This is a genomic window from Candidatus Poriferisodalis sp. (genome assembly GCF_965208925.1).
Taxonomy (GTDB): Bacteria; Actinomycetota; Acidimicrobiia; order Acidimicrobiales; family Poriferisodalaceae; genus Poriferisodalis.
In genome coordinates this window covers 1,263,192-1,319,889 of the sequence record NZ_OZ242364.1, presented here as the reverse complement: position 1 = coordinate 1,319,889, position 56,698 = coordinate 1,263,192, and the positions used below count along the sequence as shown (strand labels likewise).

Annotated in this window: 50 protein-coding genes and 4 tRNA genes (2 of these 54 only partly in view); 12 read left to right on the top strand and 42 right to left on the bottom strand. The window is 67.4% G+C overall.

Annotated features, from left to right (window positions below; translation table 11 throughout):
- The 11 genes from ACOGI5_RS05850 to ACOGI5_RS05800 form a co-directional block, all read right to left on the bottom strand.
- Positions 1-103, bottom strand: the 5' portion of a protein-coding gene (locus tag ACOGI5_RS05850) for a leucine-rich repeat domain-containing protein (RefSeq protein WP_419863501.1). The gene continues 1,487 nt to the left of window position 1, outside the view; 103 of the gene's 1,590 nt are visible here — the first part of the coding sequence; the start codon lies at positions 101-103; its stop codon lies beyond the left edge, outside the window.
- 207 nt (positions 104-310) lie between these two features.
- Complete coding sequence (locus ACOGI5_RS05845) at positions 311-1,477, bottom strand: RCC1 domain-containing protein (protein WP_419863500.1); 1,167 nt, start codon at positions 1,475-1,477, stop codon at positions 311-313.
- Positions 1,474-2,457, bottom strand: coding sequence for an RCC1 domain-containing protein (locus ACOGI5_RS05840; RefSeq protein WP_419863499.1), 984 nt, complete (start codon positions 2,455-2,457; stop codon positions 1,474-1,476). Before ACOGI5_RS05840 ends, ACOGI5_RS05845 begins: the two co-directional genes overlap by 4 nt.
- A 65-nt stretch (positions 2,458-2,522) precedes the next feature.
- Complete coding sequence (locus ACOGI5_RS05835; protein ID WP_419863498.1) at positions 2,523-6,062, bottom strand: S8 family serine peptidase; 3,540 nt, start codon at positions 6,060-6,062, stop codon at positions 2,523-2,525.
- 253 nt (positions 6,063-6,315) lie between these two features.
- Positions 6,316-7,002: a 50S ribosomal protein L1 gene (rplA, locus tag ACOGI5_RS05830; protein ID WP_419863497.1), complete on the bottom strand. Its 687-nt coding sequence runs from the start codon at positions 7,000-7,002 to the stop codon at positions 6,316-6,318.
- A 28-nt stretch (positions 7,003-7,030) separates the two neighbouring features.
- Positions 7,031-7,486 (bottom strand): 50S ribosomal protein L11, encoded by a 456-nt coding sequence (rplK, locus tag ACOGI5_RS05825; protein ID WP_419863496.1) that lies wholly within the window; start codon positions 7,484-7,486, stop codon positions 7,031-7,033.
- Between the two features lie 17 nt (positions 7,487-7,503).
- Positions 7,504-8,283, bottom strand: coding sequence for a transcription termination/antitermination protein NusG (gene nusG, locus ACOGI5_RS05820; RefSeq protein ID WP_419863495.1), 780 nt, complete (start codon positions 8,281-8,283; stop codon positions 7,504-7,506).
- Between the two features lie 21 nt (positions 8,284-8,304).
- The gene (gene secE / locus ACOGI5_RS05815; RefSeq protein ID WP_323671081.1) at positions 8,305-8,607 is read right to left on the bottom strand and encodes a preprotein translocase subunit SecE; all 303 of its coding nucleotides are present in this window, start codon (positions 8,605-8,607) and stop codon (positions 8,305-8,307) included.
- A 101-nt stretch (positions 8,608-8,708) separates the two neighbouring features.
- Positions 8,709-8,782 (bottom strand) — tRNA-Trp (locus tag ACOGI5_RS05810).
- 127 nt (positions 8,783-8,909) lie between these two features.
- Positions 8,910-8,983 (bottom strand) — tRNA-Met (locus ACOGI5_RS05805).
- 63 nt (positions 8,984-9,046) lie between these two features.
- A tRNA-Thr gene (locus ACOGI5_RS05800) sits at positions 9,047-9,119 on the bottom strand.
- Positions 9,120-9,203: 84 nt separating this feature from the next.
- Between ACOGI5_RS05800 and ACOGI5_RS05795 the strand changes: the two genes are divergently transcribed.
- Positions 9,204-9,716 (top strand): N-acetyltransferase family protein, encoded by a 513-nt coding sequence (locus ACOGI5_RS05795; RefSeq protein ID WP_419863494.1) that lies wholly within the window; start codon positions 9,204-9,206, stop codon positions 9,714-9,716.
- A gap of 29 nt (positions 9,717-9,745) precedes the next feature.
- Here ACOGI5_RS05795 and ACOGI5_RS05790 read toward each other — a convergent pair whose 3' ends face one another.
- Positions 9,746-10,660 carry a 1,4-dihydroxy-2-naphthoyl-CoA synthase gene (locus tag ACOGI5_RS05790; RefSeq protein WP_419863493.1) on the bottom strand — a complete coding sequence of 305 codons (915 nt, stop codon included), beginning with the start codon at positions 10,658-10,660 and terminating at the stop codon, positions 9,746-9,748.
- Positions 10,661-10,854: 194 nt separating this feature from the next.
- On the opposite strand from ACOGI5_RS05790, the gene ACOGI5_RS05785 reads away from it, so the two are divergent.
- The gene (locus ACOGI5_RS05785; RefSeq protein ID WP_419863492.1) at positions 10,855-11,733 is read left to right on the top strand and encodes an LLM class F420-dependent oxidoreductase; all 879 of its coding nucleotides are present in this window, start codon (positions 10,855-10,857) and stop codon (positions 11,731-11,733) included.
- Between the two features lie 155 nt (positions 11,734-11,888).
- On the opposite strand, the gene ACOGI5_RS05780 is transcribed toward ACOGI5_RS05785, so the two are convergent.
- From ACOGI5_RS05780 to glnT, 3 genes are all read right to left on the bottom strand, one after another.
- Positions 11,889-13,154 (bottom strand): rhodanese-like domain-containing protein, encoded by a 1,266-nt coding sequence (locus ACOGI5_RS05780; protein WP_419863491.1) that lies wholly within the window; start codon positions 13,152-13,154, stop codon positions 11,889-11,891.
- Between the two features lie 91 nt (positions 13,155-13,245).
- On the bottom strand, positions 13,246-13,890 hold the full coding sequence (locus ACOGI5_RS05775) for a cysteine dioxygenase (protein WP_419863490.1): 645 nt from the start codon (positions 13,888-13,890) through the stop codon (positions 13,246-13,248).
- Positions 13,891-13,902: 12 nt separating this feature from the next.
- Positions 13,903-15,282: a type III glutamate--ammonia ligase gene (gene glnT, locus ACOGI5_RS05770; protein ID WP_419863489.1), complete on the bottom strand. Its 1,380-nt coding sequence runs from the start codon at positions 15,280-15,282 to the stop codon at positions 13,903-13,905.
- A 201-nt stretch (positions 15,283-15,483) separates the two neighbouring features.
- Here glnT and ACOGI5_RS05765 point away from each other — a divergent pair, with 201 nt between their 5' ends.
- The 3 genes from ACOGI5_RS05765 (at position 15,484) to ACOGI5_RS05755 (ending at position 18,546) form a co-directional block, all read left to right on the top strand.
- A complete protein-coding gene (locus tag ACOGI5_RS05765; protein ID WP_419863488.1) occupies positions 15,484-16,383 on the top strand; it encodes a class II glutamine amidotransferase in 900 nt (299 codons plus the stop codon).
- A 49-nt stretch (positions 16,384-16,432) separates the two neighbouring features.
- Entirely contained in the window at positions 16,433-17,164 is a 732-nt protein-coding gene (locus ACOGI5_RS05760; protein ID WP_419863487.1) for a hypothetical protein, read from the top strand.
- Between the two features lie 83 nt (positions 17,165-17,247).
- Positions 17,248-18,546 carry an FMN-binding glutamate synthase family protein gene (locus ACOGI5_RS05755; protein ID WP_419865442.1) on the top strand — a complete coding sequence of 433 codons (1,299 nt, stop codon included), beginning with the start codon at positions 17,248-17,250 and terminating at the stop codon, positions 18,544-18,546.
- A 133-nt stretch (positions 18,547-18,679) separates the two neighbouring features.
- Here ACOGI5_RS05755 and ACOGI5_RS05750 read toward each other — a convergent pair whose 3' ends face one another.
- Positions 18,680-19,456, bottom strand: coding sequence for an enoyl-CoA hydratase-related protein (locus tag ACOGI5_RS05750; RefSeq protein ID WP_419863486.1), 777 nt, complete (start codon positions 19,454-19,456; stop codon positions 18,680-18,682).
- Between the two features lie 79 nt (positions 19,457-19,535).
- Positions 19,536-24,869, bottom strand: a complete 5,334-nt coding sequence (locus tag ACOGI5_RS05745) for a cell wall-binding repeat-containing protein (protein WP_419863485.1) — start codon at positions 24,867-24,869, stop codon at positions 19,536-19,538.
- Between the two features lie 349 nt (positions 24,870-25,218).
- Between ACOGI5_RS05745 and ACOGI5_RS05740 the strand changes: the two genes are divergently transcribed.
- Positions 25,219-26,886, top strand: coding sequence for a SulP family inorganic anion transporter (locus ACOGI5_RS05740; RefSeq protein WP_419863484.1), 1,668 nt, complete (start codon positions 25,219-25,221; stop codon positions 26,884-26,886).
- A 28-nt stretch (positions 26,887-26,914) separates the two neighbouring features.
- Here the strand turns inward: ACOGI5_RS05740 and ACOGI5_RS05735 are convergent, their stop codons facing one another.
- Complete coding sequence (locus tag ACOGI5_RS05735; protein WP_419863483.1) at positions 26,915-27,490, bottom strand: SRPBCC family protein; 576 nt, start codon at positions 27,488-27,490, stop codon at positions 26,915-26,917.
- Between the two features lie 122 nt (positions 27,491-27,612).
- Here ACOGI5_RS05735 and ACOGI5_RS05730 point away from each other — a divergent pair, with 122 nt between their 5' ends.
- Positions 27,613-28,353, top strand: a complete 741-nt coding sequence (locus ACOGI5_RS05730; RefSeq protein WP_419863482.1) for a hypothetical protein — start codon at positions 27,613-27,615, stop codon at positions 28,351-28,353.
- Positions 28,354-28,429: 76 nt separating this feature from the next.
- Here the strand turns inward: ACOGI5_RS05730 and ACOGI5_RS05725 are convergent, their stop codons facing one another.
- Complete coding sequence (locus ACOGI5_RS05725; RefSeq protein ID WP_419863481.1) at positions 28,430-29,263, bottom strand: phytanoyl-CoA dioxygenase family protein; 834 nt, start codon at positions 29,261-29,263, stop codon at positions 28,430-28,432.
- A gap of 118 nt (positions 29,264-29,381) precedes the next feature.
- Here ACOGI5_RS05725 and ACOGI5_RS05720 point away from each other — a divergent pair, with 118 nt between their 5' ends.
- Together ACOGI5_RS05720 and ACOGI5_RS05715 are read left to right on the top strand one after the other, a co-directional pair.
- Positions 29,382-29,891 carry a MaoC family dehydratase gene (locus tag ACOGI5_RS05720; protein ID WP_419863480.1) on the top strand — a complete coding sequence of 170 codons (510 nt, stop codon included), beginning with the start codon at positions 29,382-29,384 and terminating at the stop codon, positions 29,889-29,891.
- Positions 29,892-29,990: 99 nt separating this feature from the next.
- Positions 29,991-30,767 carry an SDR family NAD(P)-dependent oxidoreductase gene (locus ACOGI5_RS05715; protein WP_419863479.1) on the top strand — a complete coding sequence of 259 codons (777 nt, stop codon included), beginning with the start codon at positions 29,991-29,993 and terminating at the stop codon, positions 30,765-30,767.
- 19 nt (positions 30,768-30,786) lie between these two features.
- Here ACOGI5_RS05715 and ACOGI5_RS05710 read toward each other — a convergent pair.
- Positions 30,787-30,871, bottom strand: a tRNA-Tyr gene (locus tag ACOGI5_RS05710).
- 72 nt (positions 30,872-30,943) lie between these two features.
- Between ACOGI5_RS05710 and ACOGI5_RS05705 the strand changes: the two genes are divergently transcribed.
- Positions 30,944-31,432 (top strand): YajQ family cyclic di-GMP-binding protein, encoded by a 489-nt coding sequence (locus tag ACOGI5_RS05705; protein ID WP_419863478.1) that lies wholly within the window; start codon positions 30,944-30,946, stop codon positions 31,430-31,432.
- A 50-nt stretch (positions 31,433-31,482) separates the two neighbouring features.
- On the opposite strand, the gene ACOGI5_RS05700 is transcribed toward ACOGI5_RS05705, so the two are convergent.
- From ACOGI5_RS05700 to acs, 4 genes are all read right to left on the bottom strand, one after another.
- The gene (locus tag ACOGI5_RS05700) at positions 31,483-32,337 is read right to left on the bottom strand and encodes a zinc metalloprotease HtpX (protein WP_419863477.1); all 855 of its coding nucleotides are present in this window, start codon (positions 32,335-32,337) and stop codon (positions 31,483-31,485) included.
- Between the two features lie 157 nt (positions 32,338-32,494).
- A complete protein-coding gene (locus ACOGI5_RS05695; RefSeq protein WP_419863476.1) occupies positions 32,495-33,604 on the bottom strand; it encodes a hypothetical protein in 1,110 nt (369 codons plus the stop codon).
- 38 nt (positions 33,605-33,642) lie between these two features.
- Positions 33,643-34,182: a hypothetical protein gene (locus ACOGI5_RS05690; RefSeq protein ID WP_419863475.1), complete on the bottom strand. Its 540-nt coding sequence runs from the start codon at positions 34,180-34,182 to the stop codon at positions 33,643-33,645.
- A 7-nt stretch (positions 34,183-34,189) separates the two neighbouring features.
- Positions 34,190-36,199, bottom strand: coding sequence for an acetate--CoA ligase (gene acs / locus ACOGI5_RS05685; RefSeq protein WP_419863474.1), 2,010 nt, complete (start codon positions 36,197-36,199; stop codon positions 34,190-34,192).
- 152 nt (positions 36,200-36,351) lie between these two features.
- On the opposite strand from acs, the gene ACOGI5_RS05680 reads away from it, so the two are divergent.
- The gene (locus ACOGI5_RS05680; RefSeq protein ID WP_419863473.1) at positions 36,352-36,981 is read left to right on the top strand and encodes an adenosylcobinamide amidohydrolase; all 630 of its coding nucleotides are present in this window, start codon (positions 36,352-36,354) and stop codon (positions 36,979-36,981) included.
- A 61-nt stretch (positions 36,982-37,042) separates the two neighbouring features.
- Complete coding sequence (gene cbiB, locus ACOGI5_RS05675; protein WP_419863472.1) at positions 37,043-37,954, top strand: adenosylcobinamide-phosphate synthase CbiB; 912 nt, start codon at positions 37,043-37,045, stop codon at positions 37,952-37,954.
- A 53-nt stretch (positions 37,955-38,007) separates the two neighbouring features.
- Here cbiB and ACOGI5_RS05670 read toward each other — a convergent pair whose 3' ends face one another.
- From ACOGI5_RS05670 to nuoI, 18 genes are all read right to left on the bottom strand, one after another.
- Positions 38,008-39,039 (bottom strand): SAM-dependent methyltransferase, encoded by a 1,032-nt coding sequence (locus ACOGI5_RS05670; RefSeq protein ID WP_419863471.1) that lies wholly within the window; start codon positions 39,037-39,039, stop codon positions 38,008-38,010.
- Between the two features lie 48 nt (positions 39,040-39,087).
- A complete protein-coding gene (locus ACOGI5_RS05665; protein WP_419865441.1) occupies positions 39,088-40,770 on the bottom strand; it encodes an NADH-quinone oxidoreductase subunit N in 1,683 nt (560 codons plus the stop codon).
- Positions 40,771-40,778: 8 nt separating this feature from the next.
- Positions 40,779-42,341, bottom strand: coding sequence for a complex I subunit 4 family protein (locus ACOGI5_RS05660; protein ID WP_419863470.1), 1,563 nt, complete (start codon positions 42,339-42,341; stop codon positions 40,779-40,781).
- A 44-nt stretch (positions 42,342-42,385) separates the two neighbouring features.
- Positions 42,386-44,569, bottom strand: coding sequence for an NADH-quinone oxidoreductase subunit L (gene nuoL, locus ACOGI5_RS05655; protein ID WP_419863469.1), 2,184 nt, complete (start codon positions 44,567-44,569; stop codon positions 42,386-42,388).
- Positions 44,570-44,579: 10 nt separating this feature from the next.
- Complete coding sequence (gene nuoK, locus ACOGI5_RS05650) at positions 44,580-44,879, bottom strand: NADH-quinone oxidoreductase subunit NuoK (RefSeq protein ID WP_419863468.1); 300 nt, start codon at positions 44,877-44,879, stop codon at positions 44,580-44,582.
- A 6-nt stretch (positions 44,880-44,885) separates the two neighbouring features.
- Entirely contained in the window at positions 44,886-45,380 is a 495-nt protein-coding gene (locus tag ACOGI5_RS05645) for an NADH-quinone oxidoreductase subunit J (protein WP_323671378.1), read from the bottom strand.
- A gap of 8 nt (positions 45,381-45,388) precedes the next feature.
- Complete coding sequence (locus ACOGI5_RS05640) at positions 45,389-45,976, bottom strand: NuoI/complex I 23 kDa subunit family protein (protein ID WP_419863467.1); 588 nt, start codon at positions 45,974-45,976, stop codon at positions 45,389-45,391.
- A 63-nt stretch (positions 45,977-46,039) separates the two neighbouring features.
- Entirely contained in the window at positions 46,040-47,068 is a 1,029-nt protein-coding gene (nuoH, locus tag ACOGI5_RS05635) for an NADH-quinone oxidoreductase subunit NuoH (RefSeq protein ID WP_419863466.1), read from the bottom strand.
- Positions 47,065-48,249 carry an NADH-quinone oxidoreductase subunit D 1 gene (locus ACOGI5_RS05630; protein ID WP_323671381.1) on the bottom strand — a complete coding sequence of 395 codons (1,185 nt, stop codon included), beginning with the start codon at positions 48,247-48,249 and terminating at the stop codon, positions 47,065-47,067. Before ACOGI5_RS05630 ends, nuoH begins: the two co-directional genes overlap by 4 nt.
- Entirely contained in the window at positions 48,246-48,977 is a 732-nt protein-coding gene (locus ACOGI5_RS05625) for an NADH-quinone oxidoreductase subunit C (RefSeq protein ID WP_419863465.1), read from the bottom strand. The genes ACOGI5_RS05630 and ACOGI5_RS05625 overlap by 4 nt, the downstream gene beginning before the upstream one ends.
- Before the next feature lie 2 nt (positions 48,978-48,979).
- Positions 48,980-49,543 (bottom strand): NADH-quinone oxidoreductase subunit B, encoded by a 564-nt coding sequence (locus tag ACOGI5_RS05620; RefSeq protein ID WP_419863464.1) that lies wholly within the window; start codon positions 49,541-49,543, stop codon positions 48,980-48,982.
- A gap of 20 nt (positions 49,544-49,563) precedes the next feature.
- Positions 49,564-49,929, bottom strand: coding sequence for an NADH-quinone oxidoreductase subunit A (locus tag ACOGI5_RS05615; protein WP_419863463.1), 366 nt, complete (start codon positions 49,927-49,929; stop codon positions 49,564-49,566).
- A 108-nt stretch (positions 49,930-50,037) separates the two neighbouring features.
- The gene (locus tag ACOGI5_RS05610) at positions 50,038-51,615 is read right to left on the bottom strand and encodes an NADH-quinone oxidoreductase subunit N (protein ID WP_419863462.1); all 1,578 of its coding nucleotides are present in this window, start codon (positions 51,613-51,615) and stop codon (positions 50,038-50,040) included.
- The gene (locus ACOGI5_RS05605; protein ID WP_419863461.1) at positions 51,615-53,207 is read right to left on the bottom strand and encodes a complex I subunit 4 family protein; all 1,593 of its coding nucleotides are present in this window, start codon (positions 53,205-53,207) and stop codon (positions 51,615-51,617) included. Before ACOGI5_RS05605 ends, ACOGI5_RS05610 begins: the two co-directional genes overlap by 1 nt.
- A 2-nt stretch (positions 53,208-53,209) precedes the next feature.
- Positions 53,210-55,123, bottom strand: a complete 1,914-nt coding sequence (gene nuoL, locus ACOGI5_RS05600) for an NADH-quinone oxidoreductase subunit L (RefSeq protein WP_419863460.1) — start codon at positions 55,121-55,123, stop codon at positions 53,210-53,212.
- A 4-nt stretch (positions 55,124-55,127) separates the two neighbouring features.
- Positions 55,128-55,442 carry an NADH-quinone oxidoreductase subunit NuoK gene (gene nuoK, locus ACOGI5_RS05595; protein ID WP_419854833.1) on the bottom strand — a complete coding sequence of 105 codons (315 nt, stop codon included), beginning with the start codon at positions 55,440-55,442 and terminating at the stop codon, positions 55,128-55,130.
- Complete coding sequence (locus tag ACOGI5_RS05590) at positions 55,439-56,080, bottom strand: NADH-quinone oxidoreductase subunit J (RefSeq protein WP_419863459.1); 642 nt, start codon at positions 56,078-56,080, stop codon at positions 55,439-55,441. Before ACOGI5_RS05590 ends, nuoK (ACOGI5_RS05595) begins: the two co-directional genes overlap by 4 nt.
- A protein-coding gene (gene nuoI / locus ACOGI5_RS05585; RefSeq protein ID WP_419863458.1) for an NADH-quinone oxidoreductase subunit NuoI crosses the window boundary here: on the bottom strand, positions 56,080-56,698 show its 3' portion. 65 nt of this gene lie beyond the right edge of the window; the window shows 619 of its 684 coding nt (coding positions 66-684); its start codon lies beyond the right edge, outside the window; the stop codon is at positions 56,080-56,082. The genes ACOGI5_RS05590 and nuoI overlap by 1 nt, the downstream gene beginning before the upstream one ends.

Below are 56,698 nucleotides of genomic sequence, written 5' to 3'. Positions count from 1 at the left end.
CGTCTCGAACGGCGAGCGACAACGACGACAACGAGGCCAGCTCAGCCCGGGTGATCGTCTCGCCACCGGATTTCCCCAGCTCGCGTTCGAGTTCGCTGCGCAAGGCCGCATCCGGTATTGAGACAGCCGAACTTGGATCGCCCGAGGCTGAGCAACTGCTGGTTGGCGCAGGCGCATCCGGTGTTTGCGCGCTCGAGATGCCTGGCACCACTCCAAGCGCTGCCACCATCGCAACGACGCAGGCGAGCAACGCTCCAATGCGTCTAGCCAGTCTCGACATTCTGTGCTCCTTTACGGATCCAGATTGGACTCATCGATAGATCCAATCCTCGGCGCTGTTCAGCAGGTCGCTGCTGCTGGGATCGTCAAAGTCGGGTCTCAACTCGGCCCAGCAATCGGCTCTGTTGTCGGCGGTCAGAGCGCAGTTGAGACCACCGGGACTGACCTGGGTGAACACCCCGGCGGGAGCGTCGAGCCGGAGACTCTCGTTGTAGCCCCAGCACGCGATGGCGCCCCGCTCGTCCAGTGCGCAGTTGCTCAGCTGGTCTCCGACGATCTGGGTGTACGTGCCGGAGGGCGCATCCGTCTGGCCGTACTCGTTACTGCCCCAGCACGCGATCACGCCGTCAGTGCGCAACGCGCAACTATGTTCGCCGCCGCTCGTGAGCTGGGTGTAGGTGCCCGAGGGCGCGTCGGTCTGGCCGTACTCGTTGGTGCCCCAGCACTCGACGGCCCCGTGAGTGGCGATCGCACATGCGTGACGGTGGCCGGGAGCCACCTGTGTGTACGTGCCGTCGGGAACTTCGGTTTGGCCGTACTCATCAATGCCCCAGCAGGCGATCGAACTGTCAACCGCGACTGCGCAGCTGAGAGCGCCGATGGCAGTGATGTGGATGTAGGCACCATCGGGCACTTCGGACCCGCCGTATTGGTTGCTGCCCCAACAAGCAAGCGTGCCGTCGGTGGCCAGGGCGCATGCGTGCCCACCCGTTACGACGATTTGCTTGTAGGTGCCATTCGGCGGTTCGGCTTGGCGGTAGTCGTTCATTCCGCCGCAACGGAGCGTGCGGTCCGCCAGCAGTCCGCACACCGTGCCGCCGCCGACAGCGACGTCGACGAACTGCCCGCCGATCCGCTCGGTTTGGGTGTCGAAGATCGGCCAGTCGGTGAACTTGCTCACCTCACCAGCGCAGAGCAATTGGCCGTCGTCGCGGATGCCGCACACCGACGAGTGTCCCGCTGCGATCTTGGTGTAGCGATGTCTGCCGAATTCGGCACGGTCGACGTGGCGCGCATACGCCCCGATCGGCGGTGACAGGTCGGCCGGGTTGCCCACGGCGGTCACGACCGGAGTACCCCACGCGCCGGTCGGCGCCTCGGTGCTGCAGGCGGCGGCCGCCAGCACGGCCGAGCAGCATATGAACACCAGCGCGGATGGCCGGGGACCGATCGAGTCTGCGAGCTGCTTGGTGATCATCGAAAGAGCCTCTCGAAGCCAGCAGGCTCGTAGTCGAAGGGCATATCAGTTGGCTCTTCCATGACGCCCCAACAAGCCAACTCGTGGTCGACGGTGAGTGCGCAGGTATGCAGGTATCCCGCGGCGATTTCGGAGTAGACGCCAGCGGGCGGACTTGCTTGGCCGTCCTCGTTGTATCCCCAGCAGACTGCAGTGTTCGCCGGAGTGAGCGCGCAGGAATGGAAATCGCCGGCAGTGATGTGGGTATAGCTGCCGGTCGGGGCGTCGGACTGCCCGTATTCGTTATTGCCCCAACACACGGCAGCACTCTTGGCAGTGAGCGCACAGGCGTGCTGGCCACCAGCGGAGACGTAGGTGTACATCTCATCCGGCGCGTCGGACTGGCCCCATTCGTTGTGACCCCAGCACACCGCCGTGCTCGTTGGCGTGAGTGCGCACGTGAATCCACCTCCGGCGGCGATGTGGGTGTAAGTGCCCGCTGGGGGTTCGGACTGGGCCCATTCGTTGTGACCCCAGCACACCGCCGTGCCCTCGATGGTGAGCGCACAGGCGTGTCCACCGCTCGCCGTTACTCGGGTGTAGACGCCCGAAGGGGGTTCGGACTGCCGGAATCCGTTGAAGCCACCGCACCGCAGCGTGCCGTCGGTGAGGAGACCGCACGCGTAATCGCCTCCACTGGCTATTTCGAGGAACTCTCCAGGCAAGTAACTGGCAGGAACTAGCGGATGCTCGCCGGCAACCGCATTCTCACCGGCGCAGGCAAGGGCACCGTCGATGCGCACGCCGCAGGTGCTGTGACCCCGAGCCGAGATCTGCCTGAATTGAGGCAGGCCAATTTCGCCGAGCAGATTGCCGGCCTTGAACTGGTAGTTGCCGAGTGCGGGCGTGAGTTCGTTCGGATCGGCAACTGCGGTGACGATTGGCGTGTCCCAAACGCCGGTCGGCTCCTCGGTGCTGCTGCATGCAGCGGCCGCAAGCACGACCGAGCAGCACAGAACCGCTACGCAGCCGATCGTCTCAGGCGGGCGTATTGCCGAAGCAGTCCTCATGGACGGGTGATGTCGATGGTGTAGGTGACTTGGCTGACGGGCGCACTGGGCAGTTCGCTCTTGACGACGGTGGCGACGAGCGTGACGCGGGTGGTCTGGCCTGCGGGCAGCCGGATCTGATGCCCGTCCGCAGTCGGGGAACTGTCGGCAGGAGTGACCTGCACGTGGGTCTCCGCAGCACTGGCGGAATAGCTGATCTCGATGAGATCCGTCCCGGAGTCGACCGTGGCCTGGTATGCGCGGGTTCCGGTGTCGAAGGCGGGACTGAGGCTGACCTGCGCGCCGACGGTGCAATCGATGTCGCAGGTGACCGCATGCACGGCGAGTTCCTCGAGTGCCGCGTCGGGGCGCGGAAGCGTGACGGTGTAGGCAGTCTCAGCGGTGTCGTCGTAGGGGCTGGTGGACGTCACCGTGATGGTGATCGGCTGACCTGCGGTGATGTCGACTTGATGCCCGTCGAGCGCTGGTCGGCTGTCGGCTGGCCCAATGCTCACTGTGCCCGGAGGTGTCGTGTATGGCATCGACTCCGCCGTGACCGTGACATAAGCGGCATCGGGCGCGAACGGCGCGTAGTAGGCAGTCGTGGCGGGGTCGAAAGAGGCGACGAGGTCCGGTCCGCTCGCGCAGGTGCCGGTGGGACAGCTCACCTGCAAACTGGTGAGCTTGCCGGCCAGCGGCGGGGTGACCTGCCCGAGATCGTCGCGGCCCCAGCACATCACGTATCCGCTGGCAGGCGAGCCGGGCGGCGCAGCCGTCGTGCTGCGCACTGCACACACGTGGTCGTCGCCAGCATCAACGCCGATGAAGCCGGTGCTGGTCGGCGTGTCTGAGACCTGGCCGTAGGTGTCGTCGCCCCAGCACGAGATGCCGGAGTCGGTTCGCAACCCGCAGGTAATGTCGCGGTGAGCCGTCAGCGAGGTGAACTTCACGCCCGCCGGGGGCTGGGTAGCGCCCGTCACATCGGCCGCGTTGCGGCGAGACTCACCCCAACACACCGCTGTGCCGCTGTGCCGCAATGCGCAGCTGTGGTACCTGCCCGATGCGACTTGCGTGAAGCCTCCCAGCAGCGTCGCGCTCACGCTGCTGTGATCGGTTTCGCCGTCAAAGTCACGGCCCCAGCAGTCCACGTAGCCGTCGGGCTTGACGCCGCAGCCATGCACCCAGCCCAGCGACAGCTGCATGAACCGCGCATCAGCGGGAACCAAGTGGCGGCCGTCCGAGAACGGCCTCCGCGTCGGAGGGTGCATCCAGCACACCACATTGCCCCCACTACGCGGCCCACTGTCGGCGGGTGCGGCCGTGTCAGGGCGCAGTCCGCAGGTGAACAGATTGCCCACGCTGATCTGGCTGAACGCCCCGCGTGCGGAATACTCCAGAGCGCTGCTCGTCGTGCCCAGCCCCCAGCAGCGCGCGAGACCTCGCCCGTCAGAGCTGGCGATGCCGTCGTCGAGTATCCCGCAGGCATGACCGCCGGTGCCCGGAGTGCTGAAGTCCTGGCTCGCTTCGATGCTGCGGTACTTCACCTGCGGCGGCATCGACCGTCCGTGGGTGTCATCACCCCAGCACTCCACCGCTCCGCTGACCCGCAGCGCGCAGGAGTTCTCGCCGCTCGCGACCACCGACACGAAACCGCCTGCTTGATCGGATGGTTCGACGACCAGCCCGTCGAGCAAGCCGCCCAGCCGCGATACCGCTGCAGCCGGGTCGACGATGCCCCAACCGAGCTCGTCATTGCGGCCCGTAGTGCCTGTGGGTTGCCACGCCGACGACTGCAGCGCCTCGCGCACCTGCCCAGGCGTCGCCTGCGGATACCGGTTCAGCATGTGCGCCACAACACCCGAGACGAATGACGCTGCCATCGAGGTTCCGCTGCTCGTACCAAGCGTGCACTGTCGCGTCGGATTGAGCGATGTACACGTTCGGGTACCCGCGGGCATGCCCGGCTGCTCGGCGGCGACCGGGAACGTCGACAAGATGCTGCCGCCGGGGGCCGCTATGTCCACTAGCTGGTTAACGTTGCTGAACCCGCTGCGATCGCCATCGCTATTGATTGCCGCAACAGAAATCACGTCCTGTTCGTATAGCGACGGGAAGAACTCGCGGTGTTGGATCCCGCCGCAGATCGACTTGTCGTCGAGCGGAGGAGGTCGCCCACAGTTGCCGACCGCTGCGACGTTCACGATGCCGCGCATGGACGCCGCGCGCAGCACGAGTTCCAGCGTGTCGCCGCTGACTCCGTTGCCCGGCAACTCGATTTCGCCGAGCTCCACGGTTTCGCTGCTTCCGCTCGTCCTCGACAGCGACATGTTGATCACTTGGGCGCCCGCGTTGATCGCGGCGGCGACACCCTGAGTGACGCTCAGCCCGGTCGTACCTGTCGGGCAATCATCGGTGGCGAGGACCCGGATGGGAATGATCGACGCCTTGGGCGCGACGCCGGCCACATGCTGGTTTGTGGCACCCGCCGACGCGTCGTGCTCAGCGGCGATGATGCCCGCGACATGGGTGCCATGGCCATGCTGGTCGGTGTCGTGGCAGCCGCCGAGGCTCGACACGACCCGATCGTCGAGATCTGCGTGGGTCGTATCGACACCGGTGTCGAGCACTGCAACCACGATCTGGCGCCCGTCGTCACTGTCGCCGTCGGTCGGGTCGCCATCGCCGATCCAGCCCTGCCAGAGCTGCGTCATGGCCGGCTGGGGCAGATGCCACTGCCTGCCGCCGCCGTCGTCGTGATGGGGGTCTGTGTGAGCGGCGTGCGTATCAGGATGTGCCGGAACAACGCCGCGCGGGGGTTCGCCGACCGCATGCACCGACGCTTCGCCAGCGAGCAACTCACGAACCTCAGTGACGGAGCGGCCGTTCAGCAGCACGTACTCCACCAGCATGCAGCCACCTGCGACGCGTGTCACCTCGGCGACAGTGAGCGTCGCGTCAGGATCGTTCAGATTCGCCGGCGGAGTCACCACGTCGACCCCGCTGACCGACAGCGACGGCACTGTCGAGCAATCGGCTGCGGTGTTGATCGTCTCGACTGCGGTTGCCAGCCGTTCGAGGTCGATGCCGGAGCGCGTCGGTGCTGTGAACGGATCGAATAGTCCGGCCTCGGCAGCCCGAGGCTCGGGCACATCGACCGTGACGCTCGCCGACCACAGTGACACGCCCGCGCCATTGCGGGCTCTCACTGCGAAGCTGTAGACAGTCGACTCAGCCCTGAGGCCCCACACCACTGCCGACGAGCCTTCGAACTCGATTCCGGCACCGTCCACTAAACGGTTCGGCGACAGCAGCGACCAACGGCCACTGTGCAGTGCCATCACCTCATAACCGACTGCGTCGGCGACCTCGTCCCAGTCGATGCGCGCAACTCCCGCCGCCATCCACTCGGCGGAAACAGCGAATCCCGCACCCAGTACCGGCGGCTCTCCCGACGCAGACGACGCCGCTTGATACGACACGGCCCCCGCCGGAGCGATCAAGGCCGCCACCACAAGTACCGATGCCAACGCCGCCGAGACGCGCCAAGTTCGGCCCATCGCACAACCCCCGCTCACATGACCTAGAAGCGAGATTGAGAATAATTGCGCCTCTTCGTTATTCGGCGGACCCTCTCACCCGGCTCGTCGTCATCCACAGCAGTGCCGATACCGCGCCGGGAACCCGCGCAGATCCGATCGTCACAAGATCGCCGGCCGCGCAACGGCCACAGCTCTCCTGAGCCAGGAATTGGCAGATAGCTCTCCGCCGCAAACCGGCGGCGATTCGCGGCTCGCCGCTGGCTCGCTGGGGCTAGTTGAAGATGGTGGGGTCGATGCGGACGCCGGGGCCCATGGTCGAGGACACCACCATCTTGCGCACGTAGCGACCCTTGGCACCGGCTGGCTTCGCCCGTGCCAACTCGTCCATGACTGCCGCCAGATTGGCATTCAGGTCCTCAGCGGTGAAGCTCACCTTGCCGATCGCCAGATGCACGTTGCCGTACCGGTCCGTTCGATACTCGACCTTGCCGCCCTTGAACTCGCCCACAGCCTTGCCCACATCGGGCGTCACCGTCCCGGACTTGGGATTCGGCATGAGGCCACGGGGTCCGAGCACCTTGCCCAAGCGGCCCACCACGCCCATCATGTCCGGCGTCGCGATCGCCACGTCGAAGTCGGTGAATCCAGCCTCGACACGCTCGGCCAGGTCGGCGCCGCCCACGACATCGGCGCCCGCTTCGGAGGCCGCAGCCGCAGCGTCGCCCTGCGCGAATACCGCAACGCGCACGTCGCCGCCGGTGCCCGACGGCAGTGCGACGGTGCCGCGCACCATCTGATCGGCCTTGCGCGGGTCCACGCCGAGCCGCACCGACAGATCGACCGATTCGTCGAACTTGGCCGGTGCCAGTGTCCGCACCATGTCGATGGCCTGGGCGGGCTCGTGCATCATCTGCCGGTCGTACCGTCGGGTCGCCTCGGCGTACTTCTTTCCTGACATCTGGGGCTCTCCTGCTGTGCGGGCCAGCTCAGCCGGCGACTTCGATGCCCATCGACCGAGCGGTGCCGATCACCTGCAGCTTGGCGTTCTCGAGATCGCGTGCGTTGAGATCGGGCATCTTCGTCGCGGCGATCTCGGCCACCTGGGCCTCGGTGATCTGGGCCACGGTCTCGCGGCCGGGGTTGTCGGCCGCCTTCTCCAGCCCCGCCGCCTGGCGCAGCAGCACTGACGTCGGCGGTGTCTTCGTGATGAACGTGAACGACCGGTCCTCGAAGATCGTGATCTCCGCGGGCACGATCGTGCCCCGCTGGCCCTCGGTCTTGGCGTTGTACTCCTTGCAGAAGTCCATGATCGCCACGCCGTGCGGGCCGAGCGCGGTGCCCACTGGGGGCGCGGGCGAAGCCTGCCCAGCGGGGATCTGGATCTTCACCACCGCGCTCACCCGCTTGCGGCCCGCCGCGGGTCGTGCCGGGTTGTCTGCCATCACATGCTCCTTGGGGCTCAGATCTTGGCGACTTGGACGAAGTCGAGCTCGACGGGGGTCTCACGGCCGAAGATGTTCACCAGCACCTTCACCTTCAGCTGCTCCTCGTTGATCTCGATGACCTGACCCTGGAAGTCGGAGAACGGGCCCTCCTTGATGCGCACGCCCTCGTCGATCTCGAAGATCATCGACGGCTTGGTGCGGCGCGGCATCTCAGGCCCGTCATCGGGCTCAGCCAGGAATGCCTCCACCTCCCTGCGGCGCAGGGGCGACGGCTTGCCGCCCGGACCCGCATAGCCGGTGACCCCGGGCGTGCTGCGGATCATGTGGTGGGCCTCGTCGCTGGGACGGCAGCGGATCAGCAGGTAGCCCGGGAAGACCTTCTTCTTGGCGACGACCTTGCGGCCGCCCTTGAACTCGATCACGTCCTCCATCGGGATGGCGACTTCGAGAATCCGGTCTTCCATGTCGAACGTGCCGATCCGGGCTTCGAGGTTCTGCTTCACCTTCTTCTCGTAGCCCGACTGCGTGTGCACGACGAACCAGCGACCCGGCCGGTCGTACGGCGAGACTCGCTTGGTCTCCGGTTCGTCGACGGCGAGCAGTTCGTCTTCGGTGAGCACGTCAACGGCGCCGGCCTCAGCGGTGACGTCGACGGCATCTGTCCCCTCGGTCGCCTCGGCTGGCTCGGCGCCCGGACCCATCAGGGTGGTCGCCGTCTGGGAGCTCAGCAGCCGGCGTGCGGTCGCCATCGGGTCGGTTTCGGGCTCTGCTGGGGTGTCGGTCAGATCGCTCATATTCGTCAGCTCAGATGCTTGTCAGTTCACGTCGAAGAGGCGAAGGACGCCTTCTCCCAGAATCCAGTCGAATCCGGCGATCATCGCCGTCAGGATCACGATGGTGATGAACACGACGACCGAGTAGTTGACGATCTCGGCGCGGGTCGGCCAGATCACCTTCTTCAGCTCGGAGCGGACCTCGCCCACGAACTGCGCCGGTCCAGCCCGCTCGGTGGTCGGTGATGCCGGTGCTGCCTGGCGCCGCTCGCGCCGTCCCGCGGGCGCGCCGTCAGCCCCCATCTCGCCCTGGCGCTGCAGGTGACGGCGTGTGCGTCGGTTCATGGCCATCGGGAGTGTCTCCGGCCTCGATTACTCAGGGATTTGTTGTCGGGGGTTTGGGCATGGTCGGTCCGCCGGGCTGACGGTCCAATCCGGCGGAAGCGCAGGGCAGGAGGGACTCGAACCCGCAACCGCCGGTTTTGGAGACCGGTGCTCTACCAAATTGAGCTACTGCCCTCAGCGTCGGCGCATCGCGTGCGATACGCGGGTGACACTCAGTGCGGGCCTTCTTGGCGAATGTCCGCCGCAACAGGCTACCGGCAGCAGTCTGGGTCGCGTCCAGAGGAGTCTGGAGAGGCGTCTCGTAGCGGGACTGGGACTCGAACCCAGGACCTCACGATTATGAGCCGTGCGCTCTGACCAACTGAGCTATCCCGCCAAGATGCAACTGCGAAGCCTACCGAGCCTCCTCAGGCGGCTCCCGCCCGCACTCTGCGCAGTGAGCCCCGTGCCGGAATCGAACCGGCGACACCAGCCTTACCATGGCTGTGCTCTGCCTACTGAGCTAACGGGGCGTGATCCGCGCACGTCCAGACCGTCGTGCGCGGGCGATGGTGGGGTCCGGAGTGTATCTGCGACCCTTCGGTAGCTTCGCTGCCATGCGGACCCGGATGGCCACGATGGCCGACGCCGACGCGATCGCGGAGATCTACAACCGCGAGGTCACCGACGGCACCGCCACCTTCGACATGGTGCCCCGTTCTCCTGCTGAGCAAGCGGCCTGGATGCGGGACCATTCGGGTGCTTACCCGTGCATCGTGGCGGTGTCAGACAACTCTGACGCCGAGGCCAGCGGCACAGTGCTGGGCTGGGCGTGCTTGTCGCCCTACCGCACCCGACCGGCGTACTCGACCAGCGTCGAGGACTCCATTTACGTCCATCGCGATCACCATGGGCGCGGCGTGGGCAGCCTGCTGCTCGGCGACTTGGTGGCGCTTGCCGATGAGCACGGCTTTCACGCTGTGTTCGCCCGCATCGCCGACGCTGGCGCTGCGTCGGTGGCACTGCATGCCAAGCACGGTTTCGAGCTCGTCGGTGTGGAACGGGAAGTGGGGCGCAAGTTCGGACGCTGGCTCGACGTGACGCTCATGCAGCGCCTGCGTCCCGCCTGATTCGCTCTGTCAGCGGCGCTCTCAACGATCTAGAAGTGCCAGGGGAACTGCTCGTATTCGGGGTCGCGCTTTTCCAGGAAGGCGTCACGGCCCTCCGCGGCCTCATCGGTGCCGTAGGCCAGCCGGGTGGCCTCGCCGGCGAACACCTGCTGGCCCACCAGGCCGTCGTCGATCAGGTTGAACGCGAACTTGGCCATGCGCTGTGCCGTGGGTGAACGGGAGACGATTTCGGCCGCCCACTCCAGCGCCACGGATTCCAGCTTGATGTGAGGAACGACCGCGTTCACGTCACCCATATCGAAGCGTTCCCAGGCGGTGTAGGTGCGGCCGAGGAAGAAGATCTCGCGGGCCTTCTTCTGGCCGATCTGGCGAGCGAGGTAAGCCGAGCCGAAACCCCCGTCGAAGCTGGCCACGTTGGTGTCGGTCTGGCGGAAGCGGGCGTGCTCTTCGGAGGCGATGGTGAGATCGCACACGACATGGAGGCTGTGCCCGCCGCCGGCCGCCCAGCCGCTCGCCACGCAGATCACCACTTTGGGCATCATGCGGATGAGCCGCTGGCACTCCAGGATGTGCAGGCGCCCGGTGCGGGCCGGGTCGATGTCGTCGGCGGTCTCGCCGTCGGCGTAGCGGTAGCCGTCCTTGCCGCGGATGCGCTGGTCGCCGCCCGAGCAGAACGCCCAGCCGCCGTCGACCGGCGCGGGGCCGTTGCCGGTCAGCAGGATGCAGCCCACGTCAGGGGTCTGCCGGGCGTGGTCCAGCGCCCGGTACAGCTCGTCGACGGTGTGCGGGCGAAAGGCGTTGCGCACATCGGGCCGGTCGAAGGCAATGCGCACCGTGCCGTGCTCGTTGGCGCGGTGGTAGGTGATGTCGGTGAAATCGAACCCGTCGATGTCGCTCCAGCGCGACGGATCGAAGATGTCCGAGACGTGTGGCAAGAACGGCATGGGGAATCCTGGGCCGGCGGCGTGAGGACAGGTGGGGGCACGGTATTGGATCGAGCCACGGTTCCGGCCGTTGCGCGGCCCGCGGCTGCGCCGGGCGCCAGCGGCCCGGCCCGGCTGCGGGGCTGCGTGCGAGACTGCGAGCCGATCATCGGGGGACTGTCCCCTGCCCGAGCGCTCACCGAAGGGACGGCGATATGAAATTCGGACTGAGGTACTGCAACACCGGCAAGTTCGCCATGGACACGGCCCTCGCGACCGAGCTGGTACAAGCCGGTGAGGCCGCCGGCTTCGAATCTGCGTGGACGGTGGAGCACACGGTCATCCCGTCGGGCTACCAGTCGCAGTACCCGTACAGCCCTGACGGCAAGATGGCCGGCGGCGCCGAAGACCTGCTGCTGCCCGACCCGCTCATGTGGATGGCCTACATGGCAGGAGTGACGTCCACCATCAACTTCGGCACCGGCATCCTGATCGTGCCCCAGCACAGTCCCGTGGTGTGCGCCAAGCAGATCGCCACGCTCGACCACATGTCGGGCGGACGGGTGCTGCTGGGCATCGGCGTGGGCTGGATGCGCGAGGAGTTCGACGCCATCGGCGTCGGCGATCACTTCGACGACCGGGGGCGGCGCACCGACGAGTACGTGGCGGCGATGCGCGAGCTGTGGTCGGCCGAGCGGCCGACCTTCCACGGCGAGTTCGTGAACTTCGACGCTGCGTACTGCCGGCCGCAGCCGGTGAACGGCTCGGTGCCGATCATCGTGGGCGGCGACTCGAAGGTGGCAGCGCGGCGGGCCGGACGGCTCGGCGACGGCTACTTCCCCGCCCGGGGCGCGCCGTGGGACCTGATCGACCTCGCCCGCCAGACGGCCGCCGAGCACGGCCGCGATCCCGATGCGCTGGAGATCACCGTGCAGCTGCCCGCCGACCTCGAAGAGATTCCAGAGCTGGCACGCCGCGGCGTCAGCCGGATCGCGGTGCCCGTGTCACCGATGGCCGGGCTGCAGACGGTCATCTCCACGCCCGACGACGCCAGCGCCTGGGCCGACACCATCGAGCGCTTCGCCGACCTCTAGCCGCGACGAGCATGCGAAGATCGAATTAAATCGAGACTTATCGAAAGGGCCCGAGAATTACGGTGCGCAACGGAAGGACGGACCCATTCCAACAACATGAGCCGTGCGCTGGGTCCGCCCCGCTCGTAGCAGCCAGCGTAGACGCGCCGAGCTTGCTAGCAGAAACGGAATTCGACGAGGTCGTCGCGGGCGTACTGGTCGGGCAGGGCGACCTCCCAGACCAGGTAGGCCTCCATGGCGGCGCGGGCCACATCGGCGTCTTCGGGGTCGTAGGGCAACGGGGGCTGGCGTGAGCGGATCGCGGCGGCGGTCTCGTCGGCATTGTCGGTGACAAGCTCCGCATCTTCGAGCCATCCCGGCTCGAGCACGTAGGCGTCCCAGCCCATCTGGATGAGCCACGATGCGGTCATGGTGGCGCCGATGCCGTCATGGTCGGCCAGCACCACCCGGGCCCCACGGGTCACCAAGTACTCGTCGGTGGCCTGCACGAGCTGGCCGCCGGGGGCGCCGATCGCGCCGGTCAGGTGCCCGGCCGCGAACTCCTCAGGTGTGCGCACGTCCATGAAGTAGGTGGTTCGGCCGCCCTCGGCCAGCCAGTCGTCGAGCTCATCACGGTCGACCGTGCGCACACCGCAGCGTTCTGCCACCGTCTGTGCCGCCGCCTCGGCGTGGGCTCTGCCCGCAGCACTGGGCTCGGGGGCCAGCTCGTCGCGGCCGTGTTCCAGCTTGAGCCCAGCCAGCTCCCAGCCCATGGTGCCGTCCTTCAGCGCCACGACCCGGTCCAGGCCCGCGGAGCGCAGCGACTGCGCGCCCAGGATGCTGCGGGTCCGCCCGGCACAGTTGACGACCACGGTTGTGCCGTCGTCGATCAGATCGTGCACCCGCCGAACCAGCTCGCCACCAGGGCAGGATCGGCCGGTCGGGATGCTCATGCGGTTGAACTCCCGGCGGGTGCGCGAATCCAGCACCACCAAGTCCCGGCCGTCGACCAGCCAACCAGCCAGCTCGGCGGCGGTCACATGCGGCGTGCCGAAGTGCTCTTCGACCAGCTCGCCGAACAGCTTGGACGGCACGTTGATGCCCGAGTACAGCTCGCCGCCCGCGGCTGCCCAGGCATCGATGCCGCCATCCAGCACTGCCGTGTCGGTGTAGCCCAGCACGGTCAGCTCCAGCGCGACTGCCGCAGCCTCTCCCCCGCCGCCGTCGCAGATCACCACCGGCGTATCCAGCCTTGGGATGCGGGCCGCCACCTCCAAGCCCACATGGCTGAGCGGCAGGTTCGCCGCATACAGCAGGTGGCGGCGCGTGAACTCGGTGGGCTCACGGGCATCCATCAGCGCCAACTCGGTGCCGTCACCGCGCAGCAGCCCCCGGTGCAGTTCCGTCAACTCGGCCGCCGAAATGGTGCGAACGTCAGCCATCACACTTCCCTCGAGACTGGGCCAAGCCGCCCCGATGGCGACTCAGGCATCGGCCGGCGCAGCGTGAGCCGCCGACCCGTGGCCATGCGGCTCAGGCGGCGGCCGTTGTCGGATAGCCCGGACGGGCTTCGACGATGCTCGACGAATCGGCGAAGACCAGCCACTCGCCTTGCTCAGCGTTCCAGTAGCGGCGACCGGTCATGTTCTCCATGGCCAGCCCGTAGCAGTGGAAGTTGGTGGAGGCGCCTTCGATGTGGATCGAGTGGATGTCGTGTCCGAGCATTGCGACGCCGGCGCCGCGCTCGACCATCTCCTCGCGCTCGACGTGCGGCTCGCCCTCGCCGGCGCAGCAGTCGTAGAAGCGGTTCAGCTCCTGGCCGCGCATGCCCACGATGACCGCCCAAGTGAGGTGCTCGTGCGGTGGCGCCGAGGTGCCGACGCTCACGCTCTGGACATACAGCGCCAGCGTGCCGTCGTCGTTCTGGGCCAATCGATAGTTGAACGAGCCGCGCTCGCCGTCGGGGGGCGGGAAGTCTTCGGCAGGGAACAGGTGCTCCTGGGTCGCTAGCTCCAGCAGCCGTTCCTTGATGCGCGCGATGCCGGCGCGGTCGATGCCGCCGTGCTCGCGGCCGTGCGCATCGATCTTCGCGATGTCGTCCATCGCGTCGGCAACAGCGGCTGCACGCGCCGTCGCCCGATCCGACGTTTGCTGTTCGGCGGTTCCGGATGCGCTCATGAGCCCATCTTTTCAGAACAGCGTGAGGTACTGATCGACCTCTCCGGAGGTGACCACGCTGTGGTGAGCCAGGAATTCGTCCTTCTTGGTCTTCACGAAGTAGTCCCGGTACGGGCCCTCAGCGGTGTCGCCCAGCCCCGCCCCGAGCACCTCGTTGCCCGCCAGCTCCTCGGCGGCGTGCAGCAGCGTGGGCGGCAGCACGGCGATCCCCTTGGCGGCCACCTCCTCGGCCGACATGGCGTGCAGGTTGTCGACATTGGGATCGCCCGGATCGATGTCGTTATCGATGCCGTCGAGCCCGCACGCCAGATAGGCCGCGAACATCAGGTAGGGGTTGGCGGCGCCGTCACCGAGGCGGATCTCGATGCGGTCCGGCTCGGGGATGCGGATCATCTGCGTGCGGTTGTTGCCGCCATAGGCCGCATAGGCGGGCGCCCAGGTTGCACCCGACGTCGGCGCTCCCACCCCCATGCGCTTGTAGGAGTTGACGATGGGGCACACCACTGCCACCAGCGAGCGGGCGTGGCGCAGCAGCCCGCCCACGAACTTGTATGCCATGTCGCTCAGGCCCAGCCCCTTGGTGTCGGGCCCGCCGGCGGTGCCGCCGATGAACAGCGGATCGTCGGTGTCAGCAGTCCACAGGCTCAGGTGCGTGTGCAGGCCGTTGCCGGTCTTGTCGGCGAAGGGCTTGGGCATGAACGTGGCGTAGCGGCCGTCGCGCTGGGCCAAGGTGTGCACCATCAGCCGGAACAGGATCAGCCGGTCGGCGGTGGTGAGCGCGTCGGAGTACAGCCAGTTCTGCTCGTACTGCCCGTTGGCGTCCTCGTGGTCGTTGGCGTAATTGCCCCAGCCCATCGCATCGAGGTTCTTCGACACGGCCTCGAGGTGCGGCAGCATCCGGGTAAGGCCCCGGGCGTCGTAGCAGGGCAGCGTCAGGTTGTCGCGGTCGTCGGCGACAGCGAGCGAGCCGTCCTCGTTGCGCACCACCAGCGAGTACTCGGCTTCCACACCGCACTTGAGCACCAGGTTGCGCTCGGCTGCGGCTTCCAGTGCCCGGCGCAGGATCACCCGGGGCGCGTACGGCCACAATTCGCCCTCCACGGTGGGGTCGCACTGCATGGCGGCCACGTTCGGCAGCCACGGGAGCTGCGTGTAGGAGGCCGGATCGGGCAGGGCCAAGATGTCGGGGCTGGAGGGGTCCTGACCCATCGGGCCGGCGGCGAATCCGGCAAAGCCGGCGCCGTCGCTCATCAGCCCGTCCAGGGCGCTGACCGGCACCAGCTTGGCGCACGGCTTCCCGTGCATCTCCACGAACATGGCGTAGATGAACTCCACGCCGTCGGCCTCGGCTCGGCTGCGGATTTCCTCGGTTGCGTCAGTGCCGTTGCTCATGCGCTGCTCCCCCCGGCGCTCGTGACATAGCGGCCGCCATTTCCCCTGCGGTCCCGCGCCGACAGTACTCAACGAACCAGACGCACCCCGCAAGTGACCTCGAACAGCGTCCGGTCCACGGCGGCCTTCAGCCGGACTGGGCGCTACGGTGCGGAAGGCTCGACGGACGGACGCGGGGAATCTCGGCCCGGGGGGTATGTCATGTGCGGGATTGTGGGCTTGTTCTGCAAGACCGAAACGCACCGGCACGAACTCGGACGGCTGACCGAAGTCATGCTCGCCGAGATGGGCGACCGTGGACCTGACAGTGCCGGCTTTGCGGTGTACGACGCCGGCGTCCCGGGCCGCACCCGCATCACCGTGCTGGCCGAGGGGCTCGAGGTGGACTGGGGGCCGGTGGCCGCAGCCCTCGAAGGGACCCTGGGCGCGGAGGTGACCGTCCAGGGTGTGCACGACCACGCGGTGTTCTCCACTGACGGCGACGGTCGTGCTGCCCGCCAGTGGATCATCGACAACGTGACGGGCGCGACCGTGCTGGCCCAGGGAAACAAGATCGAGATGTTCAAGGCCGTGGGCTACCCCGACTTGGTCGCCGAGCGCTACGACCTGAGGTCGCGCACCGGCACGCACGCGCTGGCGCACACCCGCATGGCCACCGAGTCGGCGGTCACCACCAACGGCTCGCATCCGTTCTCGACGGGCTCAGACACCTGTCTGGTGCACAACGGCTCGCTGTCGAACCACAACCGGCTGCGGCGCCAGTTGGAGGGCCATGGCGAGTCGTTCCAGACCGAGAACGATTCTGAGGTGGCCGCCGGCTACCTGGCCTGGCGCCTGCGTTCAGGTGACTCCATCTCCGAGGCGCTCGAAGGTGCGCTGAGCGATCTCGACGGCTTCTACACCTTCGCCATCGGCGTCGCCGACGGATTCGCCATCCTGCGCGATCCCATCGCCTGCAAGCCCGCAGTGGTCGCCGAGACCGACGACTGGGTTGCCATGTCGTCTGAGTACCGGGCCATCGCCCGCCTGCCCGGCGCACTGGACGCCGAGGTCTGGGAACCCGAGCCGGCCCGGATCTACACGTGGAGCCTCGCGGCATGAACGCCGGCACTCGGCAAGCAGCCGGTGACTGCATGACGGGCAGGACAGGGTGAACGCCGCAGCGCGGGTCTTCGACTTGGGCGAGGTGCCCAGGCGCAAGCTCAACCAAGCGCTGCACGAAGCCGCCGACGGCGACTCGTTCGAGGTAATCAATCCCCGCGGCGCCCACGCCGTGGCCTGCGGCATCACGGCCGACATCGAGGTGGTGGTGCGCGGCTCGGTGGGCTACTACGGCGCCGGCATGCACCAGCAGGGGCGGGTGCTGATCGAGGGAAACGCCAGCACCGGACTGGCCGAGAACATCATGTCGGGCGAGGTGCGCATCACCGGCAACGCCACCATGTCGGCGGGTGCTACTGGCTGCGGGGGCCTGCTGGTGGTGGGCGGCAATGCCGGTGCGCGCTGCGGCATCTCCATGAAGGGTGTCGACATCGTGGTGGGGGGCAACGTCGGACACATGAGCGCGTTCATGGCCCAGGCCGGGAACCTGGTGGTCTGCGGCGACGCTGCCGCCGACCTCGGCGACTCGATCTACGAGGCGCAGATCTTCGTACGTGGCGAGGTGGAGTCGCTGGGTGCGGACTGCATCGAGAAGGAGATGCGGCCCGAGCATGCCGAGACGGTGGCACGGCTGCTGGCCGCCGCCGGCGAGGCGGCAGGCGAGGCCGATCCCGGCGACTTCCGCCGGTACGGCTCGGCTCGCCGCCTCTACAACTTCACGATCGACGACGTGGACGCCGCAGAAGCTGGGGCACGTGCTGCAGGCGGTGACAGCCAGTGAGCGCGACACCGAACGGAGAGCCGGGCGCCACGCCGGGCGCTGACCTCGACCCGGTCGCCGCAGAGGATCCTGCCAACTGGCATCTGCGCGAGTCGTACACCTTTGACCGCAACGTGATCGCCGAGATCCGCCGGGCCGCCAACACCGGCATCTACCGCATCCGCGGCTGGGGAGCCAAGCGTCGCCTGCCCACCCTGGACGACCTCGTGTTCCTGGGCGCCTCCATGTCGCGCTACCCGCTGGAGGGCTACCGCGAGGCGTGCGGCACCGATGTGGTGATCGGCGAAGACCGCGCCGAGCGGCCGGTGCGCCTGCAGATCCCGGTCACGATCGCCGGGATGAGCTTCGGCTCGCTGTCGGCGCAGGCCAAGGAGGCGCTGGGTCGGGGCGCCTCGGCCGCCGGAACCTCGACCACCACCGGCGACGGCGGCATGACGATGGAGGAACGCGAGCACTCCTCGGTGCTCGTGTACCAGTACCTGCCCTCGCGCTACGGCATGAACCCCGACCACCTGCGGATGGCCGATGCCATCGAAGTGGTGGTGGGCCAGGGCGCCAAGCCGGGCGGCGGCGGGATGCTGCTGGGTCAGAAGATCACCGAGCGCGTGGCCGAGATGCGCACCCTGCCGACCGGGATCGACCAGCGCTCGGCGTGCCGCCATCCGGACTGGACCGGGCCCGACGATCTGGAGATCAAGATCGGCGAGCTGCGCGAGATCACCGACTGGCGGGTGCCGATCTACGTGAAGGTCGGCGCGGCCCGGCCGTACTACGACACCGCGCTGGCGGTGAAGGCCGGAGCCGACGCAGTGGTAGTGGATGGCATGCAGGGCGGGACGGCCGCCACCCAGGACGTCTTCATCGAGCATGTCGGCATCCCGACGATCGCGGCGATTCCCGAGGCGGTGCGGGCCCTGCGGGAGCTCGGCGTGCACCGCCGCGAGGTGAAGCTGATCGCCGCAGGCGGCTTCCGCTCAGGGGCCGACGTGGCGAAGGCGCTCGCGCTGGGCGCTGACGCCGCCTCGATCGGCACCGCCGCGCTGATCGCCATCGGCGACAACGACCCTGCCTATGAGGCCGACTACCGCGAGCTGGGCACCTCGGCAGGGTTCTGGGAGGACTTCCAGGCCGGTACCGACCCTGCCGGCATCACCACGCAGGATCCCGAGCTGTCAGCACGGCTCGACCCGGTGCTGGCCGGGCGCCGTCTGGCGAATTACCTGCAGGTGCTCACCATCGAGACGCAGATCCTGGCCCGCGCCAACGGCAAGTCACACGTGCTGAACCTCGAGCCCGAGGACCTGGCCGCACTCACGGTCGAAGCCGCCGCGATGGCGAGAGTGCCGCTGGCCGGCACGAGTTGGATCCCCGGCGCCGACTAGAGGAATTCAGTGGCCTGCATCGCAGGCGCATCACTACCGTGACGCGCCGGTGCGCCGCCCCAGACACCGCTCTAGCAGGGAAGCGCCAGGGGGCGGCGCACTTGCACTCAGAACTATAGATGGCGCGACAGGGCTAGCGGCCCTGCCATTGGGGCGGGCGCTTCTCGGCGAATGCCCGCGGCCCTTCGATGTAGTCGGCACTCTGGTTCATGGCCCGCACGGCCTCGTAGCGGCCCTCATGTGCAGCTTGAACGCTGGCCTCGTTCAGACCCTGCATTGCTGCCTGCTTCGTCGCCCGGATGGACATCGGCGAGCACTCGAGGATCATCTCGGCCCAGCGGCGCGCGCACGCGAGTGCCTCACCTTGGGGTACCACCTCGGCCACGATGCCGAGTTCCTTGGCCTCGGCGGCAGGCACGTGACGACCGGTCAGCATCATGCTCATCGCGCGCTTCAGTCCGATGTGCCGCGGCAGGCGATGCACGCCGCCCGCAAGCGCTGCCAGGCCCACCTTGGGCTCGGGCAACGCCAGCAGCGCGTTCGCGGAGGCCACGATGATGTCGCAGGCCAGCGCGATCTCGAACCCGCCGCCCATCGCCACGCCGTTCACGGCCGCGATGACGGGCTTGTCGAGGTCCCAGCGCGACGTCAGGCCGCCGAATCCCGACGACGGCATCGCCGAACGGTCGCCGCCCTCGGCCTGGTACCGCAAGTCATTTCCGGCCGAGAAGGCTCGATCGCCTTCCCCCGTCACAATCGCGACCCACAGCTCCGGGTCGTTCTGGAACTCGTCGAAGAGGTCCGACATCTCGGCATTGCCGGGCGGGTGCAACGCATTCATCCGCTCCGGCCGGTTGATCGTGACGACGAACAAGTGCCCGTCGCGCTCCGCATAACAGAAGTCACCCATGCCGCGGCAACCTAGCGCTCTGCGTCGGCCAGCGCCCAATGGACCACTCGCTGTCGGCGGCAAACCCAGATCGCCGAGCTCAGGGTTGGGAGTCCTCCAGAACTTGGCGAGCCACGCGCTCGGCGGTGGCGATCCGGTCGGCACCCGAGATGCGCTCGATTGTCGCTCTCGGCAACGCAACGCCGAGAGCGTGGACCACCTCGGGGGTGACAGCGGCCGCGCCACCGACGATCACGATGCGAGTCGGCCGCAGTTCGGCAACCAGCGCCCGCGTCGCCACCGGCAGGCCCCCCGGCGACACATAGGCCACCGCCGAATCGCGTGTACGCGCCGCCAGCGCCGCCGCAGCCCCGATATCGGCCGGGCTCCAGCCATTGGCCACTACCACGGTGGAGATCGACGAGCCAGCAGCGGGCGCGCTGTGGCGCGCTGCGTTGGCCGCTGTCTCAGCGCGGTTCGCACCGGTGATGCGCTCGATGGATGCGCCGGGCGCGGACGCAGCGAGAGACTCCGCTGTCTCGGGTGTAACGGCACTCACCCCTCCGACCACGAGAATGCGCGCAGGGCGGTACTCGGCAATCAGCGCTCGCGTCGGCTCAGGCACGCCTCGCGGCGACACGTACACCACTGCCGAGTCGCGAATGCGTGCCGCCAGCGCTGCCGCAGCCCCGATATCGGCCGGGCTCCAGCCATTGGCGACTACCACCGTTGCTGCAGTCGGCGATCCGGCAGCTCCGAGGATCTGCCGTGCCACGGTCGCTGCGGTGTCCACGCGGGTCGCGCCGCTGATGCGGCTGACATCGGCCTCGTCCGCGGCTGACCGCGCCGCGGACCGCACCTCCCAAGTAAGGGCAAGGTGGCCGCCGACCAGCACGACCCGGGCAGGGCCACAGATACGCAGAAAGCGAGCCATGCTTGCCGGCAGAGCTTCCGCATGGGAATAGAGCACCGCCGAATCGCGGGTGCGCGCCGCGAGCACTGAGGCCACGCCGATGTCGGCTGGGCTCCAGCCATTGGCCACCACGACGACGCTGCCGTCTGCGCACAATCCTCCCGAGCTTCCACCAGCACCGCCACCGCTGCCGCCACCACCGCCACCGCTGCCGCCACCGCCACCACCGGTCGGGCCGGTCCTCTTCGGGCGTGTGCCGTCGACGAGCTCGATGTCCACTGAAGCGAACCAGCTGTTGTCGTAGTAAGCGTCGATCTGGATCGTTTCGGGGTTGTCTGCCGGACTGTCCGCGACGTCGTCATAGAGAGCGATCAAGGACACCCGAACCGAACGCTGCCCCCGAGGCAGCGAAACGCGGTGGGGCGACGGTCCGCTTTGGCCGCCGATTCGGTAATCCGCTCCGATCTCGGCCGTGCCAGCCAGCTGTAGCTCGATCTCCTGAGCCGCCGGGAAGGTCACCCCGCCTGCATCAACGGTCAGAGTCAGCGACTTGCCCTCAGTCAACCGATTCGCAGAGGAGGTGAGGGTGAAGTTGGCGACATCGTTGTCGCTCACGACGACCGACGCGCTGTTCTGCGGCGTCGTGAGGTATACGGGGGGATTGGAGCTGCTGCCCAGCAGATGCACCGCCACCTGTCCGCCCGATTCCTGCACGACCGTGTCGTCTCGCGTCGGCAGGCTCAACGTGGCGGTGCTGCTGCCGACGGCGAAGGCGACGCTCGAAGGCGCACGGCTGCTCAGCACTGCGCCGCTGGCGACTGCTCGCACGGAAACCGTGAGCGCGGCAGTTGTGTCACCGGTGCGTTCCAGCGTGAATGATGCCGTGCCGCCTTCGGTCACGGAGCTTCCCGCAGCAATCGTCACGTCCGGCACGTTCGCGACGTCGCTCGGCGGAATCGTGACCGTGCGGCTGCCGAGATTCGCGTTCGTGAGTGCCAACGTCGCCCGGATCGTGACGGTTTCCTTTGTCGGCTCCGCAGCGCTGTCGTCGGTTGCCCGGATGGTGAGGCTCGTCGACGATTTGCCGGCGGGGAGGGTCACCGAGTACGGCGACGACAGCGTCGAGCCGCTCGCGTCCTCCAGGGTGAAGTCGTCCCCTGCGATTGCGCTGCCGCCGACCGTGAGATTGATCGTCGCGTCCTCGGCGAACGTGACGTCGTTGGTGATCTCGAAGGAGAGCGAGGCACTGGCGCCTTCTGCCAACTCCCCGTCGACGCGCCTGAAGTCGAAGCTCGCGGTGGTGCGGTCGGTGAGCGTGACCGTGGTCGAGGAAATCGAGCCGGTGCCGATGGCGTCGGGCAGCGTGCCGAAGCCGAGCGCGACGGCCTCGTCACCTTCGACCAGCGTGTCGGTGACGGCCTGGATCCTGAGCGTCTTGCTGGTCTCGCCGCGCTGGAAGGTCACGCTCTGCGCAGTCGCGAAGTCGGGCGCGAAGTCGTCCTGCGAGGCGCTGGACGCGTCGGAATCGAGCACGACGGGGATCGTGACGCCGCTGGCGCTCTGGTGTGCCCGGCTCAGCCGGACCACAACTGAGCCCGACGCGCCCTCCCTGACGCTGTACGCAGCCCGCTGGAAGGAGACCAGGGGCGCCGGGGTGACTACGGTCGTTAGCGCTTGCTTCAGGGTGGTCCCGTCAGCGGCGCAGATGCCGCCATCGGCGCACGCCTTGTTGGCGAGCAGCCTCAGCGTCACCGCGCCTTCGCCGGCGGGATCGAGCGTGAACAGGTACGCATTGGCCGGCTCGCCGTCCGCGACCAGGGCGCTGACCGCCGTGATTGTGCCGCCGGAGACGCTCAGCGAGGGCGACGCAGCCGCGAAGTCGACGACGGGGCGGTTGAAGGTGACCAGCACCTGCGGCGTGTCGTCATCGCCCTTGTGGAACACCGAGGTCCGCTCACTAGCGGGCGCGGCTGCGGTTAGCGCCATCGGCTGGGGTGCAAGCACGTATGCGGGCACCGCGGTCGGCCGGACGTTGGCCTGGAACTCCGATCCGGAGCGAGCGGGGATCTTGAACGACAGCTTCTCCGTCCCGGTGCCCGGATCAACCTGGGTGATGGCTTCGTCGGGGCTGAGCTTCGTCGATTGCAAGGCAGTCTGGCGCTCGCGGGCCCAGCCGATGAGCCAGTCACCGTTGTCGAGCACGTCCACCTGGCCGCCGCGGGTACCGGCCCTGTCCTTGGTGCCGTGCAGCGAGTGGTCGCGCAGGAACACCGCCTCGTTGTTGTCGAGATCCAGTGCGTACTCCACCGCGCGGGCGTACTCGTCGGAGCTTCGCTCGGTCTCGCCCGTCGCCAGATCGATGTGGCAGTCCTCGTTGTTGTCGAACAACGTCAATCGGCCGTCTTGGCCGTCAGGCCGCATCTCGGCGGCATGCTGGCCGCAGAACTCGCCCTCGGGGTCACCGACGATCCGCAGCGGCGCAGGCCCTATGTTGCGGGCCGCCCACTCCTCCGCAGTGAGATTGGTTTGGCCGAGACGCCAGTCGATCTTGCCTGTGGACGCGTTGATGCTGAGCACCCTCGAACAGCCACGGAAGGAGCCGATGACGCTGCCTTTGAAGTACGACACCGCATTGAGATGCGCGTATTCGTCCCACCAGTGCTGGACGCAGTCCTCATAGGCCATGGTCCCCCACGTTCTCCATGTCCGGGAGGCACTCTGCGATGACGTGAGTATCTGGATGGCCGAATCGCTGAGGCCCTCCGACGCTGTGAACTGCGTGGCGCGCCAGTCGTCTTGAAGATTGCCGTCATTCGGCCGGTGACGGACCCTGCCAGCGTTCTCGCCACCTGTCAGGAGGTTCGCGTGGAGCGTTATGTGGCTGATATCGCGGTTGACTCTCGGCTCGTAGGACATCAGCAGGTAGCCGCCGTTGTCCAGAATGCGGAAATCGTGGACTCCCGTGCATCGCAGCGGCGACTTGGAGGAGACCGTTGCCAGCGACGCGAAGTCCTCATTCAGGATGTGATGAGTGGAGCATCCGCCCGCCGGCCGGGTGGTGTAGTGCCAGCGGTACTCGCCACTCGACCCGACCCGGTAATGACGAAACCAGAACCTCGGCGTCGCCCCAGGCTGACGGCGGAAGCGAGGCACGCCGTGGTGGTCGATGACAGCCAGGTAGTCGCCGAGCGCGAATGAGATCAGCGACTCGGTGACGTCGCCCTCGCCTCGGTCGATCGCTTCCATGGTGGCAAGCCAGTCCTGCACGCAGTGCACGACGTAGTCGGTGAACCCGCCGTCGGCGGCGCTCGCCCGCACGACGACGTCGCTGTCCTTTGTCACGGAGACGTCGACGGCCGTGCCGCTGGTGGTCTGGGTACCGTCGATCGCGAGCCGCACGCCGGTGTCGGCTGTCGGGGTGACGGTCATGGTGTCCGTGTCGCCGCAGCTGATCTTGTAGTGCAGCACGTCCGCTTCGAACCCGGGCGTCAGGGCAAGCGTGGTGTCGGTGGTGCTCGCCGTCAGGCCAGTGAGAACGCTGGCGATCACGACGTGGTGCGCCGTGGTCTCGGCGGTCTTGTTCGCTCCGTGCCCGTCGGTGTAGGTCGCCCTAGCGCTCAGGTACTGGCCAGAGTCGGCCGCAGCCGGCGTGTAGCTGGCGCTGGTCGCCCCCGAGATGGTCGTCCAGCTGTTGCGACCGCTGGAGCGCTGCCATACCCAGGTGGTCGAACCGCTCACGGTGTCGGGGTCGCTCAACGTGGCCGTGACTGCCGTCCCGACCTTGGGCCGCGCGGGCGCGAGGGCGATTGCGCCCGGCTCGTCGACGTCAGTCAGGGCCACCGTCACGTCCAGAGTTGCGTCGACCCCGCCAACCGTCGCCGTCAAGGTGATCGAGTAGGACCGGTCCGCGCCGTCGTCGTCGGGTGACTCGTAGTCGGGCAGCTTTGGACGCGGTGGGTGGTTTGTGTCGGAGGTGTCGATGAGCCGCAGCGCGCCCTTTGGCGCGTTTATGTGGAAATGGCTCGCGTCAGTGCCCGAGACAGCCCAGGTGACCTCGTCCACGTCGTCGTCCGCGCCCGTCACGGTGAACGTCCCGACGCGGACCGCAGAGTTCTCGGCGTAGGAGAGGGCGGCTGTGCCAGCTATCGCCGGGGTGCCCGTCGTGGCCGTCTGGGTCGCCGACCAAGCGCCGTCGCCGTTCGCGTTGACGGCGCGCACCTGGAAGTCGTAGCCGGTCGACGGCGTCAGCCCCGTCTGGCGGTACGACAGGGTGCCGCCGCCCGTCGCCCAGACATCGTGTTGCTCGATCCATTGACTGTCGGACTTGTCCGTCGCGTCGCTGGTGATGTGCCGCAGGTCATAGGCAGTGATTGCCGAGCCGCCGTCACTCGAGGGCGCGCTCCACGCGACGGTCGCCGAGGTCAGGGTCGCTGACGCCGAGGAGATGGCCGGGGCAGCGGGCACCGCCGACTGGGCGCCGACATGCGGAATCGCCCACACGCTGATGCCGCCGCCCAGCACAACCGCTGCGGCAAGAATCAGCCGATGGCGCCGTTCTCGTACCCCCCCCCCCCCCTCCTAAGGGATGCGTGGCGCGGCGCGCCAATCCGAGCCTCGCTGCCAACCGAGCGCTTGGAGCATCGGGGATGTAGGTCGACACGACATCAGCAACATACACATATGCACAACTGCATATGCGCGCCCGTTGAGCTGTCCAGTCGATCAACGAGTCGGCATCGGACGCGCTGATCGACGATTCGAAAGTACCTGAACAGCAGCGAGATAGCGCAGGCAACACTCGCTGAGCACGCCTAATGTCGTTGACGCGTGCCCGTCGGGGGGCGGGGGCGCCGCCGTTGGGGGGCGACGGATGTCAAAGCGGTCGAACAGCGTGCCCGGGTACACCCTCTCGGCGCTGCGCGGTGACATCTTCGGCGGTGTCACCACGGCGGTAGTCGGCCTGCCTGTCGCGCTCGCCTTTGGCGTGGCCTCGGGACTCGGCGCGATGGCCGGGCTGTATGGCGCAATCGCCCTCGGCTTCTTCGCCGCCGTCTTTGGCGGGACACGCTCGCAGATCTCCGGGCCCACCGGACCCATGGCCGTGGCGATGGCTGTGGTCATCACAGAACATGCGTCGACGCTTCAGGAAGCGCTCACCGTCGTCGTGATGGCCGGGGTGATCCAGACGCTGCTGGGCATCCTGCGCTTCGGCCGCTTCGTCTCCTACACGCCGTACTCGGTGATCTCGGGCTTCATGTCCGGTGTCGGCATCATCATCATCATTTTGCAGACGCTGCCGGCTCTGGGTGTGGAGAGCGCTGGCGGCGGCCCGCTCGATGTGATGCGTGCCTGGCCTGACGCCATCCTGAACCTGAACGCCGGCGCCGTGGTCATCGCCGCCGTCAGCTTGGGCGTGTGCATCTTCTGGCCCGCCCGCCTGCATCGCTGGTTCCCCGCGACGCTCGCCGCCCTCGCCGTGGGGACACTCATGGGGGTGCTGTTCCTGGGCGACGCGCCGGTCATCGGCGAGGTGCCCTCCGGCCTGCCGGACCTTCAGCAACCGGTGCTGTCGTTGGGCGTCCTGGCGGGCGCGGTGCAGCCCGCCATCACGCTCGCCCTGCTGGGAGCGGTCGACAGCCTGCTGACGTCGCTGATCGCCGACTCGATGACCAGGACACGGCACAGCCCCAACCAGGAGCTCATCGGCCAGGGCTTGGGCAACATCGCCGCTGGTCTGGTGGGCGGGCTGCCCGGTGCCGGCGCCACCGTGGGCACGGTGGTGAACATCCGGGCCGGCGGCAGCACCCGGGTGTCGGGCGCGCTGCGCGCCCTGGTGCTGCTGGCCATCGTGCTAGGGGCGGGGAGCTATGTCGAGTCAGTGCCGCTCGCTGCGCTGGCCGGCATCTTGCTGAAGGTCGGCTGGGACATCGTGGACTGGCGGTTCCTCAAACGCATGCACCGGGTGCAGCGCGAGCACCTGATGATCATGGGCATCACCATGGTGCTCACCGTGGTGCTCGACCTCATCACGGCCGTGGCGATCGGCCTCATCGTGGCGGCCATGTCGGCTGCCCGCCAGTTCGAACGGCTCCAGCTCGACGCCGTGGTGTCGGTGCCGCTGCTTGACCGGGTTTTCCTGGGAGAAGACGCCGAGGTCGGCGACGCCGACGAGGTCGCAGCCGGCGGGTTCTCTGCACGGGTCGGGCTGGTGTCGCTGCGAGGCACGTTCACCGTGGCCTCGTCGAAGAGCCTCATCGACATCCTGGGTGCGGACATCGCAGAGCACGAGGTGGTGATCATCGACTTCACCGACACGGTGTACATCGACGACAGCGCGGCGATGCTGGTGGAGTACCTCATCGACACTGCTGTGGAGAGCAAGACCGAAGTGATCGTGATGGGCCTGAGCGGCCCGCCGGCAACCAGCCTGCGCGCGCTGAACGCGCTCGACAAGGTGCCGAGAAACCGATTCGTGCCGACGCTGGACAAGGCTCGTGCGGCGGCTCGAATCCTGCTGAAGCTGCCAGAGCCGAACTGAGCCGGCCCGCGGCGGCCGCGGGGCCTGCTCAGTCGGCGGGCGAGTAGATGGGGTGGGTCCCGAACTGGTTCTTGGTGACGGGGGTGCCGGTCTCGGCGAAGTAACCCGTGCCGCGCACGACCGAGTCGAGGTAGGAGGGCAGCGGCCGGCGGATCATGTGCTCGGCGTAGTGCTCGCGCTCGGTGGCAGGCACATCGTCCCGGAGCAGCGCGACCACCTTGATGCTGAAGTCGCTGCCGTGGTCCGCCTCGGTGATGCGCCATCGCACCAAAGCCGTGCGGGCGTCGGGCGGGCCGAGCACCAGGTCGTAGCCGATGCCGTCGAGCCAGTCACAGAACTCCCGCTCGTAGTGGACGCCGCTGTAGTAGTAGACGTGATCGCGGCTGCGGGCTTCGTTCCAGACATTCACCTCGTTGCGCTCGCAGAAGGGATGGATGTTGGTGAGGTTGCCGGCCGGGCTGATGGCCGCCCATACATCGGAGGGCGGAGCCGCGACGGCAGCCCTGCCAATGATCGGCTCCATCATCTCGTAGCCGGCGCCAGTGTGTCGCTTCACGAGTGCTTCGTCAGAGGGAGTCAGAGCGCTGCTGATCGCTTCGTCCATAGCGCCATTGTGGCCGTTGCATCCGATGGATGCAGGCGAGCACCTAAGTCATATCTGCAACTATCGAGCCCGCACTAATCTCGCCATTGAGCCTGCATCTGGGGCCGAAGGGGGCGATCTGCATGGTGATGGTTCTGGAGAAGATCAACAACTACACCCGGCGGCAGCGCGGCGGCTTCGCGCTGCTCTACGGCGGTCTGCTGGCGCTGGTGATGGCCGCTATCGAGCCCGGCGGCGTCATCGTTCGCAGTGCCGATCGGGTGGACTTCGTCGGCCGGATCGACGCCATGGCAGATCTGGCCTGGCTGAGTCACCTGACGTCCATCCTCATCGCGATCGCCGCCGTGACGATCATCGCCGGCCTCATGGTGGTGTGGAACACGGCGCACGAGGAAGGCCTCGACTGCACCGGCACGCGCTACGGCCTCATGATGGCGGGCATCGGCGCCGGCATCGGCGTGCTCGGCGAGGGTCTCGACATGATGATGGTGATCGCGATCGACGACGGCCTCGGCGCCGGCGCCGCGGCGGGGTCGGACACCGTCATGCAGGTCGCTCTCGCGATGCACTCGGTCAAGGCGGGTTTCGCGTTCGTGGCGATCCCGCTGGTGATGCTGGGTGCCGCGTCGATGGCCCTCGGCTTGATGCCGATCCTGCCCCGAGGATTCCATCGGGGTGCAGCCCTGTTCACCGCCGCCGTCGGCGTCGTGTGGACGACGCTGTTCTGGATCATCGCGGCGATCATCGACTTCGAGGGCTGGGATGTCATCAACGGCATCGGCGGCCTGGTCGCCGTGCTGTGGCTGATGCTGCTGGGCCGGTCGATGGTCAGCGGCTCGATCGGCGCACACAACAACACCTAGTTCGAACCACTCGCCTGGCGTTGCCGCACGCCGGGTCGGCGGCGAGCCGCTCTCTCGTGGGCAGCCCGCTGCCCGTTCAGGCGGTGCGCGGCCAGACGACGGGGTATCGGTCGAGCTCCATGGTGGAGCCCGCGGCGAGCCCGTCTACGTGCAGCGCCTGGGCGGTGCCGATGCGGGGGTCGTAGCGGACATCGGTGCCGATGTAGCGCGCGGCGTAGCCTCGCCGCGCCCTGCCCTGGTTCGAGTTGCCCTGCGAGCCGTGCAGGATCATGGCCCAGAAGGCGACGGCATCGCCCGGCTCGAGATCGAACGAGATGATGTCGTAGCTGTCCCGGTCGGCCTCGATGTCGGGCATGAGCTCGTAGTCCGGATTGCGTTCGTAGTCGTGAGCGCTCGTCGGCGCGAAGGTGCGCGGCTGGAACCAGCGATCCCACGCGTGCGAGCCCCGCACGTACTCGACGCGGCCGTTGGTGGCGTCGACGGAGTCGAGCGCAATCCAGAACGACATGACCTGGCGGCCCGAGATGGGCCAGTACGGCTGGTCGTTGTGCCACGGCACCGGCTGGCTGGAACCGGGCTCCTTGACGAACAGCTGGTCGTAGTACATGCGCACGACGGGCGAGCCGAACATGGCGGCCGCCAGCTCGCCGAGTCGGGACTGGGTAACGAACTCTTCGAAGAGAGGGTGAAAGCGCCACAGGTCCAGCGAGCCGAAGAAGCCGGTGGATTCGTAGTTGTGGGCTGTGGGGCTGGGATTGGCCATCTCGTCGGCGACGCCTCCGCGCAGTCGCTCCACCCACTCGGCGTCGACGACATTGCGCAGCGCCACCACCCCGTCTGCACGAAACCGGTCGATGGTCTCGTCATCGACGATGTCGTGTGCCGGTCGATCCAGAACCGTGTCGCTCATCGTCGTCCCCTGTCGCCGATGCCGTCTGATCGCTGTCAAGTCAACACGATGGTTGCACCGCTTCGCCAGACACAGCACCGCCGGACATCGCACTGCCAGACTCAGGGCGGGAGGCGATATGTACGACGATGACAGCAGCAGCGGCTCCGGTGCGATGCCAGGACTGCCGCCCCGACCGCATCGAGGCTGGACGTTCGATGAGCAGCCGGTCGGCAAGCGCTGGAGCACCAGCCGGCGAACCATCACCGAGACCGACCTCGTGGTGTATGCCACCCAGTTCGGGTTTGCCGAGGGGCTCTTCCTGGATGCGACAGCCGCTGAGCGCGCCGGCTACGACGGGCGGCTCGTGCCGGGCAGCCTGGTGATGTCGCTGGCTGAGGGGCTGGTCATCAGCGGCGGCGCGATTGCCGGCACGGGCGTGGCGTACCTGGGCGCAACCGTCGAGGTGAAGGGCCCGACGTTCGTCGGCGACACCCTGCAGGTGGTGGCCGAAGTGACCGCTGCCCGCCTCACCTCACGGGGCGACCGCGGCATCGTGACCACCCGCAATGAAGTCTTCAACCAGCACAGCAGCCTCGTGATGGTCTACACCCCCACCCGCATGATCCTCTGCCGCCACGCCGACTAGCGCCGCGCGGCACCCCGCCTCAGCAGTACGGTCGGCGGCCGGTGCGGCGGCTCGCGAGTCGAGCATCAGCATTGCGCTGCACGCAGGCGAGGAGGTGTCATGAGCAGGTTCGTGGGACGCGTGGCGATTGTGACGGGGGCGGCCGGCGGGATCGGGCTGGCTGCGTGCGAGCGATTCGCGTCGGAGGGGGCTTCGGTGGTGGCTGTGGACTTGGTCACCACCGATCTCGGCGCGGCGGTCGCAGCGGCCGAGTCGGCAGGCGGCGAGGCGCTGGCTGTCGGAGCAGACGTGACCAAATCCGACGAGGTGGCAGGCTATGTGCAGGCGGCCATGGACAACTTCGGCCGTGTCGACGTGCTGTTCAACAATGCCGGCATCGAGGGCACCTATTTCCCGATGGTCGACTATCCCGAAGAGGACTTCGACCGGGTGATCGCGGTCAATGTGCGCGGCGTCTGGCTGGGCATGAAGTACGCAGTCCCGGCCATGATCGCCGGCGGGGGCGGTGCCGTCGTCAACACGGCATCGGTTGCGGGCCTGTTCGGCGCACGGGGCATCTCGCCGTACTCGGCCAGCAAGCACGCAGTGGCCGGGCTCACCAAGTCTGCAGCTCTCGAGCTGGCCACCTCCGGCGTGCGCGTCAACGCCGTGTGCCCATCGCCGATCGAGACGCGCATGATGCGATCGCTCGAGACCTTCATCGGCGGTGAAGACGCCGACGACGTCCGCAAGGGAATGGCTGAACGGATTCCCGCGCAGCGCTACGGCGAGCCCCACGAGGTTGCGGCGCTTGTGGCGTTCCTGGCCTCCGACGACGCCAGCTACATCACGGGCAGCCTCTACCCCATCGACGGCGGCTTCAGCGCCGGCCGCTGACGGCCGGCGTCTCGCGCGCTGGTGGGCCGGGGAGGATTCGAACCTCCGTAGGCGAAGCCGACGGGTTTACAGCCCGCTCCCTTTGTCCGCTCGGGCACCGACCCAGGTGAGCCTCGAAGCCTAAAGCGTTGCCGAACTCCAGCAACCCGAGCCCGCTTCCTCGCTAGCTTGCGGACATGCCGTCATTCGATGTTGTTTCCAAGGTGGACATGCAAGAGATCCGCAACGCCGTGGATCAGGCGTCCCGCGAGATCGCCAACCGCTATGACTTCCGCAATACCGGCAGTGCCGTGGAGCTCGGCGAGGGCGCCATCAACATGCGGTCGAGCACCGAGGATCGACTCACAGCAATGCGCCAAGTGCTGGAAGAAAAGCTGGTGCGCCGCCAGGTCAGCCTGAAGGCCGTCCACTACGGCAACGTCGAGGAGGCGTCTGGCGGCACCGTGCGCCAAGCGGCGGCGCTGCAGGCTGGCATTTCGTCTGACCGGGCACGCGACCTGAACAAGTTCATCAAGGGGCTCGGCATCAAGGGCGTGCAGTCGCAGACGCAAGGCGACCAGCTGCGGGTGATGTCGAAGAAGCGCGACGACCTGCAGGCGGTCATCGCCGAGCTCAAGGCCGGCGATTTCGAGGTGCCTTTGCAGTTCGAGAACTTCCGGGACTGACACCGGCCTGCATCGGGCGGCCAGCCGGCGTTCGACAGCTGTGCGGCCGGCTAGATCGCTTCCTGCCAGGAGCCGTCCCGCAGGCGGCGGATGCGCTCCTCCATCGGCGGGTGCGTGGTGAACAGGCCCTTGAAACCCATCCGGCGGCTGGCCAGCGGGTTGGCGATGTACATCTGGGCCTGATTGGGGTCGGCCAGGCTCGGAACAGTCTTGGAGGCCACGTCCAGCTTCTCGAGCGCTCGGGCCAGCGGCTCGCCGTCGCTGATCATGCGCGCGGCAGTGCGGTCGGCCTGGTACTCGCGGCTGCGGCTGATGGCCATCTGCAGCAGCATCGCGGCGATCGGCGCCAGGATGATGAGCAGGATCTCGCCGAACGGGTTGCGGTCGTTGTCGCGCCCGCCGCCCCCGAAGATCAGGGCGAACTGCGCCATGCGGGCGGCGAAGGTGATGGCTGTGGCCACGGCCGCCGCAACTGAGCCGATGAGGATGTCCCGGTTGCGGATGTGGGCCATCTCGTGCGCCAGCACGCCACGGATCTCATACCAGTCGAGATGCCGGATGAGCCCCTCGGTGACGCACACGGCTGCATTCTTCGGGTTGCGGCCGGTGGCGAACGCGTTGGGCTGCGGATCGGGCGAGACGTACAGCCGGGGCATCGGCATGTCCGACAGCGTGGTGAGCTCACCCATGATCCGCCAGTACTCAGGGAGCTGATGGGGCTGGACCTCTTGGGCACGGGCGGAGCGGATGGCCAGCTTGTCGCTGAACCAGTAGCTGCCGCCCACCATGACCAGGGCGATGACGACGGCGATCGTGAGGCCGCCTTGGCCCCAGAAGCTGCCGATCCACAGGATGAGGCCGGCGAGGCCAGCCAGGAGAACAGTGGTCTTGGCCGTGTTGCGCACGTCGGGCTGCACCTCGTTTCGGTCGCTGTGTTGCGGACGCTGTGCGGTTGCGGTTCAGGCTAATGACGGCGGTCAGTCGCTCAGGCGCGGGATGGGTCGCGGTGGCCGGACGGCAGCGGCGCGGTTGCGGCTGTACCCGAAGCTGCGCGCTCGGTGTTCAGTTCTTGGCGTCGACGAGGCGCCAGTCGTCAGAGCCGGGGCTGTAACGGCCGCGGAAGTCGGGATCGAAGGCGGCAGCCAGTTCGGCGGCCCTGCCGATGGATGAGCGATAGGCGTCGATGATGGCGTCCTCGGCCTCGTAGTCGAAGGGGTCCTGCATACGGCGTTCCTTCGTGCTGCCGCGCCGGACCGGGTTCTCTGCCAGCCAGCGAGCCGTGAGACCGACGGCTTCGACCACGCCGACCTTGTCGCGGTAGCCCAGCTCGGCGATCATCAGATCGGGCGACATGGCCCGGTGCAGCGATTCCTCTTCGCCGAGGAAGGGGCGGGCAGGCGTGGCGAGCTCGCCGGGCAGGTTCACGATGTCCAGCTCGACATCGAGGGCCGCAGCGATCACCTGAATCGTCTGTCTTGCCGTCAGGGTGTGCTCGTCGCTGATGTTGTAGGCCTTGCCGGCGGCTGCGGCGGGGTGGTCGGCGGCAAGCGTGAGAGCGTGGCCGGCGTTGGGGCCGTACGCCGCAGCGCGCAGCGTGAGCCCGCCGTCGGCCACGATGATCCGGCGACGGCCGTCGATGATGCGGCGCACGATGAGCCACTCGCGCGGGTTGATCTGGCCGGGTCCGTAGATGAGCGGGTAACGGAAGATCGTGGCGTCGGGGTGGTGTTCGAACAGGGTGTCTTCGGTGGCGACGATCTTCGCCACCTTGTCGTTGGCGTCGTTGACGGCACGTTCGGCAGACTCCCGCAGCGGTGTGAGCAGCCCGCGTGGCCAGTTCTCGGCCGGCCGGGCGTAGCCCCGGTAGACGGGAATGCCGCCGACGGCGATGAATTGGCCACAGCGCCCCACGAAGTACGGCGCCAGGTCGCGCAGCCGCCCGTACATGGCGTACACGACATCGAACGTGGCATTCCCGAGCGCCTCTTCCACTTCGTTGATGCGGAACGGGTTGGTGTGGATGTGGGGGACTTCGGACTCAGGCGGGAGGGTGTCGACCTCGTGGCGCCCGGTATGCAGGACCGTGATGTCGTACCCACGCTCGAACAGCCCGTTCACCACGCCAGGCCCAGTCGGCCCCGTGCCGCCAATCACCAACGCTGTACGAGTCACCGGCTCATGCTGTCAGGTCCGGAGTCGCTGGGACAGCCTCAGTGAGGGTGGTAGCCGCTGTCGATGTAGAGCGTCGGCAGGTCGAGGTCGCGATACATGCGGACATTGCGCATGTCGTCGTCGATGGCGAGGCGGGGGGTGTAACCGCACTCGAGGAGCGCCTGGGTCTGCTCGCCCTTGAACAGCGGCGACGGCTGGAAGTCGCCCATCGGGCGCATGATGAGCAGATCCCAGCGGACCTTGTGCTTGACGAGCCAGTCGAGGGTTGCGCCCGACACCCAGGTCGGCCGGGAGGTGAGGGCCACCACCACCAGCTCCGGATTCAGCAGCACGAGCAGCTCGAAGACCTCGTCGAGCACGTCGTCGTCGCCCACGTCGGCGAAGAACGAGTCCCAGTCGCGCCAGGGCCCGTCGAGGTGGTGCTGGCGGTGGGAGGCATCGGCGAGCACGCCGTCGATGTCGACGATCACGCAGTCGCCCGGCGGCACCGGCCCATCCCGCCACCACCAGTAGGCCGGCCAATCGCCCTCGGAAACCGACGCGGCAAGGGTTCGCCTGTGCCTCGGGCCCTTCGCCATGTCCAGCTCAGTCTTCGCTGGGGGCTTCGGCTGCGCGGGTGCGGATCTCCTCCACCACGCCTGCATCGGCCAGCGTGGTGGTGTCGCCAAGCTGGCGTCCTTCGGCCACGTCACGCAGCAGGCGGCGCATGATCTTGCCCGAGCGGGTCTTGGGCAGATCCGGCACCAGCACCACCGCCTTGGGCCGGGCGATCGCTCCGAGCTTGGTGGAGACGTGCTGCCGCACTTCCTCCCGCAGCTCGTCGGTGGCGTCGTGACCGCCGCGCAGGATGACGTAGCCCACGATCGCCTGACCGGTGGTGGCGTCGGTGGCGCCCACCACTGCTGCTTCGGCTACCGACGGGTGGTCGACCAGCGCCGACTCCACCTCAGTTGTCGAGATGCGGTGGCCCGACACGTTCATCACATCGTCGACCCGGCCGAGCAGCCACAGGTAGCCGTCGTCGTCGATCTTGGCGCCGTCGCCGGCGAAGTAGCGCCCCTCGTAGGTGCTCCAGTAGGTCTCGCGGTAGCGCTCCGGGTCGCCCCAGATGCCCCGCAGCATCGACGGCCACGGCTCGGTGATGGTCAGATAGCCGCCGCCGCGCTCGACCGGATTGCCTGCGTCATCCACGAGCTCTACCGAGATGCCCGGCAGCGCGTGGGTCGCGGAACCCGGCTTGGTGGTGGTGACGCCAGGCAGCGGGGTGATCATGTGGCCGCCGGTCTCGGTCTGCCACCACGTGTCCACGATGGGGCAAGTGCCGCCGCCGATGTGGGTGTGGTACCACATCCACGCCTCGGGGTTGATGGGCTCGCCGACCGTGCCCAGCACCCGCAGGCTGGACAGGTCGTGCCCCTCCGCTTCGGTCGCACCCCACTTCATGAATGTGCGGATGGCCGTGGGGGCGGTGTACAGCTGCGTGACGCCGTAGCGCTCGATGATGTCCCACAACCGGTCCTTGGGCCACGCCGCCCGGTCGCCGTCGCGGAACTCGGGACGGGGCGTGTCGGGCGTGCCCTCGTACATCACCGACGAGGCGCCGTTGGCGAGCGGCCCGTACACGATGTAGCTGTGCCCGGTCACCCAGCCGATGTCGGCGGCGCACCAGAAGACGTCGACATCGGGCTTGAGATCGAACACGTAGCGATGCGTGAACGCCACCTGGGTCAAGTAGCCGCCGGTGGTGTGCATGATGCCCTTGGGCTTGGCCGTGGTGCCCGAGGTGTACAGCAGGTACAACAGGTCTTCGGAGTCCATGTGCTCGGGCGGGCAATCGGCGGCGGCTGTGGGGCCCTCCATCAGGTCGTGGTACCAGTGGTCGACGCTGTCGTTCCACGACACGTCCTGACCGGTCCGCCGCACGACGACCACGTTCTCGATGGTGGTGGTGGCTGCCACTGAAGCATCAGCGGTGTCCTTCAGCCCGAACGGCTCGCCGCGCCGGTAGCCGCCATCGGCGGTGATGAGCAGCTTGGCCGAGGCGTCGTCGATGCGGTCCGACAGCGAATCGGCCGAGAAGCCGCCGAACACCACCGAGTGCGCCGCGCCGATGCGGGCACAGGCCAGCATGGCGACCGGCAGCTCGGGGATCATCGGCATGTAGATGCACACGCGGTCGCCCCGCTCGACGCCGAGGCCCTTCAGCACGTTGGCGAACTTGCACACCTCATCGAGCAGATCGGCGTAGGTGATGGTGCGGGTGTCGCCCGGTTCGCCCTCCCACCAGTAGGCCACCTTGTCGCCACGGCCCGCCTCGACATGACGGTCGAGGCAGTTGTAGGCGATGTTGAGCGTGCCGCCCCCGAACCACTTGGCGAACGGCAGGTCCCACTCGAGCACGGTGTGGAAATCGGTGAACCACGACACGTGCTCACGCGCTTGGCGAGCCCAAAATGCCAGCCGGTCGGCCGCAGCCTCGTCGTACAGCGACCGATCTGACGTCAGCGCCGCCGAGCGAAAGCTGCCCGCGGGCTCAAAGACACGGTCTTCGACGTAGTAGTCCTCGATCGTCGCTTCGGTAGTGGAGTCGGTCATCGGTCTCCCTGTCTCATCGTGCTGCACGCAGACCGCGTGCCCCAATGTCGCCGAGGCTGGTCAGCCAGATTCGCAGAGTAGTTGCCGCCCGCGAGCCATCCCACGGCCGGAACGCTCCGGCTCCTCCCCGAGACATCGGTAGCGTCCGGCCGATGAGCGCTGTCGTGGAACCAACCCTGGTGACGGCCCCGCGCAGCGCCCTGGTCTGGCGATTCGATCAACCCACTGAGGTGATCTCGTCCGCCGCAGTGGGCGGCGGCATCGGCCAGATCGACTGGATCGTGAACATCGGGGTGGGCAGCGGCTACACCCGGACAGATCTGGATGCACACGCTGCAGAAGTGACGGCCGAACTCGGCCTGCGCGGTCCCGGAACCGCACTGTTTACGGCGGTGGACGTGAAGCGCTGCTCGAAGGCCGACTGCGGTGGCGTGGTGGTGCATGCCACCGTGGGAGTCTCGAAGCCGACATGGGCAGCCGATGTCAGCGGATCGGTGGACGCCTGCAGGCCAGGAACGATCAACATCGTGGCCCAACTGCCCGTCGGATTCGAGCCGGGCGCTGCAGTCAATGCCGCCATGACGATCACCGAAGCCAAGACCCAGGCGCTGGCTGAGTGCGGGGTCGCCGGCACCGGCACCGCCACGGACGCAGTGGTGGCGGCATGGCCTGCGGCAGCGCGCCGGCAGCGCTTCGGTGGACCTCGCTCGGAGTGGGGACAGCGCCTTGCGCTCGCGGTGCGCAGCGCAGTGCAGGCCGGACTGCCCGCAGGACCCGCGTGAGCGCAGCAGGCCCGCCGACCTCGATGAGCGCCGCAGATCTCCCTAGTGGAGCTGGTGCGTCATGAGATCGAACGATCGACGCAGCGGTGCGGTGGCGTTGGGTTTGCTCGTGGATCGCATCGCCGGCGAGCCGCAGGAGCGAGTGCATCCGGTAGCGGCGTTCGGGAAACTGATGACGAGCATTGAGCGACGGCTCTGGGCAGATCGGAAACTGCGCGGGGTTGCCTACGCAGCGATCGGCGTCGCCATCGGAGTGACCGCCGGGACCCTCCAGCGCTCGACCGCCTCGGCGGTCGCGCTGACGGCAGCCGGACGGGAATTGCGTTCGGTGGCGATGGGTATTGCTGACCTGCTGGAGGCGGGAGATATCGAGGCGGCTCGCGCCGAGCTCCCCCGGCTCGTGGGCCGTGATCCCAGCGGGCTCGACGAATCCGCCATCGCAGCGGCCGTCATCGAATCGGTCGCCGAGAACAGCGTCGACGCTGTGGTTGCACCAGTGTTCTGGGCGATCGTGGCCGGGGCGCCAGGCGCAACGGCATACCGGGCGATCAACACGATGGACGCGATGGTGGGGCGAAAGGACGAGCGCTACTTCCGATTCGGCTGGGCCGCGGCTCGGCTCGACGACGTGGCCAACTACGTGCCGGCGCGCCTGTTCGCGGTGTTGGTGACGACACTGCGGCCGCGTCAGGCGCGCGCCGTGTGGACCGCGATATGCCGTGACGCTGTGGCCCACCCGTCCCCCAATGCCGGTGTGGCCGAGGCAGCCGTTGCGGCTGCGCTCGATCGAGAGCTGGGCGGGCCGCTGCGCTACGGCTCGCGTCACGAAGATCGGCCACGGCTCGGCATGGGACCGCGGCCGACTACCGACGACATCAGGCCAGCGGTGCGCCTCGCTTCACAGGCCGAGCTGCTACTCGTAGCGCTGGCACTGGCGGTTTGGCTGCTGCTGCGGCGCAATTCGAGCGACTGAGGCAGCAGGCTCGCGGCCAGGCAGCTGCGATACGGCGACGAATAGCGAGCAGCTCAGCCGACGCGCCACTCGGCGGCCCAGAAGGCGCCGATGCCGTCGAGGTCGGTGAGCGCGGTTGCCTCGTCGAGCAGCGCCCGGGCGGCCAGAGTCTCGGCCGTCGGGTCGGATCGGCCTCGCTGCCACCGTGCCCGCGCCTGCGCTGTCATCGATTCGATGCCAGCCGCGGCAAGCCATTCAGCTTGAGTGCTCAGCGTGGCACCCGGCGGCAGCTGGTCGAAGGCCACATCACAGGTGATGTCCACGGTGCCCGGCGCGTGCAATGGGTTGTGCCCTCGGCGTTGGGAGCGGTAGGTGCGCAGCCACTCGCTCTGCGGACGCTGTGGCAGCTCGGCGGTGCGAGGCACCCCGTAGTCGAATATCAGAAGCCGGCCTCGCTCGAGCAGCCGCAGCGCTCGCCGAACCCAGACTGCCGCCTTCAACTGCAGCGGCACCCGCGCTCCCAATGCTGCATCGGGCGCCAACGCATCCGCCATTGCTGCCGCATCGGCCGGGGCAGGCGTCAACACCTCGGAGGAGTCTTCTGGCGAGACATGCACCTCGTGCCAGCCGGTCCCGGAGCGTTCGAGCAGGCGGAATGGCAGATTGTCGAGCAGCTCGTTGGCAATCACCATGCCGACAAGCGGACTGGCTGGCAGGTCGGCGAGCGCCGTCACTGTTATGTCTGTACTCAGTGCCTCGACCCGCTTGAGTGCTTCGGTGCGCTGCTGTTCGACGCGCTCGACCATCACGAACTGCACTGCTTGACGACAGTCGCCTGCGTGCGCAACGACCTGGCAGCACAGCGTGCCGCGCCCCGCGCCGCCTTCGACGATCACGAAGGGATCGGGTCGCCCCAGCTCGTGCCAGACCTGATCCAGATAGCTGGCCACGCAGCGGGCGAACAACGATCCAAGCTCGACTGAAGTGGCGAAGTCGCCGTCACGCGCCGCCGGTCGGCCCCCGCGCACGTAGAAGCCCACAGGGCCGTAGAGCGCGTCGTCCATGAAGGCATCGAAACGCTTGGTGCCGTGTGCGGTCCCAGCCATCGGCTTCAAGTCTGGACGCCGGATCGGGACAACGTGCCCCGTCGGCCATCAGCCGCCGAAGTGGAACGATGCGACGTCGCCGAAGTGGCTCACCAGACCCGGGAAGACGCCGAACGCCAGCGTGGCGATGGCCGTGATCGCCAGCGCCGCTGCCAATGCCCCGGTCATGGGAATCTTGCCCGGAGTGAAGCGCACCATCGTGGCCTGACGGGTTTCGGTGGCCAACCACGCGTCGCCGTGCTCGTCCTGCTCGGCGGTCGCATCGGCCGACCCGACCGCTTCGTCAAGATCGATCTCGTCGTCGCCTCCGGAATCGACCCCCAGCGCCACCGTCTCGGGCACCGGCTGGAACCACATCTGCACCAGCACCCGGGCGTAGTAGCCGAACGCAACCACTGCGTTCACCGCCACGATCACGGCGAGCACCCAGCCAGCGGGCGTGCTCGCATCGGCCAGCGCCCGGAAGATCACGAACTTGGCGAACCAGCCGCCCGCCGGCGGTATGCCGGCCAGCGCCGCCAGGAACAGCGTCATCAGCACCGCCATGCCGGGCGCATAGTTGAACAGCCCGCCGTAGCTCGAGATCTCGCCCGAGCGGGTGCGCCGTGACACCGCCAGCACCACGCTGAACGCCCCCAGGTTCATGAAGGCGTAGATGATCGCGTAGACGATGATCGCCTCGTACGCGCCGGGCAGCACGTTGGTGGTGATGTCGGTGCCAGGGACGGTCCAGGCATCGCCCTCGAACGCCACGGCAAACGGCACCAGCATGAAGCCGCCCTGCGCCACGCCCGAGTAGGCCAGCATCCGCACGATGTTCGTCTGGCGCAGTGCGATCAGGTTGCCGACGGTCATCGTCACCGCGGCCAGCACCCAGAAGAACGGCTGCACCACATCGGCAGCCCCCTCGAAGGCCACGAACACGAGCCCCAGCAGCGCCACAAAGCCTGCTGCCTTCGACGCCACCGACAGGAACGCCGTCACCGGTGTAGGGGCACCCTCGTAGGTGTCGGGTGCCCACGTGTGGAACGGCACCGCCGACACCTTGAAGGCGAAGCCGATCAGCACGAACAGGATGGCCACGATGACGATCGGGCTCGCCCCCTCGCCCGTCAATGCGGCAGCAATGGTGCCGAAATCAGTGTCGCCGGCCACGCCGAACACCAGCGACATGCCGTACAGCATCACCGCGGAGGCAAATACCCCCATCAGGTAGTACTTCAGGCCGGCTTCGTTCGAACGAGGCCCGCCCTTGCGCCACGCCGCCAGCATGTATGCGGGAATCGACAGCAGCTCCAGCGCCACGAACACGCTCACCAGGTCGCGCGAGCTGGCCATCATCACCATGCCCAACAGCGACGTCAGCAGCAGCGTGTAGTACTCGTTCTCGTAGTAGTCGCCATCTCGCACGTAGTCGACCGACATGAGCACGACCAAGTACCCAGCCAAGATGAACAGCGCCTTGAGCACCAGCGAGAAGTCGTCGACCACGTAGGCCCCGCCGAACATAGGCCGCTCAGCGCCGTCGGCTGCCAGGGTCAGGATCGGCACCAGCGTGACCAGCAGGCCGACGCCGGTCAGCGTGGGCATTATCCGCTTGGCCTTGTCGTCGAACGCGATGTCGGCGACGGTCACCAGCGTGCCGACCGCCAGCAGGGTCAACTCGGGCGCGAGCGCATGCCAGTCGAGATCCGGCCGCACAAACGCGAGAAGTGCCCCGAGGGCCGTCATGTCCACGGTCAGCTCCCGCCCACCGCCGCGCTGATGCTCTCGGCGATGCCGGTCGACACGTCATCGACCACACCGAAGATCAGTCCGGGAACCCAGCCGAAGAGCACCATCGCGATGATGAGCGGCGTCCACGCCGCCCACTCGTAGCGATTGACATCGGCGATCGTGTGCCCTTCCCATTCGGGCTTGGGCTCGCCGAACGCACTGCGCTGGAACAGCCACAGCAGGTAGCCGGCAGCAAACACCGTTCCCACGGCGGCGATCACCATGTAGGTGCGGAAGGTCTCTTCAGGCAGTCCCGCGCCCGGGTTGTAGGCAGACAGGATCGCCGGGAACTCGCCCCAGAAGCCCGCCAAGCCGGGCAGGCCGAGCGATGCCATCGCAGAGATGGCCAGGATCCAGCCCATGCGCGGCGCCGACTTCAGCAGGCCGCCCAGCCGGCTGATCTCGAGCGTGTGATAGCGCTCTTTCACCGAACCCGCCAGGAAGAAGAGCATCCCGGTGATGATGCCGTGGGCCACCATGCCGAACACCGCAGCGTTGATGCCGATCGGGGTCAGTGTGGCGATGCCCAGCATCACGAAGCCCATGTGCGCCACCGAGCTGAAGGCGATGAGCCGTTTCATGTCGGTCTGGGCCAGGCAGCCCAAGGCGCCGTAGATGATGCCGATCACCGCCAGCAGGCCGATCCAGGGCGCCCATGCCGCAGCGCCTTCGGGCAGGAACGGCAGCGCGATCCGCACGAAGCCGTAGGTGCCGAGCTTCAGCAGGATCGCTGCCAGGATCACCGAGCCCACCGTCGGTGCCTCGGTGTGCGCGTCGGGCAGCCAGGTGTGGAACGGGAACATCGGCACCTTGATGCCGAAGCCCATGAACAAACCGGCGAAGATGATCGCCTGGGTGCCGCGGGCCAGGTCGCCGCCAGCGGCGTCGGCCAGCACCCGCATGTCGAAGCTGCGCAGATCCAGCCCGTTCGCGCCGGTGGCCACGAAGTACAGCGCCACGAAGCTGACGATCATCAGCGCCGAGCCGAACAGCGTGAACAGGAAGAACTTCAGCGAGGCATAGCGACGGTTCTCGCCGCCCCACACGCCGATCATGAAGTACATCGGCAGCAGCACAACCTCGAAGAAGACGAAGAACAGAATGAGGTCCTGCGCCACGAAGGTGCCGTTCATGCCCGACGCCAGGATCAGCATCAAGATCAGGAAGGCCTTGGCGTTGCCCGGCTCGGGAATGTGCTCCCACGAGTAGATCACGCACAGCGGGATGATCACCATCGACAGGATCAGCAACGGCAGCGACAGGCCGTCGAGCCCCATGATGTAATCGGCGTCGATGGCGTTGATCCAGCCCTTCTCCACGACGAACTGCAGCGATCCGGCGTTGCCGTAGTCGAAGGTGAACAGCAGGTACACGCCGACTGCCAGCGACGCCAGCGAGGCCCCGAGGGCGATGGTCTTCAGCTCGAGTTCGCGGGCGCGCGGCACCAGCATCATCACGAGTGCGCCGACGGCCGGCAGGAAGACCGCGAGCGTCAGCGCCCAAGCGTCGAATCCAGTTGCGTCCACTACGAAGCTCCCTCTTGGTTACGAACCTGCATGCCCATCGCCGGTCACAGCACGATCACGAACACGATGGCAACCACGGCCGCTGTGCCGAACAGCAGCGAGCCGTAGTTCTGGACCTTGCCGGTCTGCATCACCCGCAGACCCTGACCGCCGGCATCGGCGCCAGTGCCGAGCGCGTTGACGGTGTTGTCGATGGTGCCCTGGTCGATCCAGCGATACACCCAGCGGCCGCTGTCTCGTGCCCCCTCGCCGGCGGTGTTGACCACCTTGTCGATCACGTTGTCGTTGACCCAGTTGGCCGCCCGGGCGATCGGCGCCTTGATCGAGCCCACCACGATGTCGGTGTAGAGGTGGTCGAGGTAGTACTTCTGCTCGAGGAACGTGTACCCCGCCTTGGCGTAGCGGTTCCGCTCGGTGAGCCCGTGCGGCCCGGCGTTGCGCCAGAAGTAGACGAACGTGATGGCGATGCCGGCCAGCGCCAGCGCGAGGCCAACGAGCGCCAGCCACAGCGACGGATCGGGATGCGACAGCCCGATCGCATTCAGGTAGTGCGTGGGCTCGGCGTAGGTCTGCACGAGATGCGCGAGGCCTTCGAGACCGAAGAGCTCCAGCACCGGCGTCGGCAGGTTGAATGCGCCCGCCACCACCGCCATGACCGCCAGGATCCACAGCGGCACCGTCATCACCTTGGGTGACTCGTGCGGGTGGCCGTGACCCCGGTATTCGCCCCAGAACGTGTACCAGATGACCCGGGTCATGTAGGCGGCGGTCAGCAGTGCCACGACGCAGCCGAAGATGAGCATGAGCGGGTACGCGTTCTGCTGCCCGGCGAGTGCCCCCAGCAAGATCTCGTCCTTCGACCAGAATCCGGCGAAGGGGAAGATGCCGGCCAGCGCCAGCGTCGAGATCACGAACGTCTTGTAGGTGTGCGGCATGTACTTGCGCAGGCCGCCCATCTCACGCATGTCGAAGGTGTGGTGCGCCGCATGGCTGACCGAGCCGGCCCCCAGGAACAGGCAGGCCTTGAAGAAGGCATGCGTGAACAGATGGAACATGGCCGCGGTCCACGCACCCACGCCCAGCGCCATCACCATGTAGCCGAGCTGGCTGACGGTGCTGTAGGCCAGCACCTTCTTGATGTCCCACTGGGCGAAGGCCAGCCCGGCGCCGGCCAGCGCCGTGAAGCCGCCGATGAACGCCATCAGGTTGATCGACGAGGTGCCGATGGAGAAGCCCTCGTAGAAAACCGGGTAGAGCCGGCCGATCATGAACACGCCCGCCACGACCATCGTCGCGGCATGGATCAGCGCCGAGACCGGCGTGGGCCCGGCCATGGCATCGGGCAGCCAGGTGTGCAGCGGAAACTGGCCCGACTTGGAGCACACCGCAGCCATCAGCGCGATCGACGCCATCAGCATGGCGAAGTGGACCTCGCTGCCCATCTCGCCGACAGCGCGATTGATCGCGTCGATGTCGAACGTGCCGAAAGTGCCAAAGAGGATCGCGACGCCGACCAGCAGGCCGATGTCGCCGACGCGATTGGTCAGGAAGGCCTTCACGGCCGCGTCGGTATTCGGCCGTTCCTCCCACCAATGCCCGATCAGCACGAAGCTGCACACGCCCACCAGCTCCCAGCCCACGATCATCTGGACCAGGTTCTGGGCCATCACGAAGAAGAGCATCGAAGCGGTGAACAGGCTCAGGAAGGCGTAGTAGTGGACGAAGCGCCGGTCGCCCTTCACGTACTCGCTGGAATAGATGTGCACCAGCAAGGAGATGGACGTGACCACCACCAGCAGCAGCACGGTCTGGCCGTCCACCAGCGTGCCCACTGCGAAGTCGACGCCGCCGCTCGACCACCAGCCGTCCGCCTCGGAGATGACGGGCTCGGTGGTGGCGTAACCGTGGCCGTCGGCGCCGTGGCCGTCGTCTTCGGCGGCGAGATGCAGCTCGCCGTCGACGCCGGCGGCTGCGGAAGCGCTCAGCCCTTCGTTGACTGCGATCTGGGCGTGTTCGGCGTCGTCGGACTTGGACGAGGTGCTGTCTTCCACCCGGGTGATCCAGGAGACCGCGGCGATCATCGAGAGTATCCACACGATGCCGACTGCGGTAATGCCCACCTTCTGGACCCGCTCCACGCCGATGACGCTGCGGCCGAACAGCAGGATGACGACGAAGGAGATCGCCGGGATCAGCGGGATGAGGAAGGCGTTCTCAAGGATCCACATACGCCGGCGCTCAGCCCTTCATCAGGTCGAACTCGTCGACCGCGATCGACTTGCGGTTGCGGTACAGCAGCAGCACGATGGCCAGGCCCACGCCGACTTCGGCCGCTGCGACCGCAATGATGAACAGAGCAAAAACCTGCCCCGATACCACGTCGTGCTGCAGCCCGAACGCCACCAGGTTGAGGTTGACAGCGTTGAGCATCAGCTCGATCGACATCAGCACCATCACGCCGTTGCGGCGCGCCAGCACGCCATAGACGCCGATGGCGAACAGCACCGCACCGAGCAGCAGGAACTGGTTCAGCAGCATGAGCGCTCAGTCCCTGCGCGCCAGCACGACGGCGCCGATCAGCGCTGCAAGCAGCAGCACCGAGACGGCTTCGAACGGGATGATGTACTGCGAGAAGACCGAATCCGACACGTCAGCCGTGCGGAAGACCGTGTTGTCGGTGGCCAGCGAATCGGTGCCGAAGCGGTCGATGAGGGCGTAGACGGTGATGCCGCCGAGGGCGAGCGCCGACAACGCGGCAACCGGCCACGTGGCGCCGGTCATCTGGGGTATTCGCCCGATCGGCGCCCGGGTCAGCATGATGCCGAACAGGAACAGCACCATCACGGCGCCGATGTAGACGAGCACCTGCGTGGTGGCGATGAACTCAGCCGTCAGCAGCACGTAGTTGGCCGCAAGGCCGCCCAGCACCATCACCAGGAACAAGGCTGCGTGCACGATGTTGCGCGTCGAGACCATGCCAATGGCAGCCAGCACGGTGATACCCGCGATGATGCCGAAGGCGATGTTCTGCGCAACCATCGGGCGTCCTAGCTCCCTGCTTCGAGCTTCCGCGCGGGCAGGAAATCGTCAGTGCCGAAGTCGGGAACCTTGCGCACCTTCTGCTCCGAGCCAGGTTCGTAGTCCAAGAACTCGGGCACGGTTTCCATCCACTCGCTGAGGCGGATGCGGTCGTGCAGGAGATCGGCGATGTGCGGCTCGGAGTACTCGTATTCGGGCGTCCAGAACAGTGCGTCGAACGGGCACACCTCCACGCAGATGCCGCAGTACATGCACAGCGCGTAGTCGATGTCGAACCGGTCGACCACGTTGACCGAGCGAACCGCACCGCCCGCACGCCGGGGCGGGGCCTTCACCTTGTGGCCCTCGATGTAGATGCACCAGTCGGGGCACGACCGCGAGCACAGCATGCAGGCCGTGCAGTTCTCCTCGTGCAGCGCGATCACGCCGCGCGCCCGGTCAGGCGGTGCTTCCTTCTCGTGCGGGTACTGCACGGTGACTGAGCCTTGCTGCGGCGCCGGGATGAGCGTGCGCAGGCCGCGCTTGGGGAACAGCGTGCGCATGGCGGTGCGCGCCGTCACGCCGAGGCCCTTCAGGAGTCCGGGGAGCTGTGGCATCTAGAGCACCACCTTGAAGATTCCGGTCACGAGGTCTTTATGGAGTCCGGCGAGGTGTGGCATCTAGAGCACCACCTTGAAGATTCCGGTCACGACGATGTTCGCGAGCGAGAGCGGGATGAGGACCTTCCACGCAAACTTCTGCAGCTGGTCCTCGCGCAGGCGGGGGTAGGTGAAGCGGATCCAGAAGATGACGAAGGCCACCAGCAGGATCTTGACGAGCATCACCACGGGGCCGAGCACGTTCAGCACCGGGGCATCGAAGTCGAAGCCCGGGATCCACCAGCCGCCCAGGAACATCACGGTGGCGAGCGCCGAGAAGGCGAATGCCGTGGCCACTTCGGCCATGAAGAACAGCAGGAAGCGGAAGCCCGTGTACTCCACGTGGAAGCCGCCGACCAGCTCGGTCTCGGCCACAGGCATGTCGAACGGCGTCTGGGTCAGCTCGGCCTGGGCGGCGATCATGAAAATCAGAAAGCCGACGAACTGCGTCAGGATGAACGGGTTGCCGATGAGGCCGAAGCCGAAGATCTCGCCCTCCGCCTGGGCTCGGACGATCTGCTGCAGGTTGAGCGAGTCGGCCTGGATGACCACGCCCATCACGGCGAGGATCAGCGGCAGCTCATACGCAATGAGCTGGCCCGCCGCACGCAGGCCGCCGAGCAGTGCGTACTTGTTGGCTGAGGCCCAGCCGGCCATCAGCACGCCCAGCACCGACAGCGACGAGACCGCCATCGCGTAGAAGATCCCGGTGTCCAGGTTCTCCACCACAGCGTCGGGGCCCGTGGGCAGCACCACGAACAGCAGGAACGACGAGGCCAGCACCACCACGGGGGCTGCCCGGAACACACGCCGGTCGGCGGCGGCGGGGTGGATGTCTTCCTTCTGGAGGAACTTCACCGCGTCGGCGATGAGCTGCAGCGTGCCGTAGGGGCCGACGTCCTGGGGGCCGAGCCGGCTCTGCATGAACGCCATCATCTTCAGCAGGAACAGGTAGCCGAGCATGAGCGCGGCAGTCGGGATGACGATGAGCGCGACGCCCAGCTTGATGCTGGTCTCCGCCCAGTACGCCAGTCCCAGCAGGTCCGTCACCGGTCGATATCCCCGAGGATGAAGTACAGCGAGCCGAGGATGGTGATGATGTCGGGCACGTACGTGCCCCGCATCACCCACGGCACGACCGAGATGTTGCTGAAGCTGGGCGTGCGGATCTTCACCCGGAACGGGCCCAGACCGCCCTTGGACACCACGTAGTAGCCCATCTCGCCCAGCGGGTTCTCCGTGGAGACGTAGGCCTCACCGGCGGGCACCTTGATGATGCGCGGCACCTTGGCCATGATCGGGCCCGAGGGGATGCCGTCGAGCAGCTGGTCGACGATCTTGGTGGCCTCGCGGGTCTCCTGCAGGCGCACCCAGTAGCGGGCGAACGAGTCGCCGTCGGGGTGAGTCCAGACCCGCCAGTCGACCTGATCCCAGGCGAGGCCCGGGTTTGCGTCGCGGCGCAGGTCCCAGTCGACGCCGCTGGCTCGGAGGTTGGCGCCCGACAGGCCGTAGCTGAGCGCCACGTCGCCCGGGATCACGCCGACGCTGCGGCAGCGAGTCTGGAAGATCTCGTTGCCCATGAGCAGGTCTTCCATCTCGTCGCAGAAACCGCGCATCTTGGCCATGACGGCGTGCGTCTCGGCGATCCAGCCGCGGGGGATGTCGTCCTTCAGGCCGCCGATGCGGTCGAAGTTGGGGTGGAAGCGGCCGCCGGTGACCTCTTCGATCTGATTGAGCACCCGCTCGCGGTCGCGGAAGGCGAAGAACACCGGGGTGAGCGCGCCGACCTGCACGCCCATGTCGCCGAGGAACAGCGACACGTTCGCAATGCGGCTCAGCTCGAACAGGATGGTGCGGATCCACTGGGCACGGGGCGGGGCCTCCACCCCCATCAGCTGCTCGGCCGCCAGGATGAACGGCACCTCGTTGGCAAAACTGCCCAGCCAGTCGATGCGGTTGATCAGCGTGGTGCACTGCGGGTAGGTGCGGACCTCGCACAGCTTCTCGTAGCCGCGGTGCATGTAGCCCATCAGCGGCTCGGCCGAGATGACCTGCTCGCCGTCGAGTTGGCAGGCGATGCGCAGTGTGCCGTGGGTAGCGGGGTGCTGCGGGCCGATGTTCAGCGTCATGTCGCCGGTGTCGAGCTCGACATTGACGCGAGCGTCCGCGGCCTGCGCTGCCACGTAGGCCTGCTGCTCTCGCAGCGCTGACGCCGTCGGCGGGGGACTCACGTTCCGGCTCCCGACGCTTCGAACTCGGCCATCACCTCGGCCTCGAGCTGGGCTTCGAGCTCGGGTGGGATCTCTTCGATGTCAACCACGCCGGGCCACGGCTTGACCGCACGTGCCAGCAGGGGGAAGTCTTTGCGCAGCGGGTGGCCTTCGAACTCGGTGGGCAGGTAGATGGGCGCCAGGTTCGGATGGCCGTCGAAGACGAGGCCGAACATCTCGTGGGCTTCGCGCTCGTGCCAGTCGGCCCCGGTGAAGACATCGATGATCGACGGCACCGATGCGGGAGCACTGGACCCGTCGCTGCCGGCGGCCTCGGGCACATCGGCCTTGATGAGCACGGCGGCGTGCCGGGCCGGCGAATGCAGCTGCGCGAGCAGTTGGAAGCGAGTTTCGCCGCCGCCTCGCCGCACGGTCTCTTCGGCCGTGGCGCTGGAGGCCTCATCGTCTTCCTCGCCCACACCAGCGGCATCAAACTCGGTGTCTTCGTAACGGCCTTCGGGCGCATCGGTCCAGTCGATGGCCGACAGGAACCCGAAGTAGGCGAATCCTGCATCGCGCAGCGCTGCCATCACGGCACGCCACTGCTCGATGTCGACGCGCAGCCAAAGGTTCTGGCAGGCTTCCACATGAGACTCCATCACCGCATCGCCGAGCAGCTCGGACAGTTCTGCGGCGAGCGCTTCGCGCGCCTCGTCGCCGGGCTGCTCGTCGCCGGTGTCGTCGGCCATGGCTACGCCCGCGCCGATCCTGCTGGAACTGCCGACGGCGACCCAGTGCCTGATGCTCCCGGCGAGGCCGGGACGACGATCGGCTCGCCTTTCCAGCGTTCCTGCATGTCTTCGCGCTGGATCCGCTCCTGTAGCAGGACAATGCCCTCAAGCAGCGCTTCGGGCCGCGGCGGGCAGCCGGGCACATACACATCGACAGGGATGACCTGGTCGACGCCCTTGGTCACCGAGTAGCTGTCCCAGTAGGGCCCGCCGCAGTTCGCGCACGAGCCCATCGAGATGACGTACTTGGGCTCGGGCATCTGCTCGTACAGGCGGCGGATAACCGGCGCCATCTTGTCAGTGACGGTGCCGGAGATCACCACCAAGTCGGCTTGGCGCGGGCTGGCCGGGAACGGGATAACTCCGAGGCGCATCACGTCGTAGCGGGGCGAGCCGAACGCAGCGCCCATCTCGATGGCGCAGCAGGCCAGACCCCACTGGTACACCCACAGCGAGCGTGCCCGGCCGAAGTTCAACAGCCAGCTCAGCGGCTTAGGCAGTTTGACCTTGTCGACCAGTGCCATAGCGGGATTCCCTCAGCCCCTCACACCCAGCGCAGGACGCCCTTGCGCCATGCGTAGAACAGGCCCAACACCAGGATGAAGATGAAGATCGCCATCTCGACCAGGCCGAACAGGGCGTAGACCTCAAGCCGCGTCGCCCAAGGAAAGATGAACACGGCCTCCACGTCGAACAGGACGAACAGCACCGCGAAGACGTAGTAACGGATCTGGCTCTGGGTCCAATCGCTGCCGACCGGATCGACGCCGCTCTCGTAGGCGATGAGCTTCTGGGGCGTCGGTCGCTGCGGCCGCAGGATCCGTGCGACTCCGAACATTGTGAAGGCCATCAAGACTGCCGCTGCGCCGAAGATCGCGACAGTCAGATAGCTCCGCAAGAGGCCGGACACGGACCGCAACGCTAGCGACTTCGCGCCACCCTGCGCCGAATCACCGGCGGCGAGAATCGTGTGCCGGAAACGACGCCGAAATCGTGCTCAGTCTCTGGTCCTGGCGGGTTACAGGATGATCGACAGGACGGCGTCCCGGCTCCATTCGAGGAGCGTTTGCGGGAATACGCCGACAACGAGCGTCACTGCCACCGTGAGGCTGATGGCGAAGACCGATGTCAGGGGCAGGCCACCCCAGCGCGGACGGCCTGCTCGCGCCGACGGGGCGCTGTGGTCATCATCGGCCGATCCCTCCGGGGCGTACATGGCCAGCACGACCCGCAGGTAGGCGAAGGCGCTCACCACCGCTGTGACCATGGCGACTGTGGCGAGGACGTAGCCGTTGGCACCGATGGCCGCTCGGATGACCTCGAACTTCGCGACGAAGCCAGCCGTGAGCGGAACGCCGGCCTGCGCCAGCAGCAGCACAGCGAAGGCGAGCGTCAGGACTGGGCGGCGACGTGCAAGCCCGCCGTAGCGGCTGAGGGCGTGAGCGCTCGCATCGGGTTCCGACGACTGAAGCTCAGCGCCGACTACCGACAGCACCGCGAAACTGCCCAGCGCCATGAACGAGTAGACGATCAGGTAGAAGACCGACGACGACACAGCGTCGCCGCCGCCTTCGGTCCATTGCACCAGTCCGCTGGCCGCCGGGACTGCGGAGAGGCCGACCAGCACGAAGCCTGCGTGGCTGATCGAGCTGTAGGCCAGCATCCGCTTCACGTCGTTCTGGCAGATGGCCATGACCGCGCCGACTGCGAGTGTGGCGAAGGCCAGCGCGACCATGATCGGCTTCCAAGCAGTGCTCTGTTGGAACACCGCTACGTACAGCACGCGCGCCAGCGCGGCGAAGCCGGCGGCCTTGGCGATCGACGCCAGATAACCGGTGACCGGGCTCGGCGCACCCTCGTACACATCGGGTGCCCAGAAGTGGAACGGGACGGCGGCCACCTTGAACCCCAGGCCCACGAGCAGCAGGGCGACGCCGGCGAGCAACAGGTAGTCGGTTTCCCTGATGGAACCGAAGAGGAAGCCGCCGATGCCGCTGAGGTTGGTGCCGCCCGTCGAGCCATAGACGAGCGCGATGCCGTACAGGAAGAACGCCGAGCTGAACGCCCCCAGCACGAAGTACTTCATGGCCGACTCGCGTGCGGACGCCCGCCGCCCCGCGAGCGCGATCAGCACGTACAGCGCGATCGACAGCGATTCGAGGCCGAGGAACAGCACGATGAGGTCGTTCGCGCCGGCCATGACGACCGCACCCGCAGCAGACGCGAGCAGCAACGCGGAGAACTCCGGCGGCGCCATGTCATAGCGGTCGAGGGCCGAATGCGCGACCAGCGCCGTCATGACCACGCCGGCGCCGATCAGCACCGTCAGCAGCAGGCTGAAGCCGTCGCTCACGAAGGCCCCGTTCAGCGTGGGCCGGGGCGTCGATCCCCACATGCCCCACTGGACGGCGGCCACGATGGCTGCAGCGGCACCCGTGGCGATGGTGGTGATGGTGGACACCCAGCTCGGCAGCGCCCGCGGCACCAGCGAGGCCACCAGCAGCAGCCCGAGCACGGCGCCGACCAGGATGATCTGGGGTACGAGGACCCACCAATCGACGGTCGGGGAGACGAACACGTCTTGGACCTGGGCCATCAGTGCCCGTCCTCGTCGTGCTCACTGGCGCTGTCGCCGTGGTCCACGACAACCGGATCGCCCGGCTCGGGCACTTCGAAGCCGCTGTGCTCGGAGAAGTGCTCCAGCAGCTTGTCGGCTGCCGGCTCCACTGCGTTGAGCAGGGGCTTCGGGTACACGCCGAGCGCCACCGCGGCAACGACGAACGGTGCCAGTGTCAGCAATTCGCCCCGGCGCAGATCGGCCGTCTGGCGGTCAGCCGCTGCGGGCGGCCCATGGAACACCCGCTGGTAGGCCCACAGCAGGTACAGCGCCGCCAGGATCACGCCGGTGGCAGCGATGACCGTCCACCAGCGTCGCGTCTCGAACGACCCGATCAAAATCAGGAACTCGCCCACGAACCCGTTCAGGCCCGGCACGCCCACCGACGACAGCATGATCAGCGTGAACACCCCGGCATAGACCGGCGCGGCCGACTGGATGCCGGCGAGCTCGTCGATCTGGCGGGTGTGACGCCGCTCGTACAGCATCCCCACCAGCAGGAACAGGGCACCAGTGCTGATGCCATGGTTGACCATCTGGATCACCCCGCCGCCCACAGCCTGGGCAGTGAACGCGAAGATGCCGAGCACGATGAAGCCCATGTGCGCGACCGAGGAGTAGGCGACGAGCCGCTTGAGGTCGCGCTGCATGGCTGCGGTGATCGCGCCCCAGATCACCCCCACCACACCGACGGTCACCAGCACGGGCGCGGCCCAGTCGGACGCTTCGGGGAACAGATAGAGGCCGAAGCGCAGCAGGCCGTAGGTGCCGAGTTTCAGCAGCACGGCCGCCAGCACCACCGAGCCCGCGGTGGGGGCTTCGGTGTGCGCATCGGGCAGCCACGTGTGCAGCGGCACCACGGGCACCTTCACCAGGAAAGCGATGGCGAACGCCACGAAGCACAGCCGGGCGGTGTTGGTTGCCAGGTGCTGGCCTTCGGCCAGCGCCACCAGGTCGAACGTGATGCCGCTGTCGGGCGAGCCGAGCACCGCCGTCGCCACGATCGCCACGAGCAGCAGCGCCGAGCCCGCCATCGTGTAGATGAAGAACTTCGTGGCGGCGTAGCGGCGACCCTCGTAGCCCCAGCCCGCGATGAGGAAGTACATGGGCACCAGCACCACTTCGAACATCACGAAGAACAGGAACAGGTCGAGCGCGACGAACGCGCCCACCGAGCCGGCCTGCAGCAGCAGCATCCATGCCGTGTAGGGCTTGGGATCGTGGTGCGGGTCGACGCCGGCCAGCACGATCGGCACCACCACGCTGGTCAGCACCACCAGCCACAGCGAGATGCCGTCGACACCGACCTTCCACGAGATGCCCAGCGCCGGTATCCACGACTGCTGGCTGACGAACTGGAAGCCCGCATCGGCAGCGTCGAATTGCCATGCCAACGCCAGCGCCAGCGCACCGCCGATGGCGGCGAACAGTGTGCCGAGCGGACGGGCCAGATCGGGGCGGCTGCGCGGCAGCAGGGCGACGATCAGCGCGCCCGCCACGGGCACGAGGATCAACGCATTCAGCAGCGGGAAGTCCGTTCCCGAACCCGATGCGGCAAGCAGGGAGCCCATGGCTAGGAAACGCCCCGCAGCGCGAGCCAGATGACGAGGATGATCGCGCCGACGGCAACGCCTGATGCGTAGTGCCGCAGGTAGCCCGACTGCAGCGGCCGCACAGCTTCGCCGAGCATGCGCACCAGCCGCGCGACGCCGTTGACAGCGCCGTCGACGAAGCGTCGGTCAGCAGCGGCTGCGGCCTCGAACGCCTTGGTGCCGGGACCGCCCACGAAGTTCGAGATGGTCGAGTCGACGTAGAAGACGTTCTCGAGCAACGCGGGCTCGAGCTTGTCGGTGGGAATGCGCGCCTGCAGCCACGCACGGATCGCGAACGCAATGCCCCCGAGCGCCGCCACGACGGCAACCAGCGCCAGCGCCAGCTTCGTGCCGGTTCCTGACGTGAAGTGATGCGGATGCGCCAGCACCGGTTCCAAGAAGTGCTCGAGCACCAGCCAGTCGCCCACCAGCGGCAGGTTCATGATGCCGCCGATGGCGGCTGCACCGGCCAGCAGCACGAGCGGCAGCGTCATGGTCGGCGGTGACTCGTGCGGGTGAGCGCTGTCGTCCCAGCGCTGGCCGCCGAAGAACACCAGGAAGGTCTGGCGGCTCATGTAGTAGGCGGTCAGCAGGGCAGTGACCAAGCCCACGATCCACAGCAGCGGCCCTATGTCCGGCTGCTCCCACGCCGCCAGCAGGATCTCGTCCTTCGACCAGAAGCCCGACAGCGGCGGCACGCCGGCGATAGCAAGCCAGCCCACGATGAACGTGACCGCGGTGACGGGCATGAGCAGCCGCAGGCCGCCCATGCGGCGCATGTCCTGCTCATCGCCGAGGCCGTGGATGACCGAGCCCGAACCCAGGAACAGCAGCCCCTTGAAGAACGCGTGCGTGACCACATGGAAGATGGCCGCCACGTATGCACCCGAGCCGATGGCGAGGAACATGTAGCCGAGCTGGCTGACCGTGGAGTAGGCCAGCACTCTCTTGATGTCGTGCTGCGCCACTGCGGCCAGTGCCGCGAACAGTGCCGTGGCTGCTCCGACAATGGCAATGACGGGCAGCGCCCAATCGGATGCGTCCAGCACCGGGTTGAGCCGCACCAGCAGGTACACGCCGGCGGTGACCATCGTGGCCGCGTGCACCATGGCCGACACCGGCGTCGGGCCTTCCATGGCGTCGGGCAGCCACACGTACAGCGGGAGCTGCGCGGACTTGCCGGCGGCCGCGAGCAGCAGGAGCAGCGAGACAGCTGTGGCGGTGCCGGTGGCCAGTGCCGGGACTCCCGCCGCCAAGCTCTCCGAACCGGCGTAGGACACCGTGCCGAGCGTCGTCCACAGCAGGAATGTGGCGACCATGAAGCCGAAGTCGCCGATCCGGTTGGTGACGAACGCCTTCTTGCCGGCGGTGGCCGCGGTAGGCCGCTCGTGCCAGAACGAGATGAGCAGGTACGAGCAGGTGCCCACGCCTTCCCAGCCCAGGAAGGTGACCACGAGGTTCTCGCCCAGCACCAGCATGAGCATCGAGAACAGGAACAGGTTGAGATACAGGAAGAACTTGGAGTACTTCGGGTCGCCGTGCATGTAGCCGACCGAGTACAGGTGGATGAGCGTGCCCACGCCCGTCACGAACAGCGCCATCGTCATCGACAGCGGGTCCACCAGCAGCGCAGCGTCTACCTTGAGACCCCCGATCGGCATCCATTCGAACAGCGTCGAGGTGAACCAGCGTCCGCTGTGCCCGCCAGCAGCGCCTGGCTCATTGTCGAGCCCCAGCAGCCCGGCAAACGTGACGAGCGTGAACAGGAACGACCCGGCGCTGGCCGCGGTGGCCAGCCAGCCGGCCCGCGGCTCGCCCAGACGCGGCCCCGCCAGCAGGAGCACGGCGAACCCGGCGAGGGGCAGCGCGGGGATGAGCCATACCAGTTCGACCATGGGTTCAGCCCTTCAGGGCCGACAGATCGTCCGCTGTCGCACGAGGCGAGGCGCGCAGCACCGCCACCACCAGACCGAGACCGACCACCACCTCGGCCGCTGCCACGACCAAGACGAAGAGCACCACCGTGTGCCCGTGCACGTCGCCGAAGCGGTCGGCGAAGGCAATGAAGCTGAGATTGACGCCGTTGAGCATCAGCTCGACGCACATGAGCATGATCAGCGGGTTGCGCCGTACCAGCAAGCCTGTGCCGCCGATGAGGAACAGCATCGCCCCCAGCGTCAGGTACCAGCCGGTCGTTACCTCGAGGCCGCTCACTGACGTGCCTCCTCCGACGCCTGACTGCTCTCAGCCGACGGCGGATGGCTGCCGCCGTGCTGACCTGCGCGCCGTCCATCGGCGCCGTAGCTTCGCCGGGCCAGGATCACTGTTCCGATAACCGCCACAATGAGCAACAGCGACGTCAGCTCGAACGCGTACACGTAGTCGGAGAACAGCGACCGGGCGATCGCGCTGACATCGGTGGCATAGCTCGTGGCAGCCGCGTCGGCGTCGGCGGCGACGATGCCGAGTTGCTCAAGCTCGTACGAACGAGTGCCCTTGAAGATCCGGTCCACCGCCGCAACCAGCCACACCAGCACGGCGGCACCGCCGATGCCGAAGGCGGCCGCGGTCCATCGCTGGGCCGGCAAGGCGCCCAGCGACAGCTCGGCGGCCCGATCCACGCCGAGCAACATGATGACGAACAGGAACAGCACCACGATGGCACCGGCGTACACGATGACCTGCACAGCGGCGATGAAGTGGGCCTGCAACGCGACGAACAGCACCGCAATGCCGAACAGCGTCATCACCAGCATGAGCGCCGCATGCACCGGATTGCGCGACAGCACCACGCCGACCGCGCCGACGAGGCATGCGGCACCGGCTACCGCAAACACCACCACTTCGACCATCAGTGATGATCTCCTGCCGCAGGCGCGTGGCCGTGCTCGTCGGGGTCGGTCGGCTCGTCGCCGGCCGCGAGCGGGTCGTCTTCCCCGCCGTCGTAGTCCGCGTGTTGGCCCTGCTCGGGCGCTCGCACGCCGTAGCCCAGCTCACCGCTCCAGCCGACACGGCCCTCGTAGTCGGGCTGGCCCGACGGCGAGGTGGCCCGCATCCAGCCAGACGTGTGCTCGTCGTCGCCGTCGTGCCACAGCTCCCACGGCTGGCGCCGGGGCCGGCCGTCGCCGTCGGTCAGCAACTCGTCCTTGGTGTAGATGGCGTCGCGGCGGGTCGGGAAGCTGAACTCGAAGACCTTCGTCTCGGTGATGGCCTCGGTCGGGCAGGCTTCCACGCACAGGTCGCAGTGAATGCAGCGCAGGTAGTTGATCTCGTAGACGTAGCCGAAGCGCTCCCCCGGCGACACCGGGTCGTCGGGCGAATTGTCGGCCCCGCGCACGTAGATGCAGCGGGCCGGGCAGACACCCGCGCACAGTTCGCACCCGATGCACTTCTCCATGCCGTCGGGGTAGCGGTTGAGCACGTGGCGCCCGTGGAAGCGAGGCGGCTTCGGCCGCTTCTCGTGGGGGTAC

What these genes read in the sequence shown, in the direction of transcription:
- ACOGI5_RS05795 (WP_419863494.1), top strand. Translation starts at nt 9,204, where the DNA reads ATGCGGACCCGGATGGCCACGATGGCCGACGCCGACGCGATCGCGGAG.
- ACOGI5_RS05625 (WP_419863465.1), bottom strand. Translation starts at nt 48,977, where the DNA reads ATGGCCGACGACACCGGCGACGAGCAGCCCGGCGACGAGGCGCGCGAA.
- ACOGI5_RS05590 (WP_419863459.1), bottom strand. Translation starts at nt 56,080, where the DNA reads ATGGTCGAAGTGGTGGTGTTTGCGGTAGCCGGTGCCGCATGCCTCGTC.
- rplK (WP_419863496.1), bottom strand. Translation starts at nt 7,486, where the DNA reads ATGGCAGACAACCCGGCACGACCCGCGGCGGGCCGCAAGCGGGTGAGC.
- ACOGI5_RS05750 (WP_419863486.1), bottom strand. Translation starts at nt 19,456, where the DNA reads ATGGGTGACTTCTGTTATGCGGAGCGCGACGGGCACTTGTTCGTCGTC.
- ACOGI5_RS05640 (WP_419863467.1), bottom strand. Translation starts at nt 45,976, where the DNA reads ATGCCACAGCTCCCCGGACTCCTGAAGGGCCTCGGCGTGACGGCGCGC.
- secE (WP_323671081.1), bottom strand. Translation starts at nt 8,607, where the DNA reads ATGAACCGACGCACACGCCGTCACCTGCAGCGCCAGGGCGAGATGGGG.
- ACOGI5_RS05720 (WP_419863480.1), top strand. Translation starts at nt 29,382, where the DNA reads ATGTACGACGATGACAGCAGCAGCGGCTCCGGTGCGATGCCAGGACTG.
- ACOGI5_RS05620 (WP_419863464.1), bottom strand. Translation starts at nt 49,543, where the DNA reads ATGGCACTGGTCGACAAGGTCAAACTGCCTAAGCCGCTGAGCTGGCTG.
- ACOGI5_RS05715 (WP_419863479.1), top strand. Translation starts at nt 29,991, where the DNA reads ATGAGCAGGTTCGTGGGACGCGTGGCGATTGTGACGGGGGCGGCCGGC.
- ACOGI5_RS05835 (WP_419863498.1), bottom strand. Translation starts at nt 6,062, where the DNA reads ATGGGCCGAACTTGGCGCGTCTCGGCGGCGTTGGCATCGGTACTTGTG.
- ACOGI5_RS05735 (WP_419863483.1), bottom strand. Translation starts at nt 27,490, where the DNA reads ATGGACGAAGCGATCAGCAGCGCTCTGACTCCCTCTGACGAAGCACTC.
- ACOGI5_RS05680 (WP_419863473.1), top strand. Translation starts at nt 36,352, where the DNA reads ATGAGCGCTGTCGTGGAACCAACCCTGGTGACGGCCCCGCGCAGCGCC.
- ACOGI5_RS05845 (WP_419863500.1), bottom strand. Translation starts at nt 1,477, where the DNA reads ATGATCACCAAGCAGCTCGCAGACTCGATCGGTCCCCGGCCATCCGCG.
- ACOGI5_RS05730 (WP_419863482.1), top strand. Translation starts at nt 27,613, where the DNA reads ATGGTGATGGTTCTGGAGAAGATCAACAACTACACCCGGCGGCAGCGC.
- ACOGI5_RS05775 (WP_419863490.1), bottom strand. Translation starts at nt 13,890, where the DNA reads ATGAGCGCATCCGGAACCGCCGAACAGCAAACGTCGGATCGGGCGACG.
- ACOGI5_RS05670 (WP_419863471.1), bottom strand. Translation starts at nt 39,039, where the DNA reads ATGGCTGGGACCGCACACGGCACCAAGCGTTTCGATGCCTTCATGGAC.
- ACOGI5_RS05610 (WP_419863462.1), bottom strand. Translation starts at nt 51,615, where the DNA reads ATGGCCCAGGTCCAAGACGTGTTCGTCTCCCCGACCGTCGATTGGTGG.
- ACOGI5_RS05725 (WP_419863481.1), bottom strand. Translation starts at nt 29,263, where the DNA reads ATGAGCGACACGGTTCTGGATCGACCGGCACACGACATCGTCGATGAC.
- acs (WP_419863474.1), bottom strand. Translation starts at nt 36,199, where the DNA reads ATGACCGACTCCACTACCGAAGCGACGATCGAGGACTACTACGTCGAA.
- ACOGI5_RS05780 (WP_419863491.1), bottom strand. Translation starts at nt 13,154, where the DNA reads ATGGCTGACGTTCGCACCATTTCGGCGGCCGAGTTGACGGAACTGCAC.
- nuoK (WP_419863468.1), bottom strand. Translation starts at nt 44,879, where the DNA reads ATGCTGCTGAACCAGTTCCTGCTGCTCGGTGCGGTGCTGTTCGCCATC.
- ACOGI5_RS05605 (WP_419863461.1), bottom strand. Translation starts at nt 53,207, where the DNA reads ATGGGCTCCCTGCTTGCCGCATCGGGTTCGGGAACGGACTTCCCGCTG.
- cbiB (WP_419863472.1), top strand. Translation starts at nt 37,043, where the DNA reads ATGAGATCGAACGATCGACGCAGCGGTGCGGTGGCGTTGGGTTTGCTC.
- ACOGI5_RS05765 (WP_419863488.1), top strand. Translation starts at nt 15,484, where the DNA reads ATGTGCGGGATTGTGGGCTTGTTCTGCAAGACCGAAACGCACCGGCAC.
- nuoL (WP_419863460.1), bottom strand. Translation starts at nt 55,123, where the DNA reads ATGGTCGAACTGGTATGGCTCATCCCCGCGCTGCCCCTCGCCGGGTTC.
- ACOGI5_RS05705 (WP_419863478.1), top strand. Translation starts at nt 30,944, where the DNA reads ATGCCGTCATTCGATGTTGTTTCCAAGGTGGACATGCAAGAGATCCGC.
- ACOGI5_RS05690 (WP_419863475.1), bottom strand. Translation starts at nt 34,182, where the DNA reads ATGGCGAAGGGCCCGAGGCACAGGCGAACCCTTGCCGCGTCGGTTTCC.
- ACOGI5_RS05785 (WP_419863492.1), top strand. Translation starts at nt 10,855, where the DNA reads ATGAAATTCGGACTGAGGTACTGCAACACCGGCAAGTTCGCCATGGAC.
- ACOGI5_RS05740 (WP_419863484.1), top strand. Translation starts at nt 25,219, where the DNA reads ATGTCAAAGCGGTCGAACAGCGTGCCCGGGTACACCCTCTCGGCGCTG.
- ACOGI5_RS05645 (WP_323671378.1), bottom strand. Translation starts at nt 45,380, where the DNA reads ATGGTTGCGCAGAACATCGCCTTCGGCATCATCGCGGGTATCACCGTG.
- ACOGI5_RS05790 (WP_419863493.1), bottom strand. Translation starts at nt 10,660, where the DNA reads ATGCCGTTCTTGCCACACGTCTCGGACATCTTCGATCCGTCGCGCTGG.
- ACOGI5_RS05665 (WP_419865441.1), bottom strand. Translation starts at nt 40,770, where the DNA reads ATGACGGCCCTCGGGGCACTTCTCGCGTTTGTGCGGCCGGATCTCGAC.
- glnT (WP_419863489.1), bottom strand. Translation starts at nt 15,282, where the DNA reads ATGAGCAACGGCACTGACGCAACCGAGGAAATCCGCAGCCGAGCCGAG.
- nuoL (WP_419863469.1), bottom strand. Translation starts at nt 44,569, where the DNA reads ATGTGGATCCTTGAGAACGCCTTCCTCATCCCGCTGATCCCGGCGATC.
- rplA (WP_419863497.1), bottom strand. Translation starts at nt 7,002, where the DNA reads ATGTCAGGAAAGAAGTACGCCGAGGCGACCCGACGGTACGACCGGCAG.
- nusG (WP_419863495.1), bottom strand. Translation starts at nt 8,283, where the DNA reads ATGAGCGATCTGACCGACACCCCAGCAGAGCCCGAAACCGACCCGATG.